58 protein-coding genes and 2 pseudogenes are annotated in these 57,671 nt (G+C 41.3%); 12 read left to right on the top strand and 48 right to left on the bottom strand.

Translation table 11 applies throughout. The features are described from left to right. Positions 1-6 precede the first annotated feature (6 nt). Entirely contained in the window at positions 7-504 is a 498-nt protein-coding gene (infC, locus tag DCO44_RS09655; RefSeq protein WP_165815706.1) for a translation initiation factor IF-3, read from the bottom strand. Positions 505-563: 59 nt separating this feature from the next. Continuing rightward, positions 564-2,486 (bottom strand): threonine--tRNA ligase, encoded by a 1,923-nt coding sequence (thrS, locus tag DCO44_RS09650; protein ID WP_116761381.1) that lies wholly within the window; start codon positions 2,484-2,486, stop codon positions 564-566. A gap of 489 nt (positions 2,487-2,975) precedes the next feature. Here thrS and DCO44_RS09645 point away from each other — a divergent pair, with 489 nt between their 5' ends. Then, the gene (locus tag DCO44_RS09645) at positions 2,976-4,619 is read left to right on the top strand and encodes an acyl-CoA synthetase (RefSeq protein WP_116761379.1); all 1,644 of its coding nucleotides are present in this window, start codon (positions 2,976-2,978) and stop codon (positions 4,617-4,619) included. A 78-nt stretch (positions 4,620-4,697) separates the two neighbouring features. On the opposite strand, the gene yjgA is transcribed toward DCO44_RS09645, so the two are convergent. The 13 genes from yjgA to cysM all read right to left on the bottom strand — a co-directional run bounded on the left by yjgA (position 4,698) and on the right by cysM (position 16,909). Then, on the bottom strand, positions 4,698-5,231 hold the full coding sequence (gene yjgA / locus DCO44_RS09640) for a ribosome biogenesis factor YjgA (protein WP_116761377.1): 534 nt from the start codon (positions 5,229-5,231) through the stop codon (positions 4,698-4,700). Between the two features lie 2 nt (positions 5,232-5,233). Next, complete coding sequence (locus tag DCO44_RS09635) at positions 5,234-5,503, bottom strand: HPr family phosphocarrier protein (RefSeq protein ID WP_116761375.1); 270 nt, start codon at positions 5,501-5,503, stop codon at positions 5,234-5,236. Next, complete coding sequence (rapZ, locus tag DCO44_RS09630; protein WP_116761373.1) at positions 5,500-6,351, bottom strand: RNase adapter RapZ; 852 nt, start codon at positions 6,349-6,351, stop codon at positions 5,500-5,502. The genes DCO44_RS09635 and rapZ overlap by 4 nt, the downstream gene beginning before the upstream one ends. A gap of 21 nt (positions 6,352-6,372) precedes the next feature. Then, the gene (gene panC, locus DCO44_RS09625) at positions 6,373-7,221 is read right to left on the bottom strand and encodes a pantoate--beta-alanine ligase (RefSeq protein WP_116761371.1); all 849 of its coding nucleotides are present in this window, start codon (positions 7,219-7,221) and stop codon (positions 6,373-6,375) included. A gap of 1 nt (position 7,222) precedes the next feature. After that, a complete protein-coding gene (gene panB, locus DCO44_RS09620) occupies positions 7,223-8,032 on the bottom strand; it encodes a 3-methyl-2-oxobutanoate hydroxymethyltransferase (protein ID WP_116761369.1) in 810 nt (269 codons plus the stop codon). 42 nt (positions 8,033-8,074) lie between these two features. Further along, positions 8,075-8,563 carry a 2-amino-4-hydroxy-6-hydroxymethyldihydropteridine diphosphokinase gene (gene folK / locus DCO44_RS09615; RefSeq protein ID WP_116761367.1) on the bottom strand — a complete coding sequence of 163 codons (489 nt, stop codon included), beginning with the start codon at positions 8,561-8,563 and terminating at the stop codon, positions 8,075-8,077. Further along, positions 8,560-10,008 (bottom strand): polynucleotide adenylyltransferase PcnB, encoded by a 1,449-nt coding sequence (gene pcnB, locus DCO44_RS09610; protein ID WP_116761365.1) that lies wholly within the window; start codon positions 10,006-10,008, stop codon positions 8,560-8,562. The genes folK and pcnB overlap by 4 nt, the downstream gene beginning before the upstream one ends. Before the next feature lie 133 nt (positions 10,009-10,141). Further along, positions 10,142-10,546, bottom strand: a complete 405-nt coding sequence (locus DCO44_RS09605; RefSeq protein ID WP_116761363.1) for a ComEA family DNA-binding protein — start codon at positions 10,544-10,546, stop codon at positions 10,142-10,144. Positions 10,547-10,570: 24 nt separating this feature from the next. Further along, the gene (mazG, locus tag DCO44_RS09600; protein ID WP_116761361.1) at positions 10,571-11,326 is read right to left on the bottom strand and encodes a nucleoside triphosphate pyrophosphohydrolase; all 756 of its coding nucleotides are present in this window, start codon (positions 11,324-11,326) and stop codon (positions 10,571-10,573) included. Between the two features lie 74 nt (positions 11,327-11,400). Beyond that, on the bottom strand, positions 11,401-13,707 hold the full coding sequence (locus DCO44_RS09595; protein ID WP_116761359.1) for a RelA/SpoT family protein: 2,307 nt from the start codon (positions 13,705-13,707) through the stop codon (positions 11,401-11,403). 29 nt (positions 13,708-13,736) lie between these two features. Further along, positions 13,737-15,128 carry a 23S rRNA (uracil(1939)-C(5))-methyltransferase RlmD gene (gene rlmD / locus DCO44_RS09590; RefSeq protein ID WP_116761357.1) on the bottom strand — a complete coding sequence of 464 codons (1,392 nt, stop codon included), beginning with the start codon at positions 15,126-15,128 and terminating at the stop codon, positions 13,737-13,739. A gap of 6 nt (positions 15,129-15,134) precedes the next feature. Next, entirely contained in the window at positions 15,135-15,953 is an 819-nt protein-coding gene (locus DCO44_RS09585; protein WP_116761355.1) for a 3'-5' exonuclease, read from the bottom strand. A 26-nt stretch (positions 15,954-15,979) separates the two neighbouring features. Continuing rightward, positions 15,980-16,909 (bottom strand): cysteine synthase CysM, encoded by a 930-nt coding sequence (gene cysM / locus DCO44_RS09580; RefSeq protein WP_116761353.1) that lies wholly within the window; start codon positions 16,907-16,909, stop codon positions 15,980-15,982. Between the two features lie 153 nt (positions 16,910-17,062). Here cysM and DCO44_RS09575 point away from each other — a divergent pair, with 153 nt between their 5' ends. From DCO44_RS09575 to rsfS, 5 genes are all read left to right on the top strand, one after another. Beyond that, positions 17,063-19,873: an ATP-binding protein gene (locus tag DCO44_RS09575; protein WP_116761351.1), complete on the top strand. Its 2,811-nt coding sequence runs from the start codon at positions 17,063-17,065 to the stop codon at positions 19,871-19,873. 90 nt (positions 19,874-19,963) lie between these two features. Then, positions 19,964-20,752 carry a crotonase/enoyl-CoA hydratase family protein gene (locus DCO44_RS09570; protein WP_116761349.1) on the top strand — a complete coding sequence of 263 codons (789 nt, stop codon included), beginning with the start codon at positions 19,964-19,966 and terminating at the stop codon, positions 20,750-20,752. A 37-nt stretch (positions 20,753-20,789) separates the two neighbouring features. Then, entirely contained in the window at positions 20,790-21,659 is an 870-nt protein-coding gene (locus DCO44_RS09565) for an NAD(P)-dependent oxidoreductase (protein WP_116761347.1), read from the top strand. An 18-nt stretch (positions 21,660-21,677) separates the two neighbouring features. Further along, a complete protein-coding gene (locus tag DCO44_RS09560; RefSeq protein ID WP_116761345.1) occupies positions 21,678-22,472 on the top strand; it encodes a hydroxypyruvate isomerase family protein in 795 nt (264 codons plus the stop codon). A 75-nt stretch (positions 22,473-22,547) separates the two neighbouring features. Next, positions 22,548-22,949, top strand: a complete 402-nt coding sequence (rsfS, locus tag DCO44_RS09555) for a ribosome silencing factor (protein ID WP_116761343.1) — start codon at positions 22,548-22,550, stop codon at positions 22,947-22,949. Between the two features lie 83 nt (positions 22,950-23,032). On the opposite strand, the gene DCO44_RS09550 is transcribed toward rsfS, so the two are convergent. The 6 genes from DCO44_RS09550 to DCO44_RS09525 all read right to left on the bottom strand — a co-directional run bounded on the left by DCO44_RS09550 (position 23,033) and on the right by DCO44_RS09525 (position 28,781). After that, the gene (locus DCO44_RS09550; protein ID WP_116761341.1) at positions 23,033-23,641 is read right to left on the bottom strand and encodes a hypothetical protein; all 609 of its coding nucleotides are present in this window, start codon (positions 23,639-23,641) and stop codon (positions 23,033-23,035) included. 12 nt (positions 23,642-23,653) lie between these two features. Next, the gene (locus tag DCO44_RS09545) at positions 23,654-24,994 is read right to left on the bottom strand and encodes an ammonium transporter (protein ID WP_116761338.1); all 1,341 of its coding nucleotides are present in this window, start codon (positions 24,992-24,994) and stop codon (positions 23,654-23,656) included. Positions 24,995-25,261: 267 nt separating this feature from the next. Further along, on the bottom strand, positions 25,262-25,555 hold the full coding sequence (locus tag DCO44_RS09540; RefSeq protein ID WP_116761336.1) for a DUF3303 domain-containing protein: 294 nt from the start codon (positions 25,553-25,555) through the stop codon (positions 25,262-25,264). Positions 25,556-25,860: 305 nt separating this feature from the next. After that, positions 25,861-27,315: an NAD(P)(+) transhydrogenase (Re/Si-specific) subunit beta gene (locus DCO44_RS09535; RefSeq protein ID WP_116761334.1), complete on the bottom strand. Its 1,455-nt coding sequence runs from the start codon at positions 27,313-27,315 to the stop codon at positions 25,861-25,863. A 3-nt stretch (positions 27,316-27,318) separates the two neighbouring features. Next, on the bottom strand, positions 27,319-27,642 hold the full coding sequence (locus DCO44_RS09530; protein WP_116761332.1) for a proton-translocating transhydrogenase family protein: 324 nt from the start codon (positions 27,640-27,642) through the stop codon (positions 27,319-27,321). Positions 27,643-27,653: 11 nt separating this feature from the next. After that, positions 27,654-28,781 (bottom strand): Re/Si-specific NAD(P)(+) transhydrogenase subunit alpha, encoded by a 1,128-nt coding sequence (locus DCO44_RS09525; protein WP_116761330.1) that lies wholly within the window; start codon positions 28,779-28,781, stop codon positions 27,654-27,656. A gap of 930 nt (positions 28,782-29,711) precedes the next feature. Between DCO44_RS09525 and DCO44_RS09515 the strand changes: the two genes are divergently transcribed. After that, complete coding sequence (locus tag DCO44_RS09515; RefSeq protein WP_116761328.1) at positions 29,712-30,638, top strand: DMT family transporter; 927 nt, start codon at positions 29,712-29,714, stop codon at positions 30,636-30,638. Positions 30,639-30,670: 32 nt separating this feature from the next. On the opposite strand, the gene soxR is transcribed toward DCO44_RS09515, so the two are convergent. After that, a complete protein-coding gene (soxR, locus tag DCO44_RS09510; RefSeq protein ID WP_228157537.1) occupies positions 30,671-31,198 on the bottom strand; it encodes a redox-sensitive transcriptional activator SoxR in 528 nt (175 codons plus the stop codon). A 68-nt stretch (positions 31,199-31,266) separates the two neighbouring features. Between soxR and DCO44_RS09505 the strand changes: the two genes are divergently transcribed. Next, the gene (locus DCO44_RS09505; RefSeq protein ID WP_116761326.1) at positions 31,267-31,689 is read left to right on the top strand and encodes a RidA family protein; all 423 of its coding nucleotides are present in this window, start codon (positions 31,267-31,269) and stop codon (positions 31,687-31,689) included. A 21-nt stretch (positions 31,690-31,710) separates the two neighbouring features. Then, a complete protein-coding gene (locus tag DCO44_RS09500; RefSeq protein ID WP_116761324.1) occupies positions 31,711-32,919 on the top strand; it encodes an MFS transporter in 1,209 nt (402 codons plus the stop codon). Between the two features lie 61 nt (positions 32,920-32,980). Here DCO44_RS09500 and DCO44_RS09495 read toward each other — a convergent pair whose 3' ends face one another. From DCO44_RS09495 to DCO44_RS09450, 10 genes are all read right to left on the bottom strand, one after another. Then, complete coding sequence (locus tag DCO44_RS09495; protein WP_116761322.1) at positions 32,981-33,625, bottom strand: HEPN domain-containing protein; 645 nt, start codon at positions 33,623-33,625, stop codon at positions 32,981-32,983. 656 nt (positions 33,626-34,281) lie between these two features. Next, positions 34,282-35,349 carry an ArsO family NAD(P)H-dependent flavin-containing monooxygenase gene (locus DCO44_RS09490; protein ID WP_116761435.1) on the bottom strand — a complete coding sequence of 356 codons (1,068 nt, stop codon included), beginning with the start codon at positions 35,347-35,349 and terminating at the stop codon, positions 34,282-34,284. A gap of 154 nt (positions 35,350-35,503) precedes the next feature. Next, positions 35,504-36,208: an arsenical resistance protein ArsH gene (gene arsH / locus DCO44_RS09485; RefSeq protein WP_116761320.1), complete on the bottom strand. Its 705-nt coding sequence runs from the start codon at positions 36,206-36,208 to the stop codon at positions 35,504-35,506. 5 nt (positions 36,209-36,213) lie between these two features. Continuing rightward, a complete protein-coding gene (gene arsB / locus DCO44_RS09480; RefSeq protein WP_116761318.1) occupies positions 36,214-37,257 on the bottom strand; it encodes an ACR3 family arsenite efflux transporter in 1,044 nt (347 codons plus the stop codon). A gap of 7 nt (positions 37,258-37,264) precedes the next feature. Further along, a complete protein-coding gene (locus DCO44_RS09475) occupies positions 37,265-37,738 on the bottom strand; it encodes an arsenate reductase ArsC (protein WP_005005946.1) in 474 nt (157 codons plus the stop codon). 6 nt (positions 37,739-37,744) lie between these two features. Next, positions 37,745-38,065: a metalloregulator ArsR/SmtB family transcription factor gene (locus tag DCO44_RS09470; RefSeq protein ID WP_116761316.1), complete on the bottom strand. Its 321-nt coding sequence runs from the start codon at positions 38,063-38,065 to the stop codon at positions 37,745-37,747. A gap of 57 nt (positions 38,066-38,122) precedes the next feature. After that, positions 38,123-38,557, bottom strand: coding sequence for an arsenate reductase (glutaredoxin) (gene arsC / locus DCO44_RS09465; RefSeq protein ID WP_116761314.1), 435 nt, complete (start codon positions 38,555-38,557; stop codon positions 38,123-38,125). 198 nt (positions 38,558-38,755) lie between these two features. Next, complete coding sequence (locus tag DCO44_RS09460) at positions 38,756-39,298, bottom strand: cysteine hydrolase family protein (protein ID WP_116761312.1); 543 nt, start codon at positions 39,296-39,298, stop codon at positions 38,756-38,758. A gap of 83 nt (positions 39,299-39,381) precedes the next feature. Next, positions 39,382-39,807 (bottom strand): ester cyclase, encoded by a 426-nt coding sequence (locus DCO44_RS09455; RefSeq protein WP_116761311.1) that lies wholly within the window; start codon positions 39,805-39,807, stop codon positions 39,382-39,384. A 105-nt stretch (positions 39,808-39,912) separates the two neighbouring features. After that, positions 39,913-40,797 (bottom strand): MBL fold metallo-hydrolase, encoded by an 885-nt coding sequence (locus DCO44_RS09450; protein ID WP_116761309.1) that lies wholly within the window; start codon positions 40,795-40,797, stop codon positions 39,913-39,915. Between the two features lie 132 nt (positions 40,798-40,929). Here DCO44_RS09450 and DCO44_RS09445 point away from each other — a divergent pair, with 132 nt between their 5' ends. Further along, on the top strand, positions 40,930-41,898 hold the full coding sequence (locus DCO44_RS09445) for a GlxA family transcriptional regulator (protein ID WP_116761307.1): 969 nt from the start codon (positions 40,930-40,932) through the stop codon (positions 41,896-41,898). A 388-nt stretch (positions 41,899-42,286) separates the two neighbouring features. Here the strand turns inward: DCO44_RS09445 and DCO44_RS09440 are convergent, their stop codons facing one another. From DCO44_RS09440 to DCO44_RS09370, 16 genes and pseudogenes are all read right to left on the bottom strand, one after another. Continuing rightward, positions 42,287-42,514, bottom strand: coding sequence for a hypothetical protein (locus DCO44_RS09440; protein WP_116761305.1), 228 nt, complete (start codon positions 42,512-42,514; stop codon positions 42,287-42,289). Between the two features lie 276 nt (positions 42,515-42,790). Next, positions 42,791-42,919 (bottom strand): annotated as a pseudogene (locus DCO44_RS16620) (zf-HC2 domain-containing protein); the annotation flags it as partial. Continuing rightward, positions 42,899-43,576, bottom strand: a pseudogene (locus tag DCO44_RS09435) (integrase); the annotation flags it as partial. The pseudogenes DCO44_RS16620 and DCO44_RS09435, both read right to left, overlap by 21 nt. Before the next feature lie 640 nt (positions 43,577-44,216). Next, positions 44,217-44,963: a M48 family metallopeptidase gene (locus DCO44_RS09430; RefSeq protein WP_116761303.1), complete on the bottom strand. Its 747-nt coding sequence runs from the start codon at positions 44,961-44,963 to the stop codon at positions 44,217-44,219. Next, entirely contained in the window at positions 44,963-48,211 is a 3,249-nt protein-coding gene (locus DCO44_RS09425; RefSeq protein ID WP_116761301.1) for a type I restriction endonuclease subunit R, read from the bottom strand. The genes DCO44_RS09430 and DCO44_RS09425 overlap by 1 nt, the downstream gene beginning before the upstream one ends. Continuing rightward, on the bottom strand, positions 48,208-49,419 hold the full coding sequence (locus DCO44_RS09420; RefSeq protein ID WP_116761299.1) for a restriction endonuclease subunit S: 1,212 nt from the start codon (positions 49,417-49,419) through the stop codon (positions 48,208-48,210). Before DCO44_RS09420 ends, DCO44_RS09425 begins: the two co-directional genes overlap by 4 nt. Next, on the bottom strand, positions 49,412-50,257 hold the full coding sequence (dinD, locus tag DCO44_RS09415; protein ID WP_116761297.1) for a DNA damage-inducible protein D: 846 nt from the start codon (positions 50,255-50,257) through the stop codon (positions 49,412-49,414). The genes DCO44_RS09420 and dinD overlap by 8 nt, the downstream gene beginning before the upstream one ends. Continuing rightward, on the bottom strand, positions 50,254-51,864 hold the full coding sequence (locus DCO44_RS09410) for a type I restriction-modification system subunit M (protein ID WP_116761295.1): 1,611 nt from the start codon (positions 51,862-51,864) through the stop codon (positions 50,254-50,256). Before DCO44_RS09410 ends, dinD begins: the two co-directional genes overlap by 4 nt. 71 nt (positions 51,865-51,935) lie before the next feature. Then, entirely contained in the window at positions 51,936-52,166 is a 231-nt protein-coding gene (locus tag DCO44_RS09405) for a hypothetical protein (RefSeq protein ID WP_116761293.1), read from the bottom strand. Positions 52,167-52,175: 9 nt separating this feature from the next. Next, positions 52,176-52,421, bottom strand: coding sequence for a DUF2188 domain-containing protein (locus DCO44_RS09400; RefSeq protein ID WP_116761291.1), 246 nt, complete (start codon positions 52,419-52,421; stop codon positions 52,176-52,178). Between the two features lie 80 nt (positions 52,422-52,501). Continuing rightward, positions 52,502-53,083 carry a restriction endonuclease subunit S gene (locus tag DCO44_RS09395; protein ID WP_265735815.1) on the bottom strand — a complete coding sequence of 194 codons (582 nt, stop codon included), beginning with the start codon at positions 53,081-53,083 and terminating at the stop codon, positions 52,502-52,504. Positions 53,084-53,470: 387 nt separating this feature from the next. Beyond that, complete coding sequence (locus DCO44_RS09390) at positions 53,471-54,517, bottom strand: DUF932 domain-containing protein (RefSeq protein WP_116761287.1); 1,047 nt, start codon at positions 54,515-54,517, stop codon at positions 53,471-53,473. Between the two features lie 60 nt (positions 54,518-54,577). Next, positions 54,578-54,880, bottom strand: a complete 303-nt coding sequence (locus tag DCO44_RS09385; protein WP_116761285.1) for a hypothetical protein — start codon at positions 54,878-54,880, stop codon at positions 54,578-54,580. A gap of 119 nt (positions 54,881-54,999) precedes the next feature. Beyond that, a complete protein-coding gene (locus DCO44_RS09380) occupies positions 55,000-55,380 on the bottom strand; it encodes a hypothetical protein (RefSeq protein WP_116761283.1) in 381 nt (126 codons plus the stop codon). Between the two features lie 11 nt (positions 55,381-55,391). Beyond that, entirely contained in the window at positions 55,392-55,973 is a 582-nt protein-coding gene (locus DCO44_RS09375; RefSeq protein WP_116761281.1) for a hypothetical protein, read from the bottom strand. Positions 55,974-55,990: 17 nt separating this feature from the next. Further along, positions 55,991-56,251 (bottom strand): hypothetical protein, encoded by a 261-nt coding sequence (locus DCO44_RS09370; protein ID WP_116761279.1) that lies wholly within the window; start codon positions 56,249-56,251, stop codon positions 55,991-55,993. 684 nt (positions 56,252-56,935) lie between these two features. On the opposite strand from DCO44_RS09370, the gene DCO44_RS16615 reads away from it, so the two are divergent. After that, on the top strand, positions 56,936-57,082 hold the full coding sequence (locus DCO44_RS16615) for a hypothetical protein (RefSeq protein WP_164836590.1): 147 nt from the start codon (positions 56,936-56,938) through the stop codon (positions 57,080-57,082). Positions 57,083-57,238: 156 nt separating this feature from the next. Next, on the top strand, positions 57,239-57,671 hold a 433-nt coding region (locus DCO44_RS09360; protein ID WP_133243155.1), incomplete at its 3' end, for a hypothetical protein.

Here is a 57,671-nt window from a genome sequence, read left to right as displayed (position 1 = left end):
GGATCATTACTTTTTCTTTTTAGGACCAAGTAACATACCCATTTGACGACCTTCCATCTTTGGTGCTTGCTCTACAATACCAAATTCAGCCACATCTGTTTCAATTTTCTGTAATTGAGCCAAACCTAACTGTTGGTGAGCCATTTCACGACCACGGAAGCGTAATGTGATTTTTACCTTATTGCCTTCTTCAAGGAACTTGATAATTGCACGTAATTTTACGTTGTAATCACCAACATCAGTACCAGGGCGGAGTTTGATTTCTTTCACCTGTACTTGATGCTGTTTTTTCTTCGCTTCTTTCTGCTTTTGCTTTAGATCAAACAAATGCTTGTTGAAGTCCATGATTTTACAAACAGGCGGTTCAGCGTTTGCTACGATCTCAACCAGATCAAGCTCAACACTTTCAGCAGCGCGCAATGCATCTGCCAAGCTTACAATACCTTTTTGCTCACCATTTTCGTCTACAAGACGAACTTCTTTCGCACGAATTTCATCATTCAAAGCAGGACGGTTTGATTTGTTACCGCCCTGTTGATTACGGTCAGGCTGTTTAATCGCTGTTACTCCACAATGTACCGGCCGCGTTCGGCAACGGCTGCTTTTACTAAGTCAACGAAAGCGTCGATTGACATAGTACCCAAATTTTTTCCAGAGCGGGTACGGACGTTTACAGTACCTTCCTCTACTTCACGGTCTCCAAGGACCAATAAGTAAGGAATACGCTCTAATGTACGTTCACGAATCTTAAAGCCGATTTTCTCATTTCTCAAGTCTGAAATCGCACGGAGACCGTTTTCTTTAAGTTTCGCAACGACAGACTCACAAGCTTCGGCTTGCGAATCGGTAATGTTCATCACACATGCTTGGATTGGTGTTAACCAAGGTGGCATAAAGCCCGCATAGTGTTCAATAAGTATACCAATAAAACGTTCAAAACTACCAAGAATTGCACGATGCAACATTACAGGTTGATCACGGTCATTATCTTCAGTGACATATGAGGCATCTAAACGTTCTGGCAAATTGAAGTCACATTGGATTGTACCACATTGCCATACTCGACCTAAGCAGTCTTTCAACGAGAATTCAATTTTCGGACCGTAGAATGCCCCTTCACCTGGTTGTAACTCCCAAGCAAGACCCGCTGCATCCAAAGCATCTGCTAAAGATTTTTCCGCCATATCCCAAAGTGCATCATCACCCACGCGTTTTTCTGGGCGTGTAGACAATTTCATTTGCACGTCTTCGAAACCAAAGTCTTTATAAACATCTAAAGTCAGTTTAATAAAGTCAGCAACCTCTTTACCAATTTGTTCTTTGGTACAGAAGATGTGTGCATCATCTTGGGTAAAGCCACGTACACGCATAATACCGTGCAATGAACCTGATGGCTCATTACGATGACACGAACCAAACTCTGCTAAACGAATTGGCAAATCACGGTAAGACTTCAAACCTTGGTTAAACACTTGCACGTGACATGGGCAGTTCATTGGCTTCACAGCGTAGTTACGACTTTCAGAATGGGTCGTAAACATGTTGTCTGCGTAGTTTGCCGCATGACCTGATTTTTCCCACAACGTAAAGTCTACGATTTGTGGTGTTTTAATTTCGAGATAACCATTGTCTTGCTGAACTTTACGCATGTATTGTTCAAGCACTTGATAAATGGTCCAACCATTTGGATGCCAAAACACCATCCCCGGTGCTTCTTCTTGCATATGGAACAAGTCTAAAGCTTTACCAATTTTACGGTGGTCACGCTTTTCAGCTTCTTCAATACGCTTGATATAAGCCGCAAGCTGTTTCTTATCCGCCCACGCCGTACCATAAATACGTTGTAACTGTTCATTCTTTGCATCCCCACGCCAATAAGCGCCTGACATTTTAGTCAGCTTGAATGCTTTTAAAAATTTAGTATTTGGTACGTGTGGACCGCGACACATGTCCAAATAGTCTTGATGGTAGTACAAGCCCATTTGAGTTTCATTTGGCATGTCTGCAATCAAGCGTAATTTATAATCTTCACCACGCGCTGTGAATTCTGCAATCACCTCATCGCGTGGGGTCATTTTTTTAATGACATCATAATCTTGGTCGATGAGCTTTTTCATACGCTCTTCGATGGCAGCCATGTCTTCTGGCGTAAATGGCTTTGCACTGAAAATATCGTAATAGAAGCCATCTTCAATGACTGGACCAATCACCATTTTCGCTTCAGGGAACAATTGCTTAACTGCATGTCCCACCAAGTGAGCGCAAGAGTGACGAATAATTTCGACACCTTCTTCGTCTTTAGGCGTAATAATTTGAAGGCTTGCATCCGTGGTAATTAGGTCAGATGCGTCGACTAAGCGACCATCGACTTTTCCTGCAACTGTATTTTTAGCAAGACCCGGACCGATGCTCAGTGCAACGTCCATCACAGATACGGCTTGATCAAATTGTTTTTGATCGCCATTTGGCAAAGTGATAATTGGCATAAAAAAAATCCTTAAGGAGTGATGCCCCGTACCATGGAGCATGTCACCGCGAGATTATGATCGAGGTAAAACCTCAAAAGATAAAAACGGTGGATAAAAACTGCTAAGAATTTTACACGGGTTCAGGGTTGGATAAAACCTTTTAACTCGATAAATCTTATCCCAATCAAAAAATTGTCATTTTTTATGCATTTGAACCTTTTAGAATGATTTTCAATCTTGATGTCATTCATATATTTTTATTCGCTATAGTTTTCTGCATTGACAAATGAGATTAAAAAACAAACACACATTCTACTTTTTCATATATATTTGAATTTAATCACATTTATGAACAAAGATTCAAAAAACACCAACTATTGAATATTTTTACATAAAATTCATTACTTTATAAAAAAGTAACCCCTCGACTAAAGCATAAATGCAAGTCCAACTTGAAATGCTTATCTTTAAAGCATCGATGATAATAAATATACATGGAGTTGTTAGATGGTTGCTGCCTACGATGAACTACCGCGCACCCCAGCCAATTTTGTTGCACTTTCACCACTGCGCTATTTGGAACGTGCCGCTTATATTTACCCGCATCAAGATGCAATCATTCACGGTAAGCGACGTATCAGTTGGCGTGAAACCTACAATCGTTGCCGCCAATTTGCACAGCAGTTACAAAAATTAGGCATCGGTAAAAATGATACAGTTTCAGTACTGTTACCCAATATTCCAGCCATGCTTGAAGCCCACTTCGCAGTGCCGATGATTGGTGCCGTATTAAATACCCTGAATACACGCTTAGATGCCAAAACCATCGCATTTATGCTAGAACATGCTGAAACCAAGGTACTTTTAGTTGACCCTGAATTCGCACCACTTGCCAAAGAAGCTTTAAGTTTAGTTTCACAGCCAATTTATGTGATTGATGTGGATGATGAAGAATACGAACAATGTTTTTCCACTCCGATTGGTCAAATTGAATATGAAGACTGGCTCGCAGAAGGCGATGCCGAGTTTGAATGGCATTTACCTAGTGATGAATGGGATGCCATTAGCCTGAACTATACTTCGGGTACGACAGGCAATCCTAAAGGCGTGGTTTATCACCATCGCGGAGCATACATTAATGCGGCCAGTAATATCATCGCTTGCGGTATGACACCACGTGCCACCTACCTATGGACTTTACCGCTGTTCCATTGCAATGGTTGGTGTTTTGCCTGGACCATGGCTGCCAATGGCGGTACTAACATTTGCTTACGTAAAGTTGACCCTGAATTGATCTTTAACTTAATTGCAGTGCATAAAGTGGATTATTTCTGTGGCGCACCGATTGTGTTATCGATGTTAATTAATACTCCAGAACAGAAACAAATTAAGTTTGAACATCGCGTCGAAGTCATGGTGGCAGGTGCAGCGCCCCCTGCTGCGATTATTGAAGGGATGCGTAATATTGGCATTAATGTCACACATGTCTACGGTCTCACGGAAACTTATGGGCCTTCTGCCCTTTGTGCGTCTCAAGCAGGCTGGAGTGAATTAAGTATTCAAGAACAAGCACAACTGCATTCGCGTCAAGGTGTTCCTTATCCGCTGCAAGATGGTATGAAAGTACTTGATCCAGAAACCTTAGAACCTGTGCCTAAAGATGGCACAACCATGGGTGAGATCATGTTCCGTGGCAATATTGTCATGAAAGGCTATCTAAAAAACCCTGAAGCCACAGCAGAAGCGTTTAAAGGTGGATGGTTCCATACAGGTGATTTGGCAGTTTGCCAACCTGATGGTTATGCCAAAATTACCGACCGCTCCAAAGATGTCATTATTTCAGGCGGTGAAAATATCTCTTCTTTAGAAGTGGAAGAAGTCTTGTATCGACATCCCGCCATTTTAACGGCTGCGGTGGTTGCCAAACCTGATCCGCGTTGGCAAGAAGTCCCTTGCGCCTTTATCGAGCTCAAAGCAGGCAAAGAAACTACCCCAGAGGAAATCATTGAATTCTGTAAGCAACATCTGGCACGCTTTAAAGTCCCTAAAGATGTGGTGATTACGGAAATTCCAAAAACTTCGACAGGCAAGCTACAAAAATTTGTCCTGCGCGACTGGGCCAAAGAGCGTACAACGGGCGAGTTTAGTTAAGCACTCAGTAGACCGCACGGACAAATGTCCTCACATAAAAAAGCGACCTTAACGGTCGCGTTTTTATGTCTAAATGACTTAATTATCTGAAATTAAAGCCACTTGCTGAACGTAGTTAAACAACTTCAAACGCGAAGCTTTAAGTTGCTCCTCATCAGCCTGCTGTTTCATATCACGGTGGATACGCAATATGTGCTGACGAATGGTATGACGTTCCGCGGCATTATACGTTTTTGAAAACTCATTAATGACCACATCACCATCTTTGATCATACGATCGACCCAACGCTGCAATTGAGCAGTTTTTTTCGCGCCTTGTTGCGGTGTCAAATAAGATAAAATCACAGTTTCATCTTCATTACGCAACAACTTACCAATGCGTAAAAATTGGCGGCGACGAGCTTCATTTGATGTAATCAGTTTCACATCCAAAAGTGCTTCAATCAAACGCTCTTCAACAGGTAAGTTTTGAATTTGTTTAGTGTTCAACTCTGCAAGTTGAGAACCTAAAGATGCCATACGTTGTACGGCTTTTTTCTGTTCAGTTTTACTTGCACGTCCTTCTAAAGATTCAAAGTCTTCGTCAGTAAAACGGTTCGGTCGACGTGCCACGATTAATCTGCCTCGTAAAATTTTGCTGCAAATAGTGCTTGAACTTCAGATAGGGCTTTTTCCTGATCTGCGCCTTCAATCACTAAACGTAAAGTGGTGCCTTTACCTGCGCCAAGCATCAGTAAAGACATAATGTTTTTCGCATCGACTAATTTATCACCTTTTCCAATCTGAATAGATGATTTGAATTTGGTGGTTACTTCAATGAGTTTGCCAGATGCACGCGCATGTAACCCTAGTTTATTAATTACGTCAACAGTTGTGTCAATCATGACCAATGCTTCATTTCTCGATGTAGGACCTGAATAGACCAATTCGCTTCAAGCGCTTTTTTGAGTCTATCCACAATATAAACAGAACGATGCTGTCCACCTGTACAGCCGATGGAGACCGTCATATAGTGACGATGCCCCTCGGCAAATGCAGGTAACCACTTGTCCAAAAAATGATAAATGTCTTTAAACATTTCATTGGACTGCGGGCTTTGTTCCAAAAATTTTTGTACTGGTACATCTAAACCAGAATATTTCCGCAACTCCAAATCCCAATGCGGATTCGGTAAATGACGCACATCAAAGACATAGTCAGCATCTAAAGGAATGCCATGTTTATAGCCAAATGACTGCAAAATTACAATTAAGTTATCGGACTGTCCAAGTTTAGACAATAAAGTATGCTTCAAATCATGCACACTTTTATCAGTTGTATCAATATGTACTGTAGAGCGTAATTGTATCGGAAGTAATAATGTTTTTTCTTCCTGAATACACTCATTCAAACTTTTAAAACGATTCGACAATGGATGCGGGCGACGTGAAGCACTAAATCGTGCAATTAACTCCTGATCCCGCGTGGTCAAATAAATAATATCGACCGCCCCATGTCTTAATAATTGTTCAAAAACATGATCAAACTCCTGCAAATCCGCACGAGTACTCCGAACATCCACCCCTAAGGCCAATTGTTCGAGATTATTTTCACGATCCAGTTTCGCCACAATCTCTGGCAGCAATGCCAAAGGCAAATTATCAATGCAGTAATAACCTAAATCTTCCAGTACCTGCAATGCAGATGACTTACCTGAACCAGATTGTCCTGTCACAATCAAAATGCGCTTCATGGCAAAGCTATTCCTTGGCTTTTATGATGCAGTATGCTTAACCTGCAAATTATCGATGAGTCGGGTTGTGCCCAATTTTGCCGCAACAAACAAAACAAGATCCTGATTAAATTGATCAATACCTTGTAATTGTGGTGTACGCGCTTCTACATAGTCCACAACTAGACCTGCTTCTGTCAACGACGTTTTAATATTCGCTAACACTTCTGTTAAATCAGTGCCTTGCTGCAATTCTGCTGCTGCATGTTTCAAATTTTGAAAAATGCTTGGCGCAATTTTACGTTGCTCTTCAGTTAAATAACCATTACGCGAACTTAATGCCAAACCATCTTCTGCACGTGCAATTGGTACACCAATCACTTCCAACGGAATATTTAAATCACGCACCAATTGACGAATCACCGCCAACTGTTGAAAGTCTTTCTGACCAAAAAAAGCATAATTCGGCTGTACAATATTAAATAGCTTAGTCACAACGACTGCCACGCCATCAAAATGACCAGGACGTTGTTTACCACACAAATCATTGGTAATTTCTGAGACACTAATATTGGTTAAACGTGGCTGCTTACCATACATTTGCTCGACCGATGGTGCAAAAATAATGTCACAACCAACATCTGCCAAAAGCTGACTGTCTTGATCTAATGTCCGTGGGTAATTATCAAAATCTTCATTGGGTCCAAATTGAATCGGATTCACAAAGATACTAACCACAACCACATCACAAAGTTTGCGTGCTTCACGTACAAGGTTCAAATGTCCTTGATGTAAATTCCCCATAGTCGGAACAAAGCCGATAATTTTTCGCGCAGTACGAGCTGGTTGCAGTGATCCTGCTAAGCCTTGTATCGTCGTTTCAGTTTTCATATTACAGCTCTACTTGAAAAGTATGTTCTTTTGCTGGGAATGATTGATCGAGCACAGCGGCATGGTATGCCTTAAATGCATCTAGAATTGCAGTTTCCCCGGCTTGCTCTTTCATAAAATTACGCACGAATTTGGCTACGCGTCCAAACGTTAAACCGAGCATATCTTGTACAACTAAAACTTGTCCATCTGTTTCAACACCTGCACCAATACCAATCACAGGAATGTGCGGAAAGCGAGCCGTCACTTCTTGACCCAATTGTGCAGGCACACATTCGAGTAACAATACCGCAGCACCTGCATCAACCACAGCTTGGCAATCTGCCAGTAATTTATCTGCGGCTTCACGTGAACGCGCTTGCAGCTTATAACCACCTAAAACATGGACTGATTGAGGGGTTAAGCCCAAATGAACACAGACAGGAATACCATTTCGGGTCAATACTTCTACAGTTTCACTTAACCAAGCACCGCCTTCAACTTTGACCATCTGCGCGCCTGCTTGCATCACGGTTTTCGCATTCACCAATGCATCATTCAGCGTTGCATAAGACATAAATGGTAAGTCAGTCATAATCAACGCATGTTGATTACCACGGCGCACAGCCGCAGTGTGATAAGCCATGTCTTCAACGGTTACAGGTAAAGTTGAATCACGACCTTGAATCGCCATCCCTAAAGAGTCACCAATTAAAATCGTATCGACTTCAGCAAGCTCCATTGCTTTTGCCATGCTCGCATCGTAGCAAGTTAGGCATGAAAACTTACGTCCATCTTGTTTAAATTGTCTTAAGTCACTCAGACTAATCATGAGATGTTCCTCTCTAGAAGTTCCTAGAACATACCTTTGTTATTAAATATTGGCCCAATGCTGATCAGCCACTTCAGTTAATGTGGTGTGCTGTAATAAATCAAGGCGATCTAATCGGTGTCCCTGAATGTGTAAATTTGGGTCTAAGTCCAATAATGGAATAACCACAAAATCACGTTCTAAAATTCCAACATGTGGAATGGTCAAACGCTCATGTTGAATCTGTTCATCACCATACAGCAACAAATCTAGATCTAAAGTACGCTCTCCCCAACGACGCAGACGAACCCGCCCTGCATCCTGCTCAAATTGTTGTAATTGATCCAACAATGTCAAAGCAGTCAAGTCAGTTTCCAAGCGAGCCACCGCATTAAAATAATGTGGTTGATCTTGAGGCCCCATGGGTGGACTTTGATACAATTTAGATACGCTTACAACACCCAATGTTGCTAACTTCTGAATGGCTTCGGTCAAAATTTGGCGCGAATCGCCCAAATTACTCCCCAAGCCGATATAGCTCACAATCTTCATTGGGTTGGTCCAAAAACGACTTGGTTTAAATCACGTTTTACCCGTTTTCTCTTTAAAATAGGATGATCATGATTCAATTCAGAGGTGTTATGAGTTGTCGTTCGAGAAGCAGTTTCTGTAGTTTTGGCTTTTCGGCTTCGACGACTACGTGGCTCTTGCTCTTGCACCAAAGGTTCAATATCAACTGCAATCTTGGTTTCCGCTGGTTCTTCTTGAGCAACTTTACGACGTGTTTTGGCACGTTGCCGGTTATATTGACCGATCGCACGCTCTTTTTCGTCCGTAGACATCAGTTGATAAGCATCCCACCAACTGCCCATAGATTGCGTGGTATTATCGCCTGCTTTTTCACGCAACAATAAAAAGTCAAAGCCTGCACGGAAGCGCGCATGGTTAGACAATGCTTCAATTTGTTGAGGTTTCGGGTTCAACAATCGGGTTTGCATTTCCCATACTTCACGAATAAAGGTTTCGGCAAAACGCGGAATCACAGTACGTGTCGCTTGACGCTTGAGCACATCCAGTCCCGCTTGAGCGCGTGCTTCTGCAGCGACTATACCTTTTTTCAAGTAAAAATCACAACGCTCTAAAAAAGGTTTCCATAGCAACACTGCATAGAAAAATGCAGGATTAATGGTTTTACCAATTTGAATTCGCTGATCGGTATTTTTCGCAGCACGCTCAATAAATGGTGTGATTTCAGGGCGAATCTCTGCAAAAAGTTGATGCCAAATGCCAAAATCAATCAACATTGGGAGCACTTGGTACAAATGCCCCATGGTAAATAATTTTTGTGATTCATCATAAAGACGATGCGGTGAGACATCACGCAAAAGCTGTGTACGCTCAGGTGTAAAAATTTCTAAAATTTTTGGATCAATACTAAATTTTAATTTGGCAGAAAAACGCAACGCACGCAGCATTCGCACTGGGTCTTCCTCAAAACGTAATTGAGGATCGCCAAGTAAGCGTAAAGTACGACTTTGAACATCTTCTACGGCATTACAAAAGTCGAGCACAATCGCTTTACGGGGTTGATAATAAAGTGCATTGATAGAAAAATCACGACGAGAAAAGTCTTGCTCTATCGAGCCCCAATTATTATCACGCAGGATCATACCCGCAGCGGAAGTCACTGCTTTTTTTGGTGGTGCTCGGAACGTCGCCACTTCAATCAGTTCACGCCCAGAATAGACATGAGCCAACTCAAAACGACGACCGATAATACGGCAACGACGGCCGAACACTTCTTTAATTTGTGAGGGTGTGGCATTGGTCACGGCATCATAATCCTTCGGATTAAGGCCTAGCATTAAATCGCGAACACCGCCCCCTACGATATAAGCCTCGTAGCCCGCTTTGGTTAGGGCATCAATTACATCAAGAATTGAAGCAGGTAGTTGAGCGGTGGATAAACCACATTTTGACGCGCGCAAAGTTTGCAAAAGACGCTGTCTCCTACGCCTGAACGTAAAATATCTAAGATGGTGCTAATCATATCTCTAACACAATCAAAGGGCAATTTGATTATCTCTACGCATGACCGAATATTGCATATCAATCCTGCAAAACCCAAGTCTAGAGTGCTAAGCGGTCTTTATTTTTTTGCAAGAGCTTCGGTCCAATACCTTTAATCTGCTGTAACTCATCAATAGTTTTGAACTTTCCATGCTGTTGCCGATACTGCAAAATCGCTTCGGCTTTTTTCTCACCGATACCTGAAAGCTGCTGCAATTGTTCTGATGTTGCACTATTCAAGCGTATTTTATTGCCCGATACCGTATTTAAACTGGGTTTTGACAAATAATAGTTTGCATCGGTACGTGATGAACCCAGTCGAGCATCTTGGGCTTGTTGTTGTGCTTTCCAATTCAAGTACTGTTGATCAAAGTTTTGCGCATTTACACGATCTAGTCCAAAAATCAGGAACGTGAAAAGTGTCAATATTCGCAATAATCGAATAGCGTTAAAATTCAGCTGCATAAGTTGCCTGTATTTATTATAAAGTCATATGTTTTTCGCCTGCTCCCACAATTGGTCCATTTCCATCAAGGATAATTGCTCTACGGTTTTGTTTTGCAATTGGGCTTGATTTTCAATGTAAGCAAAGCGTGTTCTAAATTTATCAATCGTTCCTAACAGGGCGATTTCATTATTGACGCCTAGTTTACGTCCAACATTGACCAAAGAGAATAAACAATCTCCCAATTCAGCTTCTATTTCGTCTGAGTTTTGTTGCTTGATTGCTTGCTGTAATTCATTTAATTCTTCTTCTAATTTGGCATAAGCATCTTTCACATTGGCAAAATCGAAACCAATATGCGCCGCATTTTTTTGGATTTGCTCTGCTTGTTGTAAAGTTGGACCATGCTTAATTTGATCCAAACGAGATTGTGGCTTACCTTGTTTTTCTTGCTGTTTAATTTGCTTCCACAATGAAGATACCTGTTCTGCATCGAGCTGATTGAATTGTTCCGCCTGAAATACATGTGGATGACGGCGAATCAGTTTTTCAGTAATCCCTTGCACCACATCCTGAAAATTAAATGCCTCTTGCTCGCTGTACATTTGGGATTGAAAAACTACTTGGAGCAACAAATCACCCAGTTCTTCTTTAATATGTTGAATATCACCAGAACGAATTGCAGCCTCAACTTCATAAGCTTCTTCAATCGCATAAGACGTTAAACTATTGGGCGTTTGCTTTTGATCCCACGGACATTTTTCACGTAATTCTTGCATGACCGCCAATAGTTGTTCCATTGCTTACTCTCTTCAATCTTTCTTATAAACCACGTATATAAAAAAGCCTGCTCTAGGCAGGCTTTTTAATTCGCTTAATTGCCTTGAATTAAGCGGCGCGCACTAATGATGCCTGGTTGCTGCTCCAATCGTGCCAACAAACGCGACAATTGTGCCAAACCTTTCACCTCAATCAACAATTTCATATTGGCAATACCATCTGCTTCAGAAATGGTGTTTACCTGACGAATATTGATTTGGTCCGAGAAAATCACTTGAGTTAAATCTTTCAACAAACCACGGCGGTCATAGGCTTCCACCACAATCTGTACACTTTGACCACGTGTGGGTTGCATTTCCCAGTCGGCTTCCACAGCACGTTCAGGTTCTTGACCAATCATACGGACATAGTCAGGACACGCGACCTTATGAATACTGACCCCACGATTTAAGGTGATATACCCGCCAATCGACTCACCATGGACAGGTTGACAGCATTGTGCAACATGCAATTCCACATTATCTAAGCCATCGATCAAAATCCCATGTGCTGACAGCGTATGACTGGCACGTGGATTCAGAGCAGGTTTAAGCACCAGTTCAGGTTCATCCTGATCCAGATGCATATGACGATTCACCTGATTCATCAAGGCATGTAGGCTAATATCACCACTGACCAAGTTGATCAGAATGTCATCCCCTGTTTTCACATTAAAGTGATTACAGTAGTCACTTAAATCGATACTTTTGGGATGAATCGCCAGACGTGATAATTCTTTGTTGAGAATGTCACGACCAATTTCTAGGTTTTTACTGCGATCTTGCTGACGGAACCAATGACGTAATTTATCGCGGGCACGTGCTGTTCGGATATAACCTAAAGAATTCACCAACCAGTCACGATTCGGTTCACGATCTTTTTTGGTTAAAATCTCAACTTGCTCACCTGTTTTCAAGGTGTAGGTCAGTGGCACATAACGTTGGTTCACACGTGCAGCATAGCACTTGTTGCCTACTTCGGTATGGACATGGTACGCAAAATCCAGCACCGTCGAACCGCGTGGCAACTCCTTAATATCCCCATCGCGACTAAACACATAGATTTTTTCAAAGTCTTCAAACTCTTGAATCTGTTCAAAGTTTTCAGAATCTTCATCTTCTTTATGCGCACTGGCATCATTACGCTCTTGGAAGTGTTCTAACACGGCGCGCAATGAATGCAAACGATGATTGAAGGAGCGATCAGTGGTTTTCGCGCCTTCTTTATAGTTAAAGTGCGAACACACGCCCAACTCTGCTTCTTCATGCATGTCGCGGGTACGGATTTGTACTTCCAGTGATTTGTTTTCGGCAATCACCGCTGTGTGTAAAGAACGATATCCATTGGCTTTCGGATTGGTAATATAGTCATCAAATTGATGTGGAATATGACGCCAAATTTGATGCACGATCCCCAATGAGTGATAGCATTCAGGAACCGACTTCACCAATACCCGCACGGCACGAATATCATAAAGTTGATCAAAGCTCAGGTTTTTACTTTTCATCTTCCGATAAATCGAATAGATGTGTTTCACCCGCCCATTAATTTCAGCTTCAATACCATGATCGGCTAACTCATTCTTGAGCTTATCAATCACAAACTGAATATAGTGTTCTCGTTCTAGACGCTTTTCATTCAGTAATGACGCAATTTCTTTATAACGTTCTGGCGCCAAATAACGGAAAGCTAAATCTTCCAGTTCCCACTTTAACTGTGCAATCCCCAAGCGATGTGCCAATGGAGAATAGATGGTCAAAATTTCTCGTGCGACACGTTCCTGACGCTCACGTGATGATTTTGCCAATTCACGTAAGGCATAGGTACGTTCTGCCAGCTTGATGAGTACAACCCGAACATCTTCCGTGACTGAAATCAGCATCTTATAGATGCCCGTCAAATGTTCACGCTGATCATTATTAAAATGATCTTCTAAGCGTTTATTTTGTTCAATCAACTCGGAAAGTTTACCCATAGACAGGGTTCCTTTTACCAAGCTAAACACCTGCTCACCAAAATGCTGACGGACAAAATCAATGCTCATGAGTCCTTCACGGACACTGCGGTACAACATTGCGGCAGATAAGGTATCTTCATCGACGTGTAAATGCGCCAAAATATCGGCCATCTCGATCCCTGTATAAAAGGTGCTCGATCGATGATTTATGGTGGATTCTAACTCTTTTTGCAGAGTCTCTTTTGCAACTTCTTCGAGTTGCTTGAGCGCTGCCCCGTCTAAAATGCTGCGTACTCGATCTAACCATTCGGCTAAATCGAGTTGAGCTTGTTCGGCATGCTCTACAGTCGCTTCCTCAGACAACTCATTGAGTCGTCCAGGCAATTGCTCACGTACTGTGACCATACCCTTCTCCTACGAAATGATCATTCATATTATAAATCGTTTATCTCTTTTTCTTGCTCAAATAAGGCAATTGATTCGACATGTTCAGTATGCGTAAACATATCCATCACACCCGCCTTTTTTAATCGATAGCCATATTGTGCCAAAACACCTGCATCCCTTGCCAATGTTGCTGGATTACATGATACATAAACGATTTTTTTTGCATTAAATTTAGGAACATAATGCATTACCTCTTCCGCGCCTGAACGTGGAGGGTCTATCAATAATGCATCAAATCCCTGTTTTGCCCAAGAATGATGCGAAAAATCTTTTGTTAAATCTTGTGAAAAGAATTCAATATTGGTCATGGCATTGCGACGCGCATTGTCCTGACCTCGTTGTACCATTTCATCACTTCCTTCAACCGCAATCACCTGTCCTGTTGGTCCTACACAACGTGCGAGCGGTAAAGAAAAGTTGCCAAGTCCACAAAAGAGATCTAAAACGCGATCACCTTGTTGCAGTTGAAGCAATTCACATGCCAGCTTGACCATTTGCGGATTTACAGTTGAGTTCACCTGAGTAAAATCCAGTGGACTAAAGCTAAAATTCACATCAAAGTCAGTTAAAGTATAATGTAAACGCATTTCAGCCTGTGCCTGATCCACACGCTGTACACTGTCTGGACCTGCGGGCTGTAAATACAATTGCCATTGTTTCTGTAACGTAAACTGTTTTAATTGGTTGACATCATGGTCCGATAATTTTTCTGTATGGCGAATCAGTAAGGCAATCTCCTGATCTCCCATTGCTAATTCTATATGCCCAATCGTGGCTTTGGCTGTTAGACTTTGGAGTAACTGTTTTAAACGCGTAATCGAACCAAAAGCCTGATCAAGCACTAAACAACGATCAATTGAAGTCAATTTATTACTTTGCTTTTCACGAAATCCCACCACAAGTTGATCACGCTGTGGGAAATAACGTACGCCAATACGGGCTTTACGGCGGTAATCTTCTCGTAAAGAGCGAATGGGCGCCAACCACTGTTCTGGCTGTAAGCCTGCAAAATGCTGTAAATGTGATTTCAGCACATCCTGTTTAAAACGAATCTGCTCATCTTTCTCAATATGCTGCAAGCTACAACCACCACAGACATTAAAATGCGGACAAGCTGGCTTCACCCTTAGTGTCGATGGTGTGCCCAAGACTTCAACACAATCTGCTTCTTCTAAACGCTTATTGCTGTGTGTAATTCTGGCACGAACCGTTTCACCAGGTAATGCCTGAGCAATAAAAACTTTTTTGCCGTGTTTTTCGACAGGGTGTGCGGCATCTGTACCATAATGGGCAATCCCTCGTCCCTCATGCGAAAGTGTCTCAACCTGAAAAGTATAAATCGGTTGCTGACTTGGACGGGTATGCTTACGATGCTTCATGAAAACCTAGTTTAAATGGTGAAAATCGGATGTTGTAAATTCTGTCTGTTGTGACGTTTTACGCCAAATTTCTAGAAAATCAGTATGTTGTGGGTGAATCTGTAGCAACTGAATGCTGGCCTGTATCCAAGCGCGATGCTCTTCTAGTTGCAATTGACCTTTTAATAACAACCAGCGTAAATAGATCAGCCATGTATTTAATACATCACCTTCACAATAGCCAGTTAAATCCTGCCATTGTTGTAACCGAACATATTCGGGGACATGATAACTTCCGTCACCACGCTTACCAGGAAAACCCAATAAATGAGCGGCATCATCCAATTTCTGGAAATGACGCAAATTAAACATGGCCATTACATCCATTAAATCAACATGACGATGATGGTAACGGTTCTGGTAGTTATTATACTTCTTCTGATGATCAATCTCACCCTGATCGAACAAACTCGATGCAGATAATCCATGATACATAGCACGGAACAAAATCACAGGAAGATCAAACTGTGAACCATTCCAACTAACCAGCGTCGGATGCTTCTTATCAAAAATGGAGAGAAACTTCTTTAAAATTTCAGCTTCTGAATACTGCTCTCGACTAAATGAAAACAGTTTCATCGCCCCTAATTCATCGACCCATAAACCCGAAATACAGACAATTTCATGCAAGGGCAAGCGCTGAAAATCCATGCCAGACTCTTGACGACGCAACTTGATCAATGCTTGCTCTAAATCTGGCTCAGGTAAATCTAGACCGTAAAGATGCGACCCAGACTTTAAGTCCGTCATGGTTTCAATATCAAAAACGAGAACAGGTAAACGCATCTTCAGTCTCTATAATGGAGCTTAAATTATTCAGGATCTTGTACCGAAAACAAACCTGTCGATAAATAACGGTCACCACGGTCACAGATAATGCAGACAATGACCGCATCTGGATTTTCTTCTGCAATACGTAAGGATGCCCACACCGCACCACCTGAAGATGTCCCCGCACTAATGCCTTCTTTTTGTGCCAGTTTACGCATGGTTTTTTCCGCTTCAATTTGCGGAATATCCATAATACGATCAACGCGGCTACGATCAAAAATAGTCGGTAAATATTCCTGTGGCCAACGACGAATTCCCGCAATGCTCGAACCATCTTCTGGCTGTAAACCCACAATTTGAATCTCAGGATTTTGTTCTTTTAGGTATTTCGACACGCCCATAATGGTGCCTGTGGTGCCCATTGAGCTGACAAAATGGGTAATTTTCCCACCCGTTTGTTGCCAGATTTCTGGCCCTGTGGTCAGGTAATGCGCTTCGACATTGTCAGGATTACCAAACTGATTCAGCACCAAACCTTTACCTTCAGCTTGCATTTGCAACGCCAAATCGCGTGCACCTTCCATCCCTTGCTGCTGAGTCACTTCAATTAACTCTGCACCATAGGCACGCATGGCATCTTTACGTTCTTGGCTCATGTTGTTAGGCATAATCAATTTCATATGATAGCCCCGCATCGCCGCAACCATGGCAAGTGCAATACCTGTATTGCCACTGGTCGCTTCAATCAAGGTATCCCCCGGTCGAATTTTCCCACGCTTTTCTGCCTGCATAATCATATTATAGGCTGGACGGTCTTTGACTGAACCCGCTGGGTTATTGCCTTCTAATTTTGCTAAAACCGTAGCTTGCGTGTGACTTGCTAGACGCTGTAAACGTACCAGCGGTGTTTTTCCTACATAGTGGTCTAACAAAAATTCATCGGCTTGAAAATCGGGGATTGTGTTACTCATTATGTGTACCTTGATCGAGGTGCGGGTATTGTATGAAAAAATAGGGTGTCCTGCACCCATTTCGCAGGGTTTTTCATGAAAGTGATTAAAGCGCGGTCAGTTTCAAATAAAGCATGCTAATATGCTGAGCATAGGGAATTTACTACATTTGCCATGCCGAATATCAATAAAAAGTTATTTAAACGCTTACACTTAAATCATGCGTATGGGCAACTGATTGCCATGATTTTTGTGCCTATTATGATTTTGGCTTGTGTAGGCACGGCATTGGTTTTATCTGAAACATCGAATGCAGCAAAAGCGCAACAGCGCCAAATGGCCATTGCGATTTTAACTCGCTACCAAAGTACGGCCGAATCGGCACTCGACTTGCTCAATCGCTATCCATGGCACTATGACCAAGCGCAAAATGCCATGCAGTATATGTTCAATGAAAAGCTCTTAAATCATGCCACCATTATTGACCATACTGGTGCTGAACGCCTGAATATTGGTGGAGACGCATATTCAGCTTGGCCAAAATACCCGAAAGACAAGAATTTTTTTGGACCATTAAAACTCAATGGCAATCATGTCTATGGCATGCAGATTAATGAATCACCTCATCAAAAAGGTTGGTTGCTGATTGAACTGGACAATCAACCCTTACAAATTGCACGCTATCGCGTCCTGATTGTGTTGGTGGCAACGGGGCTTTTAACCTTATTACTCTTGCTGTTGTGTTTAAACTTCTATTCACGTCGTTGGATTGCCCCCATGTACGAGATTCGTATGCAATTACAACGTCTGAATGCCGACACACTCGATCAACACATGATCATTAACAGTACGGGCGAGCTTCGACTGTTACAACGCGATATTGCCAATGTAGTAAAACGACTTCATTTTAGCTTTCTAGAGTTAAAAGAACATACCGAACAAACTGAAGATGATTTAAGACGTACGCTGGATACCCTAGAAGTACAAAACATTACTTACCGCCAAGCGCGTGACCAAGCGATTTCTTCCAATCAGGCAAAATCGGTATTTCTTGCCAATATCAGCCATGAATTAAGAACGCCTTTAAACAGTATTGATGGCTTTATTCATTTACTCCTTCGTCAGGGCAATTTAAGCAACGAGCAAAATTTATATTTACAGACCATTCGTAAATCTTCTGCCCATTTATTGGCATTGATTAATGATGTTTTAGATTTCTCTAAAATTGATGCGGGCAAACTGGAATTAGAAACTGCCCCCTTTGATCTGGAAGAAGCCATTTTTGATGTGATGGACATGTTATCGCCACTGGCAGCGCAAAAGCATATAGATATGGCGTTCTACTATGGCGATGACGTACCTAAACAAGTGATAGGCGACACCTTACGCTTTAAGCAAATTTTGACCAATCTGATTTCCAATGCCATCAAATTCACCCCCGATGGTGAAATCATTGTTCGAGTACGCATGAAGCATGATGATATTGGACAATGCTTACTGCACTTTAGTGTCCAAGACAGTGGTATTGGCTTAAGTGGAACAGATCGCAAACGCTTATTTGAATCCTTCTCGCAAGGTGATGCTTCGGTCACACGTCAATTTGGTGGCACTGGATTAGGGCTTGCGATTTCCAAACAATTGGTGCATTTGATGCAGGGTCAAATTGGTTTTGAAGACAACCAAGAACGTGCACCCACCGAAAAAGGTTCGACCTTCTGGTTTACCGCCATGTTTGCTGTCGATGAAGAATATGAAATTGTTCATCCACAGTTCGAACACATGAAAGTGGTGTCTTATTTGGCACATCCTGCGGCTGCACATGTACTGCGTCACTATCTCGAAAACTATCAAGTCGAGCATATTGAATCCGCATCCATTCTGGATTTATTTAGTCGCCTAAACCAAATTCAATCGCAGCAAGAAAATACTTGGCTGATTGTGGATCATAGTGGCGACACTCAAGCCATGCTGAAAGAAATCCGCAGTCGCTATACGGGTAGTCTTGCGGTTTATGGCTACCAAATGGCACTCGATCCCAATATGCTAAATGAATATCGTGCACGCCCACTGTATCAACCTCTGAGCCGTAATGCCCTAATTCAACTGCTCAGCAATCAATCCATATTCCAATCTGAGCAACATGAAGACTTTGATGGTCAAGGCTTACATATTTTAGCCGTCGATGACCATTTACCCAACTTGATTGTTCTGGAAGCCCTACTGGCTGAACTGAATGTGACCACCACCAAGGCACAAAGCGGTCAGGAAGCCATTGATATTATTCAGTCGCGTCTGGAACAAAAACTAAAACCTTTTGACTTGGTGTTTATGGATATTCAAATGCCGGTTATGTCTGGTATTGATACCACACGAGCCATTCGCGCACTAGAATCTACCTTAGAAGAAGAAACGCACCTGCCCATCATTGCGCTGACTGCACATGCTTTGGCAGATGAGAAACAAAAACTTTTAAAAGTCGGCATGGATGACTATGTGACCAAACCAATTCAAATGGAGCAAATCATTCAAATCTTGACGCACTGGACCAGTAAAAGTTTTGATAAAGCCGCCATTGTAGAAAAAAACATCGTCATTGAAGCACTTGATCCACAAATTCTGAACTGGCAACAAAGCTTACAACTGGCAGCCAACAAAGAAGATCTGGCGATTGATCTTTTAAAAATGTTAGTTGACAGTTTCCATACCGAACTCGATGAAATGCAACAACTGATTGAGTTAGAAGATTTCCCTCAGCTTGAACATGCCTTACATCGCTTGTACGGCGCCACACGCTACGTGGGCACGCCTAATCTACAAGAATCTTCAGGGTCATTTGAACAATTTATTTCGACGCTACGTAAAGAAAAGCGTCGTGCCGACGAACAGTTTATTCAAGAAGCGATACAACGCTTTGATGATCTCAAGCTCATCATGCAACAAGTGAAACAAGCAGCTCAGTCAATTTTAAATAAACACATGCAATAATTTCAGGGAAAAAAGATGTGACTGAGCTGTCATGCAAGCGTGTTATGTGCATGCTATGCTCCGATGCAAAGCAAAATTAGAGTATCCAACATGGCTTTATTACGTGTAGAAAAACAAAACGGAATCGCGACAGTCAGTTTAAACCGCCCAGAGAAGCGCAATGCCATGAGCTTTGCCTTACTTCATGAACTGGTCAAAGTTGCCAATCAACTGAAAAAAGACCGCAGCGTTCGTTGTGTCATTTTAACGGGTGAAGCTCATGTATTTAGCGCAGGCATTGATCTTGCCGATTTAAATAATCCCAAAAACCGTGCTTATGCAGCATGGGAACTGGTCAAACCCGGACAAAGCCTGTTCCAAAAAGCCTTCCTTATTTGGCAAGAACTGCCTGTACCTGTCATTGCAGCACTAGAAGGTTTTTGTTTTGGCGCAGGCATGCAATTGGCTTTGGCGGCAGATATTCGTATTGCCCATCCTGACACCCAAATGTCAATTATGGAAAGTCGTTGGGGACTTGTGCCAGACATGGGTTTAAGCCGCTCGCTTAAAGGAGTGATTGGTCTTGATTTAGCCAAAGAGTTAACCCTGACCGCCCGTATTTTCGATGCCAACTATGCCAAAACCATTGGTTTAGTCACACATTTGTCTGAGACGCCATTACAACAAGCACAAGCCCTTGCAGAAGAAATGCTGCAACGCTCCCCTGATGCCTTAGCCGCAGCCAAGCAAGTGCTGGATGCCATGGAACATCAACCACGTAAATCTTTACGTTTAGAAAAAATTTGGCAACTGAAACTTTTATTAGGCAAAAACAGTCAACTGGCGCGTAAAAAAGATAAACAACCTGAAGTTCAATTTGTTCCACGTCAGTTTCAATAAAGTTTAGGCAACATACATAAGCGATAGAGAGATTCCAATGAGTTTTGATCGTAATACAAAAATTGCATTTCTAGGTATGGGACTCATGGGCAGCCGTATGGCCACCCGATTACTTCAAGCTGGATTTGAAGTGGCTGTATGGAACAGAACCGCAACTGCCTGTGATGTGCTCATTGATTTAGGTGCAACTGCGCTAAAACTGGAAAACATTGCAGACTATCCCGTCATCTTAACCTGTCTCTCAGATGATTCTGCTGCACAACAGGTGATTGAAAAAATTCAGCCATTCTGGACTGCAAATCAAGTAATTGTGGATTTCTCAAGCTTATCTGTGGATAAAACCAAGACACTGGCATTATTAGCACAACAAGATAATGTGCATTGGATTGACTCACCTGTTTCTGGCGGGACAGCGGGTGCGGAACAAGGCACATTGGTGATTTTTGCAGGGGGCAATGCCGAAATCATTCAAAGCTTAAGTCTGATTTATAATGTACTTTCGCAACGCGTTACACGCATGGGAGAGACAGGGACAGGCCAAGCCACCAAAATTTGCAACCAATTAATTGTCGCAGCAAGTAGCACCTTAATAGCAGAAGCAGTTGCCTTAGCGCGTCAAGCGGGTGTCGATACGACCCTGCTTGCTCCAGCATTGGCAGGTGGATTTGCTGATTCAAAGCCGTTTCAAATTTTAACACCAAGAATGGCCAATCATCAGTTTGAACCTGTACAATGGAAGGTGCAGACTTTATCAAAAGATTTAAATAATGCTGTGCAGTTGGCTAAAAAATTCCAATTAGATATTCCAGTTGCAAAAAAAGCATTATCGGAATTGCAGGCGCACCAGAATAAAGGCTATGCTGAATCAGATTTAGCCACTGTAATTCAACATGTTGAAACAGAATAATAATGCAGGAGCAAGCTCATGACTAAACTCGCAGTGAATCTTTCCATGATCTTTACTGAAGTGCCACTCATCGAACGTTTTGCACTGGCTTATGCTCATGGCTTTAAGCATATTGAAATTCAATTCCCTTATGAACTCAGTATTGCTGAAATTCAAAACCAACTGATCCAGCACGATTTAAGTTTATGCCTGATTAATGTGCCTGTTGGAGACCTCATGCAAGGTGGCAATGGTTTGGCAGGTATTCCTGGACGAGAGCTAGAATTTCACCAAGCACTCGAACTAGCAATTCAATATGCCGTTGCGTTAAAAGTACCGAGCGTCAACATTTTAGCGGGTAAACAACCACTCGATTGTGACTTATTGCCTTGCCTAAATACTTTAGCCAAAAACTTAAAGCTCGCTTGCTTTATGTTGGCAGAACATCATATTCAACCTGTGTTTGAAATGATTAATGGCACAGATATGCCGCGCTTCCTCATTCAAAATGTTGCACAAGCTCAAGAGATTCTGGAAGCAGTTCAACATCCCGCACTAAAAATGCAATACGATTGCTACCACATGGCAATGATGGGTGAAAATGTACTAGAAGAATTGAAAGAAAATATTTTAGAAATTGGACATATTCAATTTGCAGATTGCCCAGGGCGACATGAACCCGACACCGCACAAATTCACTTTAAAGAAATTTTTGATTGGTTAAGCCACAGTGATTACGCGGGTTTTATTGCTGCCGAATATCGCCCACAGGCCCACTCGAACCATTCATTTGCATGGAAAAACAAGTACTTTGCTGAGCATCCACAAAGTTAAAAAACAGACAATTGAAATTTGGTGATAAAACCGCTATATTAGAGCATGAGTTATTGTCAGGAATTATGACCCTTTATGAATTTAGAACCATCGCCCAGCGCTTCTAATTCTCTCGATCTCGCAATGAATTCTCAAGCTCAAGATGTGCAAGCTTGCTTAAAAGTTGTACATGAAGCTCTATTAGATGTAAAAGCAAAAGATATTATCGAACTTGATGTTAGCAGCATTAGCAATGTCGCAGATGCGATTGTGATTGCAAGTGGTACATCAACTCGTCACGTGAAAGCACTTGCCGACAATGTGGCTGAAGAAGCGCGTAAAGCTGGCTTCCGCCCAATCGGCGTTGAAGGTGAACGTGATGCAGAATGGATCCTTGTTGACCTTGGACTCATCGTGGTTCATGTCATGTTACCGACTGCACGTAAATTTTACGACCTAGAAAGCTTATGGCGTACAGCTCCAGAATCTGTAGCATAAGAAAAATGACCAACATGGTCTACAAAAGCCAGTTAATCTTTAAATTAACTGGCTTTTTTGTTAGCCAAATTTAAGTCAACAGCTTAAATCAGTTGATGCAAATCAACATCCATAAATTGTTGTTTAGTTTGTTCTTTTGCACGTGCAAAAACGAAGTCTGCTTTGATCGGCCCATAAAATTCACAATAAACTTCGTAAATTGCTGTAATCACCTGAGAATAACTCATAATCGGCAAATCACTAATAAACTCAACGTCATGTATTGCAGCTTGTTCTACTACCGCATACCCCAGATCCGTCAATCGTACTTTCACATCCTGATCAAAGTCCGAAAAATCTGTCTGAGCCACAGCTTTCACTACACATCCTACAAATTGCGCAAAGGCATCACTCAATTGTCCTGACACCAAAGCCTCTTGTTTTTCCTGAGGTTTGACTTGAAGTAAAACCTGTTTTTCGACTTCAGCAATTTCGAATAAAACTTGGCGCAACATATCCTTACGGTAAAAGCGCAGTTCGTCCGTATTACATACTTCGCTTAAAAAGCGATTGAGTACAAAAGAAGGCTTATCTCCATATTCTTGCTCCCAATAACTCAGAACTCGCTCTAAAGCGGTTCCCTTCAAATATTGGCTTAAACCACGCTCAATCGCTGTTCTTTTTTGTCCTATGGTGAGTAATTCATTTGGCATGCTCAACACTCCTTAATGACGTTTAGTCATTCCATCGGTTTCAAAAGTTACATCGCGTTGAAACTCCGGATAAGACAATTCTGCATGTTCGGTATAGTCAAGTCCGCGCTGCTCATGCTGCTTACTGACACGTAAGCTACCCAATACTTTTTCAAGTACTTTAAACACCACAAAGGCCACCCCAAAACCCCAAACAAAACCAGCAATGACACCTAAAAATTGAATTGAAATAATTTGTGAATTAAATGGACTCGCTTCATAAAACAAACCTGCTGCGATAGTTCCCCATGCTCCACAAAAGCCATGCACTGTCACAGCATCCACGACATCATCCAACTTCAACTTTTCAATCAAAACTGGCATAACACTCACCACCAAGCCTGCCGTCAATCCCGTCACAATTGCAAACAATGGCGTCATTGTTGCGCAACCTGCGGTAATCGCAACTAAGCCCCCTAAAGATGCATTAATGGTGGTGCGGATCAGAATCGCTTTTCCACGTAGTAGTGCATAAAACATGTAGGCCACTGCTGCTGCACAAGCAGCAAGGTGCGTATTCAAGGCAATACGCCCAATACTCACCGTCGCATTGACCGTCGAAGCTGCATTAAAGCCAAACCATGCTAGCCATAAAATAAAACCACCCAATGCCACCAGCGGTACATTATGTCCCGCCAAATAATGCGACTGTCCATTACGACCGAAGCGCCCTAAGCGAGGACCTAAGACCACAATCCCTGCTAACGCGACCCACCCCCCAATGGAATGCACAACAGTTGAACCTGCAAAATCAATAAAACCCAATGACTTTAACCAGCCCTCACCTTCAAACAGACTGCCCCATGCCCAACTTCCAAACACAGGGTAAATTAACCCACTCACAAATGCTGCACTCACCACATAGGCAACAAAGTGAATTCGTTCTGCCATAGCACCGCTGGCAATGGTGGTTGCAGTTGCCGCAAACATCATTTGGAAGAACAATAAGTTCCAATGCCAATCATCCAAATGATTGGGGGCAAAATGACTTGCACCAAACCACCCTGTGGTATTAATGCCAAACATCAAACCAAAACCAATTAACCAAAACACTAAGCCGCCCAAACAGGCATCCATGTAGTTTTTCATCAGGACATTAACCGTGTTTTTTCCGCGTACAGAGCCACTTTCAACCAAAGCAAAACCAGCTTGCATAAAAAACACCAAAATCCCGCCCATCACTACCCAAACACTGTCGAGTGAAAGTCGAATTTCTTGGATATTTTGTGCTTGCGTGGTTACCACATCAGCAGCAAAGCCTGTAGTAGTAACCCCCCATAAACCTAGTAAAAGTAAATAAATTATTTTTTTCATGAACATTCCCCCGAAGTCTGTTCACAAAATGCAAAATCAGTGCCAAGCACAACACATATTTTCTATGAAGTGCTGAACTAGCCCTGCTATATGACTGTGCTTTTATTTAGCTGTGTACAGGTTTTATCCTGTATTTTGATTGCTGTTCACGCCGATGCTAGAAACAAACATAAAAAAACCACCCCGAAGGGTGGTTTCCAATTTTTTGGAGATCTTAGTAAGCTGTAATACTGTGTAAGGCAAATTCAATACATATCGATAACTGTATTACCCTACAACCTCTTTCTTCGCAAGTGCAGCAAACATAAGTGGTCCAACTTGTTCATCTGTTAAAGCAGGGAACAATTCCATAGAAAGAATATCATTCCACTCCATAACCCACTGCTGTATCAATTCTGCATCATCCGCTTCAATGACTGCAAAGCCTGATAACTGTGCAACAGTGTGCCATCTTCCGAGCATTTTTATACCTACAGGTACTTTTCCTCCGCTCTGAAGAAAACGCTCCATTGCAGCATTACGATTTTCTGAGCGGACAGTATACGTAGCAATAAATAACATACACCACCTCCACCAACTGATTTTGCATACCTGATTTATAACTATGAGAGAGTTCGATAAATCATCACACCCAACCACATATATCAGTCATGCCATACAAATATTTTGACAGTTTCCACTCATTTTTGATGATATTTTGACAAATGTAATACTTTAAACTTTGTGACTTTAGATCAAATCTTAAATGATTCATAAAATTTTTTATTTTTGGATACTTAATCAACTTCAAAAATAAAAACCACCCCGAAGGGTGGTTTTGAATCTCACTAAATCCCTTTTATAAAAGAGGGACTTGAGAGTCTCATTTAGTGTCCGCCACCATTAATGGCTTTGGTCATATCTTCCACAACTTTCTTCGCATCACCAAAGACCATCATGGTTTTTTCATTGTAGAACAAATCGTTGTCTAAGCCTGCATAACCCGTTGCCATAGAACGCTTGATCACCATAATGGTACGCGCTTTATGTGCTTCCAAAATTGGCATACCATAGATTGGAGATGTTGGATCGTCTTTCGCCGCAGGGTTTACCACGTCGTTCGCACCAATCACAAGCACCACATCCGTTGCTGGGAAGTCTGAGTTAATCTCATCCATCTCTAAGATGTCTTCATAAGCCACGTCAGCTTCAGCCAAAAGGACGTTCATGTGACCCGGCATACGACCTGCAACTGGGTGAATCGCGAAGCGAACTTTTACGCCCTGCTCTTTCAAGATTTCACATAACTCTTTCACTGCATTCTGTGCACGACCTTGCGCCATACCATAACCTGGTACAATCACAACGCTGTCTGCATTTGACATCAGGAAGCCTGCATCATCTGCCGAACCAGAACGGTGGTTACGTTGAACTTGTTCACCTTTATCTGCCGATGCAACTGCTGCACCGCCCATTGCACCACCGAACAATACATTGATGATTGAACGGTTCATCGCTTTACACATGATGTAAGACAGAATCGCACCAGAAGAACCCACCAATGAACCCGCAACGATCAACATATTGTTTTCAAGTGTGAAACCAATACCTGCTGCTGCCCAACCAGAGAAAGAGTTCAACAGTGAGACCACAACTGGCATATCACCGCCACCCACTGGTGCAATCCACACCCAGCCAAATGCAAGTGCAAGTGCCGTCATTGCCCAGAATGCAGTCATGTTGCCTGTCGTGAAGAAGTACACACCACACGCCAACATTGCAAGGAAAATCAATGCTTGTACAGGTTTAACCCATGCACCCGAAATGGTTTTTGCCCATTTCTTTGCAGCCAATTTACCATAAGCAAATACAGATGCAGTAAAGGTGATTGCACCCACAAAACAACCCACGAACAATTCAAATAAATGAACTTTGCTCATGTGGGCATGTTGCACACCCGCAGCAGTTAATGCAGCTTCATTTTCAGCAAACAATGCTGTTAATTGGTTGTTATGCAGGATTGCCGCAATCGCAATCAATACCGCAGCCAAGCCCACCAATGAGTGCATCAATGCCACTGTTTCAGGCATTTGTGTCATTGGGACAGTCCGTGCACGAGCAATACCTACGACTGCACCGAGCACCATTGCACCACCAATCATCCAAATCACAGGATGGTCGGCCACGAAGAAGGTGGTCACAACAGCAATCGCCATTGCGATCATGCCATAACGGTTACCTTGAATCGCCGTTTTTGGACCAGACAAACCACGTAAAGTTAAGATAAAGAGGACAGCACCAATCAGGTAGAACCAATCCGCATAGTCTCGAATGAATTCCATATATTAGCCCTCTTTTTTCTTTTGCTTTGGCTTAAACATTTCAAGCATACGTGCGGTTACAGCAAAGCCACCGAAAATATTGATACTTGCTAAGAACACGGCAACTGCACCCAAGATGCTCACCACATTCACACTTTGGAATGCAACATTCGCATCCACACCAATTGCAGGAATCCCTACAGTTTGAATCATTGCACCCACCACAATAATGGACGACAACGCATTGGTTACTGCCATAAGTGGTGTATGTAATGCTGGCGTAACGCCCCACACCACGTAATAACCTACGAAGATGGCAAGGACAAAAATAGTAATTGTTTCAACCATGAGAAATCTCCTTACGCACGCTTCAACAGCACTTGGCTGCCATGAGTGACCAATAGGGCTTTTTGAATTTCATCTTCTTGATTTAGGACAAAGTTTTTATCTTTATCAAACAATGTTTCGACAAAATTGAAAACGTTACGTGCATAAAGTGCTGAAGCTTCCGTCGACACTGTAGATGGAATATTTGGAACACCCAAAATTTTCACACCATTTTCAGTCATCACTGTTTCGCCTTCTTTAGAACCTTCAACATTACCGCCAGTTTCAACTGCCATATCTAAAATGACCGAACCTGGTTTCATTTTAGCTACCGTTTCAGCACGGATAAGACGAGGTGCATCACGACCTGGCAATAATGCAGTGGTAATCACAATATCTGCATTCGATACCGCCTTATCCACAATCGCAGCTTGATCTTTAATGTACTGTTCACCAGGCATCCAGCCATAACCATTCTTGGCAGCATCGGCAGCTTTTTGCTTTTCTTCATCAGACATAGGGACGTCTAACCACTTGCCCCCCAAAGATTCTACTTGGTCTTTTGCAGTTGGACGTAAATCTGTCGCTTCCACAATAGCACCTAAGCGTTTTGCAGTCGCAATGGCCTGTAAACCAGCAACACCCACACCCATAATCACGATACGAGCTGGTTTAACAGTACCTGCAGCGGTCATTAACATTGGGAACATACGTTGATATTCTGCGGCTGCCAAAAGCACAGATTTATAACCTGCAAGGTTGGCTTGAGAAGACAATACATCCATGTTTTGCGCACGAGATAAAGTACGAGGCAATAATTCCAATGCAAATGCAGACACGTTTTGTGATGCAAATTGATCTAATTCGGTATTGCGGTAAGGGTCAAACATTGCCACAACAGTGGTGTTTGGCTCTAACTTTTGAATTTCCTCACCCTTAGGGGCGCGAACTTTCAAAATCATCTGACTGCCAATATAGGCATCTTCTGTAATTTTAGCACCGACTTGTTCATAAGCACTGTCAATATAAGCAGCCTTTACACCAGCGCCACGTTGAATGACCACACTATGACCAGCGTTGATCAATTTCTTTACTGTCTCTGGCGTAGCAGCTACACGATTTTCACCGACGACAGTTTCGGTAGGGATTCCGATCTGCATGAGCGTTCCTCAAGCTAATTTTCTCTATCTAGCAAACACCGTTAGAAACGATGTTCCCTCTGGATGTGTTCTTGTTGAATTTTGGATTCTAATTGAACTTTTTTAAATTACCACCCAATATTTATTTAATAAATACCCTCATTTTGAACTGATGATTCATAAAAAGAATTGTTCGATATATCATTCACCGGTTTTGCCTAGAACATTGCGGTGTTGAATCGCTATTCAATTGGTGAGTGTTTTATTTTATGGGTCAGAATCTCGTTGCTTTTTTTAAAACCATAGTGATTTAATCAAACGGATTGGTTTTTCTGACAAAATTCCCCTTGAATCCCGTGTGAAGAAAATAGTCCTGAGGCTATACAAAGTTCAGGCATTTTTTTAGTTTTTAGCTGCGAAGTTGACCAAGATGACCATTTATTTCGTCTTCCATTCGCCCAAATGCGATGAATTCAATTCGAAACTTCTTCCAGAAATATCTCAAGTCAAAATTCAACTCAATCTCGCTTTATTTAAATCAACAACTATTTTCAGCATAATCATGAAATATGACCAAAGTCGGATAATGCAGAAAATCTAATTAAAAAAAACTTTTCAAATCATTTAATCTGATGATGCAATATGTTTCATTCGACATGTTTTGCACTATTTTAGGTCGTTTATTATTCACATCACATGACCGTCATCTTTCAGTCCAGTCATCATTGCAATGAATCTGTAGAAAGTCCTCGCCAAATAAACAAATACTTAAATATTTTTTAAAGACTTAAAGAAAATCACCTAGCATTCATATAACTTTGACATATGTATTTTTATTTATTTCATTCCAAAAAGTATGACAATTGATCATTTTTTGCATTTTTCTCTTCCTGACCAAAAGCCTATACTGCATATCGGTCGCAATCCTATCTTTTAAAAAGTTATATTTTCATGAATCTCTCTTTATCTCGCAGCCAACTCGGCAGTTTGTTTGCTATTGGTGCGGCTTTTTTATTTAGTAGCAAAGCGATTTTTATCAAACAAGCTTATGCCCTATCTCCACTGGTGGATGCCACGCTCTTGATGGCGATTCGTATGGCCTGTGCCTTACCGTTCTTTTTACTCATCTGCTGGTTCAATCGGGAAAAGAGCAAAGGTTTACAAGCAAAAGATTGGGGACTGCTCATGGTTGCAGGCCTAATGGGGTACTACTTTGCCAGTTGGTTGGACTTTTTAGGTTTAATGTATATCAGTGCGTCTTTAGAACGCATTATTTTATTCCTCTACCCCACTTTAACGGTATTGGCTTCTTGCGTCTTGTATCGGCAAAAACTTTCACTCAAAAGTATGCTCGCCATTGTGCTCAGTTACGGAGGGACCGTTTTGGTCATGCTTCAGGAACAACAGCATGCGCCTGTTCAAGAACATTTCTGGCTCGGAGCCAGCCTTGTTTTTGCCAGTGCGATTGCTTTCGCAGCTTATCTATTGCTGACTCCCCCGTTGATTCAAAAATTTGGATCATGGAACTTTACAGGTCTGGCTTTAAGTACGGCTTGCCTTGGCACACTGGTACAATTTTTTTGGGTCACTCCCCATCCGATTTTATTGCTACAACAACTCCCTGTTGGCGTACTTGGGTATGGCTTGGCATTGGGCTTTTTTGTCACCGTCGTTCCTACCGTATTACTGATGCAAAGTATTGCACGGCTTGGAGCGGCTCAATCTGCCATGATTGCATCGATTGGTCCTATCCTAACCATTTTATTGGCAGTCGCTTTTTTAAATGAACATTTGAATTTTTGGCAATGGATCGGGTGTTTACTCAATATTGTCGGAATTATGATGATCACCTTATCCAAGAAAAAGCTTGCTAACTAATACCTACTAGCACCAATAATTGTGAAAGGTTTTCACTGAAAAGCATCATCCTTTGGAGAAAGGGAGCATTCAGTATTTTCACTATTCATCTTCAATAATAGCTCGTGAAAATGTGCCCCAGCGGAGGTTTCAGCCAATACATCATTTGGGTTACGCAGTGGGCATTGCTCTAGGGATAAGCAACCACAACCAATACACCAATCCAGTTGTTGTCGCAATTGTAATAAATGCACAATCTGCTGATCTAACTGGGTTTGCCATTGCTGTGACATTTGCTGCCAATCTTGCTTGGTGGCATTTCCTTGTTTCGGTAATGCTGAAAAGGCAACCTTGACTTGTTGCAATGAAATTCCGACTTGCTGTGCGGCTTTAATAATGGCAATACGTCTTAGCATAGAACGCTGATAACGGCGTTGATTGCCCGAAGTTCGCGCACTCCAAATCAGTTCTTTTTCTTCATAAAAGCGCACAGCAGCAACACTGACATCACTGCGCTTTGCCAAATCACCAATACTCAACCACTGCTGTGCTGATGACATTATTTGCTGATTTTCTTCCATAAAAGCTTGACCTCAAGTTAACTTGAGCTTTGATACTAACAAAAAATCAATCACAGGCAGAATTTTTTATGCAACACGGCGTATCTCATGTTCCATTTGAGTTGATGAATCCAAAAACACTTTATAATCCGCGCCCTTTTGCCTATAGTCACATAGCTGAAGTTAGACACTTTTCACGTATACTTCACATTTCAGGACAAGGTGGTGAAAACCAACGAGGACATTTATCTCAAGATTTTGCAGAGCAATTGTGTCAAGCCATGAGCAATTTAGAGCATGCACTTGTACATGCCGATGCTTCATTTTTAGATATTGCTGTTTTAAGAATTCTAGTGGTTGACCATAGCCCCAAGAAACATCAGTTTTTAATTCAGGAAATACACAAGCGCTGGAAACAACATGACTTTCCTGCCTGCACACTGATTCCTGTTCCGTGTCTTGCCATACCAGGAATGCTGATTGAAATTGAAGCAACCGCTTATTGCAATTAACCGAACAAGCCAAGGAACTTTATGAATTCTCCACGTGATATTAGCCAAGACAAACCGCTACTGTGGCTCATGGCAGTTGCTTGTGGTCTTTGTGCCGGTGCGAACTATTATTGCCAACCTCTCATTCATTCGATTCAACAATATTTTAATGTGCCTGAGTCACAAGTGGCCTTAACCGTTACTTTTGCCCAAGTGTCTTATGCGCTGGGGTTATTGCTGATTGTTCCAATTGGAGACATGGTCAATAAAACCAAATTTATTCCGTTGCTCATGTTCTTCGCTGCAATCGGTTTATTTATTTGTGCCTTTGCCATCAACCTGCCTATGCTGTGGTTAGGCACCAGTATCGTCGGATTATTTTCCGTCGCAGCCCAAGTACTGATTCCATTAGCAACCATGGCGGTAAAACCTGAAAAAACAGGTGAAGTGATTGGTTTCCTTATGAGTGGTTTATTGGTTGGCTTATTACTTTCGACCAGTTTAGCGGGGCTCGTGTCCAACCTCTTTCACTGGAAACTAATTTATGCACTAAGCGGTGTCTTCACTCTCATCTTGGCTTTTTTACTGAAATCACGTTTACCTTATGTGATGTCGTTTAAAATGAGCTATCCCCAAGTCTTTAAGTCGATGGGCGTATTGTTGCAGCAAGAACGTCGTCTTATATTACGTTCTTTAATTGGTGGCTTTGTCTTTGCCGCCATGAGCATTTTATTTTCAACCATCGCACTGTTGCTCACCTCTAAAACCTATCAATTACCTGATGTACTGGTCGGGGTGATTCCACTGATTGGCGTATTTGGAGCACTGTCTACACAATATGTCGGAAAATTAGCGGATCAAGGCTATACCACTGTGCTCACTTGGTCAGGTTGTGCCGTTATGGCCGTCAGTTGGTACTTTCTATATTTAGGTGGACATAGCCTCATCAGTTATATTTTAGGCTATGGCTTAATTAATTTAGGCTTGGCGGTGGTGCATAGTAGCAATCAGAATATTATTTTCCGCATTCGCCCAGATGCCAAATCTCGCATTAACTCCATTTATATGACCATGTATTTTATTGGTGGAGCCTGTGGTTCAGCATTAGGCGTTTATGCTTGGCATCATGGTGGTTGGAGCATGAGTTGTCTGATGGGCATCTTGTTGGTTGTGGCTGCGATTGTCTTCGCCTTAATCGATTTTCTCAGCTATAACAAACCGCTCAATCCACGTGAAACTTTTCAGCCTTAAGCAGGTTTGCATGAGCCGAACGCATCTTTACCATCGCATCGACTCATGCAATGTAAACTTGTTAAGATACCTGCATGACTGGATAGAATGGTTTTTCCGTATCTAGTTGCTCGGCATTTTCCAACAGAATAAACATAAAAATTGGAATAAGCATCGATAGAATATTGCAACCATCGGCAATATAACGTCGATTCACCACACTATTATAACTAACCCCACCTTGTAAAATTTGATTACGCAAAGTATTTAGGCGAGCAAACAGAAAGGTTAAGATTTCCGCAGTTTTTCTACTCTGTAAAGCTTGATGTACCACGCGCTGCTCAGCTTCAAATTCAGTTTTCCAAGATGCTTGACTGATTTTATTGTTCTGATAATCCCAGAATCCTTGATAAATATAAGGATTATCTAAAATTAAATGAATACTTTGCTTACCTTTATGCTCAAGCACATATTCCACCTTGTGTTCATGATCCAACTGACTCAGCGCGGTTAAAAATTGCTTCACACCTTGTTGTGGTTGTAGAACTATGCCTTCACGGGCATAAATGGCATTAAATGAAATCCATAAACTGATAAATTTTAAATCCAGATCTTCATCAAGCAGCATCGCTTTTTTAAACCAACTCATCCCTCGATGCAGTCGCAAATTAAAGGCTTCGGAATGCTCTGCTTTTTGATTTTTAAATACTTCTTCGAGTACTAACATATCCGTCTCCATTTCTTTATTGTTATCTTCTATTTACCATAACCAATTTGCAGACAATGCTCAATCAAAAAACGAGGATGAATGCGTTCAATAAACATGGATTAAAAATGATGCAGTCGCAATAAGAAAAGCAGCCCAGAAAACAGGACTGCCTTGATCATGCATGATGCCTTTTAGCGGACAGTAAATTTTAAACCAATTTACTAAAATCAAGCGTTGTGGCTTGTTGCACAGGTGAATAGATAAGCAAAGAATAGAATTATGAGGCAGTTAACAAAACCTTGGCGGCTATGTCTTGCCTTTTTTAGGCTATTTTTTACACTATATATAGTGACCCTTCATATAGTTAAATTCTGTTTTGCTTGTTCTCACTTTGTTCTTAAACGTGTAGGTGACAATTCGATAGGTTCTTTCATGTCTGATTTAAAACCGAATGCTGATATAGCTCAGCGTCCACGTATATCTGTTGCCCCGATAATGGCTTGGATAGATTAAATTAAATAACCCTTAATTATCAAAAACCTAATAAAGTTATAAGAATTCATGGTGTAAAACTGATGTCATTTCAAAATATATTCCAATAAAACCACAAAGCAAAAACTATTCGCTGGAATGACTAATTATAAGAAATTAGGCTTTTGCTCGCTTTATAGCTCTTAAGCATTAGCCAAATAGGCAGCTATTTCATCTACTGTTGCTCTTGCTGTTCTAGAAACCCCAATGAGTGTCGCGGATGCCATACCAGTCCATTCACCGTAGCCAACCAACCAAAGGTTATTTACTTTTATACAGCGTCCATCATTCACAGCAACCGTCTGATCAGGTTCCACCACATCCAGATTTCTTAAATGATTGAGTGAAGCTTTGAACCCTGTACACCAAATCACAGCATCTACGGCTTGTGTTGTACCATCCGCCCAGACAACTGAATGTTCTTCAAATGCGTTAAACGGTTCTCGGCTATGTAATACACCACGTTCGCGGGCCTCTTTGACACTATCAATCATGACAATATCACCCAGACCACCAACAGGCTGATTGATCACTTTACCTTCCTGCTGTGCTTTTAATCGTTCCGTTGCCCGAAGAAATAAAACACGCCCATCAACATCATCTGATAAAAATTGAGGTGGTGTTACTGTGACCCACGTGGTATCTGCAACTTTTGAGACTTCAGCAAGAATTTGTGCGCCAGAGTTGCCGCCCCCAACCACGATCACTTTTTTATTGATAAAAGGCTCTGGATTTACGTAATGAGCTGAATGCATTTGTAAGCCTTCAAATCGCTCATGTCCGTCATAATGTGGAATATAAGGCTGACTCCATGTCCCTGTAGCACTGACCACCGCTTTTGCTCGCCAATATTGATCACCTGCATACACATCTAAATAGCCATCTTTTTGTTCAATATGATCGACATGTACAGGACGAATGATCGGAAATTGATAGCGTTGCTCGTATGCAGATAAGTAGTCAATCACTTCATTTCGCGTTGGGTAGGTTTGTTCAGTTGTGGGCATCATCCAACCCGACAACGAACTCCAAGTATTAGGAGAAAAAAGACGAAGCGACTGCCAAGCATGTGACCATGCACCGCCCGCCTGAGCTTGGTCATCCAAAATAACAAATGGAATTTTCTTACGTTTGAGGAAATAAGCTGTAGCAAGGGCTGCCTGACCACCACCAATAATGACTACATCGACTTCTGCTTGTAATTGAGTCAAAGCACCTCTCCCATTGTTTATTGTCATAAGCAAAATTAAAAACCCAGCCTGCTCAACAGACTGGGCGTATTTCATACAATTTTCAAGCGTTTAAATGAGCTTTTCAAATGCTCAATTGATCAAGATACTTTTAATATCTTTGATCATCTAAAATTTATAAACTACGTTGATTGACACGCTTAGATAATTCTTCAGCAGATTCTTTCCGCTCTGAATAGCGGTCTGTGAGGTACTGACTCTGCCCTCGCGTCAGTAGCGTGAATTTATACAGTTCCTCCATGACATCAACAATTCGATCATAAAAGGCTGAGGGTTTCATCCTGCCATCTTCTTCAAACTCTAAAAAAGCTTTAGGAATAGAGGATTGATTTGGAATGGTGATCATACGCATCCAGCGGCCTAAAATACGCATTTGATTGACGCTATTAAATGACTGCGAACCGCCACTCACCTGCATCAAGGCCAACGTCTTACCTTGGGTTGCGCGAATCGCACCGCCAGCCAATGGAATCCAATCAATCTGCGATTTAAAGATTGAACTCATTGAGCCATGACGTTCAGGCGAACACCACACCATGCCCTCTGACCATGCCAAAAGTTCATGCAGTTCTTTGGCTTTTGGATGTTCCATATCTGCATCTTCAGGTAAAGGTAAACCTTTAGGATGAAAGATTTTTACTTCCGCACCAAACTGCTCCAAGATACGCCCTGCTTCCATCACCGCCAATCGGCTGTATGAACGCTCACGGTTAGAACCATACAGCAGCAAAATACGCGGTGGATGATTTAGCGCTTTGGCCTGTACTTTTTCTAAAGTCGGTTGATCGAGAAGATTCATATCGACATTTGGGAGAGTCATAGAAATTACACCTCTGCTTTAAAAAACTTTTTTCTGAGCCACAAGGACACGCTCACCAAAGCAATCAATACGGGGACTTCAACCAGTGGACCAATCACCGTGGTAAAAGCGACAGGTGAAGCCAAACCAAAGGTTGCAATCGCGACAGCTAAAGCCAGTTCAAAGTTATTCCCCGCAGCAGTAAATGAAATGGCGGTGGTTTTAGCATAGTCATTGCCCATCCATTTGCTCATGAAGAAGCTGATGAAGAACATTACGATAAAGTAAATGGTCAATGGAATCGCAATACGCAAGACATCCATCGGCAAGCTCACCACGTCGTTCCCTTTAAGGCTAAACATCGCCACAATCGTGAACAATAAAGCCAGCAAACTCAGTGGGCTAATCTTGGGTAAAAAGGTATTTAGATACCAAGCCAAACCTTTAGTACGAACCAAAATAAATCGGGTCATAAAGCCAAGAAAAAATGGAATCCCTAAATACACCAATACCGCATGGGTAATGGTCCAGAAATCAACATTGATCACTTGTCCTGCAACACCAAAATAAGGCGGTAAAAAGGTCAAGAAGAGCCAAGCATAGGTACTGAAAAATAAAATCTGGAAGATACTATTAAAGGCGACCAATGCCGCAACATATTGGTTATCCCCACAGGCTAAACCATTCCAAACCAAGACCATGGCGATACAGCGCGCCAATCCAATCAAGATTAAGCCGGTCATGTATTCAGGATAGCTATGTAGAAAAATGATGGCTAAAGCAAACATCAAAACAGGTGCGATAAGCCAGTTTTGTACCAAAGACAAAGTTAAGGTTTTTTTGTCTTTAAATACCTGTGGCAAAGCGGCATAGTCCACTTTTGCCAAAGGTGGATACATCATCAAAATCAAACCGATCGCAATCGGAATATTGACTGAATCCACACTCATTTTATCCAAAGCCACTGAGGCTTGCGGAAAGAACACACCGATCGCAATGCCTAACGCCATGGCAATAAAAATCCATAGCGTGAGGTTACGATCTAGAAAGGATAATCTTTGTTGAGCCATGATGATCTCATTCAATATGCGAAATTTGATTGATCGCAGCTATCAACTCAGGACGAGACATATGCGCTGTATCGAGTGCCAACAATGCATCTAAACGGCGGTTGATATGATCAACGGTGACTTGGAATGCTTTGAGTTTTTCTTCTTTCGGCAAATCCAAGTGTGATGGATCTGCTAAACCCCAATGTGCTTTGATTGCACCACCTAAATAGAGCGGACATGCTTCCTGAGCGGCTGAATCACAAACCGTAATCACTACATCAGGTTGAAATTGTTCACAGTCATCAATGGTCTTACTCCACAAACCTTCAGTTGAAAGACCTAAGTTTTCCAGAGTTTCAATGGTCAATGGATGCACCTGTCCTGATGGCTTACTACCCGCGCTATAGGCTTTCCAACCTTCAGGCGCACGACTATTAAACAGCACTTCTGACAGGATGCTACGGCAACTATTTCCAGTACACAAAAAAAGGAATTTCATCTTGTTCTACTCGCAATAACTATTGATTTGTTGAAATGATGGTGCAACTTTTGGTTGTAAATCGGCATTTTTAAGGGTGTTAAGTACGTCTAAGCACCAAGCGGGTAAATTGGGATTGAGACTGTAATACACCCATTGCCCTTGACGTCGATCTTGTAAAAGCCCCGAAGAACGCAGTAAGGCTAAGTGCCGCGAAATCTTGGGTTGGCTGAGTTGTAGTTTTTCAGTCAAATCACAAACACACTGTTCATTATTTCCAAGAACCAACATGACAATGTTGAATCGCGTTTCATCAGCCAAACATTTAAAGAAATTGATTTGATCCATACTTTCACTCACTATGATATATGGATATATCAATATTCACATATATCCATGAAATTTTTATTTCAATCGCTGCCCATTTGCATCAAGCACTTGTTCACCGTCTTCTTTAGTGAAAGCACCCTTTTGTGGGAGGGGCAGAATTTCTAAAACCAGTTCTGACGGACGACTTAAACGAGTGCCTAATTCAGTCACCACGAATGGGCGGTTAATCAAGATCGGATGCTGAAGCATAAAGTTAAGCAGTTGCTCATCGCTCCAACCCTCACGGTCCAACTCTAGATCAGAATAAGGGGCAACATTCTTACGAATTGCCTCTCGCACGGTTAAACCCGCATCCGCAATCATTTGAATCAGTTCATTTTTAGATGGAGGTGTTACAAGGTACTCAATCACTTCAGGTTCAATATTGGCATTACGGATTAGCGCCAGTGTATTGCGTGATGTACCACATTCAGGGTTGTGATAAATCTTAACTTTTGGAGTAGCAGTCATTTGCTCAAACTCAATCGAATCTTTGAATATACTTATATACGAATAAACACATATATGCAATTCCATATTTTATTTTTAAAGCATTACCATTTTGTCTAGTACAATGAGCAAACAATATAAAAAGCCTGATAAATAATCAGGCTTTTTATGGTCTAATTTTAGATTTAGCATAAAGTTAATTTTAGAAAATCTTAATCTTTAGCTAACATAATCTTCAGTTGATATCACTTGAGCATATGCAAATTCAAAAGCGGCCATTAATGTTGCATGAACATGGTCAGCAGGTACTTTAACGCCATTAAATTCTAGGTCTAGCGTTGCACAAGCATCATGAATAACCCTTACCTTATAACCAAAGTCAGAAGCAGCACGTACAGCAGCATCAACACACATATGGCTCATAGCACCAATCACGACTAGCTCCGTCACTTGATTGCTATCTAAAATTTCTTTGAGATTCGTGTTTAAGAATGCATTGATGTGATTTTTAATGACCACAGTTTCATCTGCTTGTGGCTTAACTGTGTCCTGAAATTCAATACCGTTTGAGTCAGGTTGAAATATAGGCGATTCAGCATTCGCAATATGCTGGACATGAATCACTTGAGTACCGTCTTGACGGGCTTTCGCAATTACTTTCACTGCATTGGCAGCGGCTTGTTCAATATTTACCAATGGTAATTTACCTGTAGGTAGATACTCATTTTGTAAGTCGATCACTAATAAAGCTGATTTTGACATATCTTTTCCTTTATTTAACTAACATTTATTTTGTGCTGATTGTTTAAAACAGAATTAGAAAGAAGCGTTTTTTACGCCATAGATTAACTAACCATTGGAGGAGTCGTTAATTGTCTTAAAACATCCGCCTTATCAAAATGGGCTCTTTTTTCAAGAATCTTTCCATCTTTGATTTGAAGTAGCATCATTAGAGAAAGTCGAACACGATTCCCTGTTGGTTCAATACCCATAAGCTTTTCTGAATGACATCCATCAAAAATCATAAATACAGCAACGTAATTATCTTCTGCGAATATCTTCTCAACAGTAAATTTAAATCCCTTGAAGGCATCAAAATTCGCTTTTTCAGACACAATAAAACCATCTGTGCCATGAATAGGGGTATCTAGTTGTAAATAGAATATGAAATCTTCATGACATAATTGTGCTGCACTTTCATAGTCTTCATTTTGTAAATGTTCGTAAAATTGTTGGACCAACTCTTTATTGGTAATGATTTCAGTATTCATTATTTGCTCATTCAAATATCTTAGCCAACATAGAATTCATTCACCATTTTTATTTGAGGGAAATGAACACTATGCTGCCTTAAAAGTGAAGTTGGATGTGTTGAATTAAAAAGAAAGCGTTTCACCATCTAGTGGAATTAAAACTTTGTCTTGAATACCTTTATTTTTTACATATTCTGCAAGCTGAGCACGTGTTACAGACATGTGGTTAATGGCATCCATGTGGACAGCAACCACTTTAGCATTTGGTGCTTTCTGAGTTGCGCGATAAGTATCTTCTTTGCCCATAATAATGGACTCGTTAAAGCCATTAACCAAAGCGTTACCTGTATTTAATACAATTACATCTGGTTTAAAGGATTGAATTGCTTGATCAACTTCAGGACGCCAAATGGTATCACCCGCCACATAAACCGTTTCATGTCCTGTCGCTTCAAATACCATACCCATAGCTTCACCTAATCCAGCTTTGAGCTTAGGATTGCTATACATTTTATCCGTACCATGTTGACCACCAATTTTAGTGAGTTTAATGCCTTCAAACGCTGTTTGTGTTAATACACGGACATCTTTAAAACCCTGTGATTGAATGGTTTTTTGATCTTGTTTGTTTTGTACAAAAACAGGCATATTTTTTGGAATCGTGGCTTGTGCTTCATCATCCCAATGATCTAAATGTGTATGGGTCACAATTACCGCATCTACACCTTCTAAAATCGTTTCAGGCTTGACGGGTAAATCGACCAATGGATTACGTAAATAGCTACGATGAGTATCAGGAAAACCTTCATAGAAGCCTTTTTGCGCAAACATTGGGTCAATTAAAAAAGTCGTATCGGCATAGGTGACTTTAATCGTTGCATTGCGAATTTCTTGTATATGCGTCACTTTAGAGGTATCTCGCTGAACCACCTTATCATTCGCATATAAATGGACTGAAGCCATGGCCAGAGAGAGTACAATAACAGAGCGACTTAAAATTTTATTCATGTTCCAAATCCAATCATTGAGTCATACTTGAATCATGATAGAAATCATCAAACAAAAAAATTGTCCTTAAGGACAATCATCGAAACTATTGGGACAATATGCTATATTCATTATTTTAGAGAGGTTGGTTGAATGGCTATACCAGTGATTGGATTGTTCGTTTATCCCAATATAAATCCATTTCACTTCTCTATCCCCCACATTATTTTCAATATCAAAATTGAAGATAAACCCTTATTTGATCTTAAAATTTTTTCTATAGATGGTCAGCCTGTAAAAACAGAACAATCCATGATGATTATTCCTGATGGTGGAATCGAAGTCATTAAAGAGTCAGATCTCATTATTATTCCAGGGTGGGATGATTTTAATCACAAACCTGAACCAATACTGATTGATAGCCTCAATTGGGCATATCAGAATGGAATTAGAATTGTAGGGTTATGCTATGGAACTTATGCATTGGCATATGCTGGTTTACTTGACCATAAAAAAGCAGCTACGCACTGGATGGCTGAACAAGATTTTAGTGAGCGATTTCCACAGGTTCAGCTTGATCGTGATGCTCTGTATGTAGAAGACCAAAGAGTCGTAACCTCTGCAGGAACAGGCGCAGCATTAGACTGCTGTTTGTACTTGGTACGTGAAATCTATAATGCACAAATTGCAAATAAAGTATCTAGAGTAATGGTGATCCCACCTCATCGTGAAGGTGGACAAGCTCAATTTATTGAACAGCCTGTGGCAAAGTCGAGCCAGAATGCACAAATTAATCTCTTACTTGATTTTTTAAGAAAGAATTTAGCTATTCAACATAATATTGAAGGCCTAGCTGAACGGGCAAATATGACACGTAGGACGTTCACACGGCATTTTAAGAAAGCTACGGGCATGACCTTAGTTGATTGGCTCAATACTGAAAGAATCAGATTAAGCTGTGAACTCTTAGAAAGTACAAATTTGTCTATCGAAAAGATAACCGAGCTTTCAGGGTTTAATAATACCGTGTCATTTCGAAAAAATTTTCGTGAAAAATATGGCATTAGCCCTCAGGCATGGAGAAAAGCTTTTGGGATCACGAGTGAAGATCATCAGCTCTAAGTAAAATATTTGCAATTTTAACAGTTCAGCATGGAGGGCTTTTACATTAAGGCGATTCGACGGTTAACAGCGAGATTTCAGCGGGGGTATAACCACGCTCAGATAAGATGCTGCAAATGGCTGTTCTAAGATTCTGGCAGCTAGATTTTTGAATTTTTTTGAGTAAGTCCAAATCACTATAACTACTTAAGTTATATTTCATTTCGAGAACTTTTGAATTTGGTGTTGAATAAAAGGAATGTAAGAACTTTCGTATTCGGGGGCGCATATAAAGCACAAAAAAATAATGGATTGTTATCTTATCGAATTTTTTCACAGTAGAAAAGTAGGTACTCATAATTTTAATGTTGCAGTTTGAGTCCACGATTATTTATTCAAGCACATGATTTTATTCAAAGTGTAGCTGGTATTCATCCGTCGTGATTTTGATTTTTAGATTCTTATATTTTCTTTTCGTCGCACTTAAAGCTGAATTGGTCACTTCTGCATGAAACTTAGGATCATTCATTAACTCATGAAATAGCTTATATCCCATCAACATTTTACTGATCTTTTTATTTTCATTCAGCGTATTTTCAATGATTTGGTCTAGATCACTTACCGAAAAGTTATACATACCACCCTCTTCACAATGTTAATTTGATCATTAAATATACAAAATAATCACAAAGAAAAAAACCGATATAAAATATTTTTCTTTAAAAAACATAGAGATTTTATAAAACAAACATCATCATTCACATACAAAATCTCAAACTCGAAGTAATAGTTTTTTACATTAATCATATTAACTTGGCCTGAGGTATTTTTATTTTGAAACAGCAGTCACGACCTACTCACCATCATCAAACTTTTTAAACGCTTTGGAAAGCTGACTGAGTGTTTTGACTTATTTTCCATAATGACGACATGAACGGCATGCCAACAAATGAATTTGTAAATTAGTCTGCTCTCGAAATAGAAGTGGTCTGTCTAATCTTTCAGATAATAATGGGGTGACTTCACGTCTGCATGAGAAAATAGCAAACCACATAATCAACTTAGAACCATAATGGTTTAGCTTCCATCGCTCTGTAAAATACTTCGTCAATGCAATCAGTTCATCTGTTGAAGGAAGTCGGTCTCTTTATTGACTGGAAGATATTTGGCGTGTTTTTCTTAACTGAACCGTAGCCTTATCGAACCCATTTAAATCAATATCCATTTCCCACATAACAGCGGCATGAGAAAGCACCCTACGGATATGTAAAAGCTCATGTTGCTGTGTACTAGTCGCGATCAGTTCCAGTTCGAGATGAGGGACTCCCCCCTTCCTTAAAGCAACATGCTCGACCAAATGTACTGATTTTATTTTTGTGATAATATTGCGCGCGATTGGTAGTTTCTTAATTAAGAGCAGAGAATAGCGTTTCGTCCTTCCGTACTCGCTCCCGACTTCATCCAAATATTTATCTATGGCATCTGATAAGGTCAGATCAATCAGCTTTTCTTTGCCAAGTAAAATATCAGGATTTTGTTGGATTTCGACTTCTCGTTTCTTAACCCAGTTTTTAGCCAACTTCTTTGAATGAAATACTTTATTTTCAGAAAAAGTAGGAAAGCCCTTTCGATTGATTCGAATCGCAGTACGATAATTCACTTTACCCTCTGCACCTTTCTTTGCTGTCATTAACCCCATAATTTACACCACAGATTGTTTTGATTATGGTGTAAATGCAAACCGATTAACCCACCTAAACACAGGTTTAAACAGATTCGCGCAGGTTGCGAAATATAGATTAAAGGTATGATTTTTAATGACTATTAACAAAAACATTGAAAACACTCAATCTCCGCGAATCAGTGTTGCCCCGATGATGGATTGGATCGGATAACAAAAAAATAATAATCAAATCAAAGCATTATATAATTTAAAATAAGTTGTGGTGTAAATTTGGTGTAAAATTCAAACAACCAGCCAATTGAACAAAAAAATCAACCAGAATTATCAATGTAAGCGGTGATAGCAAAAGTTCTAACAACTATTCTATTATTAGTTAAACATTATAAAAATCTATAATATGCACATATTTCTAAATATTAGCTGAAAAGAGAAAATGTAAAATTGACTTAATTGTAGCAAATTTCAGACAATAACTATCCCTCCTACTGCTCTCCCTTTGTAAAACACCAGCAATCCTGTAAAGACAATATTTAGATGAACAACTTTAGTGCAGCACAGTCACAGCCCAATGAACTGCTAATACAATTTCCAATCTAAAGCAGACGATACCCCTGGAGCTCAAAATATGTACTTTGGCACACAAGGATAACTTTTGCTAAATCAGTGCCATTTCTAGTTTTTGTTTGCGTCTTACCCAATCAGGTAAAGAACGTTCGAGCAATTGATAGAATTCAGGACCATGGTGGTGATGCTCCAAATGACACAACTCGTGAATGATCACATACTCAATACATTCTTTTGGGGCTTTAATCAAATCCCGATTTAAAGTTAGTGTTCTATTTTTAGATAAGCTCCCCCAGCGTTTTTTGAGCTGCATGATTTTAACATTAGGCTTCACAGAATCGGGATATTTAAATTTTTCCCAGCATTCTAAAAATATCTTATTTAAATAGAAATTCGCCTTCTCAAAATACCAATCCCTTAACAGTGACTTAACATGATCTGGTTTACCATTAGTTGAAGTGACTTCAAAGAAACCGGCTTTCAACGCAACACTATTATTAGGTTCAACGTCTACTTTTAGGCGATACTTCTTGCCCAAATATAAATGGCTTTCACCACTGACGTATTTTCTCGAAGGTGTTCTTGGGTCGAACTGGTCAAAGTAACGGATTTGACGTTTGATCCACCGAGCACGCTTTTTAACCTTGGCTTCAATTGCGTCATGGTCGGTGCCTTCAGGCGCTTTAACAAAAACTGATTTATCAGGATGAACCGATATTTCTAGCGACTTACGTTTAGAAAACTCTAGCTGAAAAGGGATTTCTCCCCCTCCATACACAACAGCTAGATTTTCAGCGCTTGCCAGTGGCATATCAGTTTGCTTGATGGTTGATGACATTAAGAACACCTCCGATGCTTCGCAACCTGCATGGTTTTCTCAATGATTTCATCCATTTGCTCTAAGCTCAGTGTCACACCATATTGCTCTTTGACTTCATCATAAAGAAAATCGTCAATATCATTCATCGCCGTTTTTTGAACATCGGAATCATCCCAAAAATCGACCTTCCAATGATTATCAATGATTTTTTGTATCGCTAAGGATGTTTGAGCGGCAATGGCATCTAGTTGGTCATCATCTAACTCGTTGAGTGTTTCAACTTGCTGAAACTGTGGCTTAATCAGGCCAAAGTAAGCACAGGCTTCGTCATTCTCACGAATACAATCGGGCATATCGTCATGCTGCTTAGTTGCCACTTTGTTACGAATATCAATCACCCGATTGAGATACTCCAAGTCTGATAAGCGTTTGGCCTTAAAGTCATCAATAGCCGCTTGGATCAGCTTTGAAAACTTTTCATAAAACGCAGGGTCTTCATCCATATTCTCCGAAATACTACGCTTAGTGGCATGGGCAATGGTGTCCGCTTTCGATGCTGTTGTTTTGGCTTGATAAACCCCTTGCTCTTCTTTCACTGCGGTAAACATTTTTTCATCAAAAATATTCACCGGCTCATTAAGCTGAGTCACCTCATTAGCTTGAATATGCGTATCCAATAGCTTTTTAATTTTTGGCTCGTAGTCACGATAATCAATCGCCTCAGCATAACGCAACTTTACCGCTGCCTTTAAGTTCTGAAAACGCTTTAAATCGTTTTTATAGGTTTGTAGCTTTTTCTCATCCGAGTGCATAATGAACTGCTCAGACGATAAAGCGATAGCCAAAGATTTACTGTATGCCGATAAGCATTCATAAAACTCTTCGCGCAATTCATCATCGGCCAATAACACCTCATAGGCTTCTTCGTCTTTTGAGTTTTTTACCTCTTTAAACAAATCCCATAAGTCTGAGTAACGCTGCGGCAGCTTGAACACTTCCTCGTTGATTGATGTCAGCGTACCCGCCAAGTCATCTTCGTCGAACCCTTCAAAGGCTTCATACATAGTCAGCGCTTTGTCTAACTCACCCAATACGCTGGCATAGTCGATGATATAGCCAAATTCTTTGCCTTCGTACAATCGGTTAACCCGAGCGATTGCCTGTAACAGCGTGTGCTCTCTCAACTTTCTACAAAGGTACAACACTGTATTTCGCGGCGCATCAAAACCGGTTAATAATTTATCAACTACAATCAATATTTCTGGGTCATCACCATATTTAAATTGGTTGATGATTTGCTTGGTATACTCTTCTTCAGAGCCAAAGCGCTTCATCATTTTGCCCCAGAATTTACCCACCTCATCGGTTGGTCCTTCATCCACTTCATCGTAGCCTTCACGGGTATCAGGGCCAGAAATCACGACTTCAGTGGTCACAGTGCCAATCTCTTGTAGAAATTGCTGATACTTTAACGCGGCTGATTTACTAGGGGCGACAAGCTGAGCCTTAAAGCCGGTGCCTTGCCAGTTAGCACGAAAATGCTCGCTGATATCAAAGGCGCGCATATAAATCACCTGATCGGCTTTATTCAACATTTCCGCACGGGCATATTTCTTTTTAAGGTCGGCTTTTTGTTCTTTGCTTAAGTCTGCCGTGTGGCGCTCAAACCATAAGTCGATAGCCGATTGATTCTGCTCCATTTCAACATGCCGGCCTTCATACAGTAGGGGTAATACTGCTTCATCAGCGACCGCTTGTTTAATGGTATAGTGCGGCTCAATCAGACCTCCAAATTTGGCAAAGTTATTCTTCTCTTTTTTCAGTAGCGGTGTGCCGGTAAAACCAAGAAAACACGCATTGGGCAGCATTTGGCGCATTCTGGCCGCCAATGAACCAAAGTTGGTACGGTGACTTTCATCGACCAGCACAAAAATATCGTGCGACTCATCAACAAACTTTTCCGCCACCCAGCCTTTATCAAATTTATGAATCAGCGTGGTGATTAGGCCCACTTTGTTTTTCAGGTGTTTCACCAAATTACGGCCCGAGGTTGCACGTTCACGGCTCAAACCGCAGGCTGCAAAGGTATTGCCAAGCTGTTTATCAAGGTCGTCTCGGTCAGTAACCAAAATAATTCTTGGGTTGATCAACTGTGAATCCAGCGCCATTGCACGAGTTAACATCACCATAGTGAGCGACTTACCCGACCCTTGGGTATGCCAAATAACACCGCCTTGGCGATTTTCTTTAGTGTTGTTTTTCTTGATTCGGGCGATGGTCGCTTTAATCACAAAATATTGCTGATAGCGGGCTACTTTCTTAATGCCACCATCAAACAAAGTAAAACGGTATACTAAGTCTAATAAACGATCTGGGCGGCACAGGCTGTGAATGGCGTTGTCTTGCTCAGTGATTAAGCGACTTCCTTCAGCCTCTAAAGCATCAAAAAATGGACGGGCAGCGGCAAACTCACCACTAAATAACAGTGTTTTAGTATCGTCGTTTAGAGCAGTATTTACACCTTTATCGACATCGGTGGATTTATCTTCTTGTTCCTTCCACACGCCCCAGAACTTCTTAGGTGTGCCTGCTGTGGCATATTGCGCAGCGTTTTTATTCACCGCCAGCACTTGCTGCACATAGGTAAAGAGGCGTGGAATATAGTCATCACCTTGGTTTCTAATGTTTTGTGATATCGCTTGCTCAACATCCACTTTAGGCGATTTACATTCAATCACACTAAAGGGAATACCATTAACAAACAGCACAATATCTGGGCGTACAGTGTCTGTACTACGCGTACGTTCAACCGAGAATTCGGCCACTACATGAAAGGTGTTGTTACTAGGGTTTTTCCAATCAATGTAATTGAGGGTAAAACTCTTTGAGTCCCCCTCAATGGTTTGCTCCATGGCTGAGCCTAAGGTGATTAAATCGTAAATAGACTCATTAGTTATTTGCAGGCCATCAAACTTAATATTTTTTAACTTTTGGATAGCGGTTTGAATGTTCTCTTCGCTAAACAGATACTCGCCACCTTTATAGTTAATGCGATTAATCTTTTTTAGCTGCTGGCGAAGCACCCCTTCCAAAATCACATTGGCGCTGCGCCCACCACGTTCAGCTAATGCCTGTTCTGGAGTAAGGTATTGGTAACCCAAATTGATTAGCTGTTGAAGGGCAGGAATTTGCGACAAATACTTTTCGTTAAACTCAAAACCTAAAGGCTCCGAATTAATAGCGTAGATTACTGTAGGCGTGCTCATACGCTCTCCTCATCACACATTTCCTTTGCCAACGGCGGCTGGGTATTTATTTGCCACTCGCCAGTTAATAGCTTTTGCATCAATCCGCATTTTTGGTCACGGTATTGTTCTAGCATCTGTTTAAGTAAGCTAATTTCCCTTTTAGCCAGATTAAGCTTGTACGCCACATCTTTTTGCACGCTCATTACTGGCAAAGGAATATCTATTGTGCCTAGATCTTTAAAGCTAACAGTTTCTCTTACGCTACCTTGAGCACTATTTTTTATACGCTGACGGGCCTCGTTTGAATTTAACCAATGTAAAAAGTAGTCACTACAAACTTTTATATTATCAATTTTAAAGACAACATACATTGGGCTTAAAATGCCGTTCTCCCAATCATCAAGTCGAGCAATAGAACCTACATTAATTCTCGAAGGGTTATAAGCATATTGGCCTTTTTCAACGACTTTATAATTTGAAACGTCTGCGCTTGCTACGCGTCGTTCAAATTGATCCTCAGGCAATACAAAACCACTGTGGTTCGTTACACTCAAAACGCGCTCAATATTTCTATCTTTATTGCGTTTAGAAACCTCACCTATCAGCTTTGAAGTAGCTAGGCGTTTATGACCAGCACAATTAATCAGGCTAGAACACAGCCAATCAAACTGCTTTTCCTTTGCCACAATTAATGCTTCGGTTTTTTCGATGGCCTTGTCCCAAGCTTGTAATGCCTCTGCGATATTTTTTTGTACATCTAGTGGTGGAGCATAAACTGGTAGCTTACCAATAATGCTGGTATTTAAATTTAACATTGTTTGCCCCAGAGCATTATTTTCTAACCACTTTACAACTTGAGGCATTTGTACAAACTGGTGGATATAACCCGAAGAAATATCGCTTTTTAATCTAGCTCTTAGACAGCCTGTACCGCAGATCCAACCTTCATTATTTTTGGATGCGACTGCTATTCGTCCAAGATTTCCTCTTCTAGGAAAGAGAATATCTCCCTCCTGTAAAAAGTGTTTTTGAAGGCTTTTGGATTTCTCCACAGAAGTTCTCGCAATGGATTCTGTTTTTATTTTCCCGCCATAAATATCTTTAGGCATAACTACAGGTATACCATTATGTGTATATTCTTCGGCCTTTAATTGGCTGCCAAATGGCCCAGTTTGTAGACCTTTGGGCACTACTAAATTTGCAAGTGGTTGAGTGTATTTATTCATTATCACCCTCCAACTTCTTCTGAGCACGCACCAATTGGGGAATACCTTTTTCCGGCGTAGGTAAATTTTCCGGCATGGTGCCGCCGAGCTCTTCAATGGTAGCACGTACTTTTGCGCCTACCTCAAAGTGAGTTTGGTTGGCTTGCTTTTTATTAGAAACCTGATCGCGTTTAAGCTTTTCTTCCGTTTGCGTGGCGCGGAATAAGTTAGCAGCAAGCTCGGTACTTCCCATGTGGTCGAGTATTTTATGACTCTTCTTCAGGCCTTTATGCTGGTGAATGGCTTTATTGTCTAAACCACCATACAGCCCTTTGTAGCCGTGGTTTTGGAAAATGGCATAGTCAATTTCTGTTTCAACACCAGCATCACGAGCCGCAGCGGCCAGTTGCTTGTTATGGTCGGCCAGTTCATTACGTAGCATTAAGCGCTTTTGGTCTTCATTTAACTGCTGGAAACCATTGTCGTTTTGCAGCTCTTGGCGACGGGTTTGAATAGCAAAATAAGTCTGACCATTGGCGATCACCGGTTTACTGGCATCGCCGTTTTGCACAATAAGGTAACAGGCGTAACGAGAAAGCTTATAATCACGCGTGGCTCGTTTAGCACCAGAGCCAATATCAACCATTTTTCCCACCTGGGAAAAATGGTCTTCACTCGATTGGCCAGAGCCCTCACAAGCAGTGATAGCTTTTTTAATAACACGCTCAAACTTGTCCCAACTAGTGTAGTCAAGAACAGATTGCAGTTCTCTGGCATACCAAAACTCTGAGCCTTCAGCTTCATACTTTAAGCTTTCGAAGGTGAGATGCTCTGTACTAATACCGGTATTGTCACTCATTTTATCCCCTCCGACTGGTTTGCAGGTACAACATCCTGTAGCAACTCGGCCATTTTGCTACGCACCTCTACCAACTCGGCTTCAAGAGCAGTAATTTCAGCCTGTACCGCCACAATATCGATCTCGACTTCTTCTTCAAAAGTGTCGACATAGCGTGGAATATTCAGGTTGAAATCGTTCTCTTTAATTTCTGCAAAAGTGGCTAAATGGGCGTACTTTTCTACTTCTTCACGGGCTGTTACCGCCGCAACAATTTTGTCGAGGTGCTCATCCAACAGGATATTTTGGTTCTTCCCTGCTTGGTAGTGATCTTTACCGCTGGCATCGACAAACAACACGTCTTTTCGGTTTTCATTTTCACCACCTTTTTCACGTGAACGATCAAAAATCAGGATTGCCACTGGAATGCCGGTGCTTGGGAATAAGTTTCCTGGTAAGCCAATCACTGCATCCAACAGATTTTCTTCAATCAATTGTTGACGAATGCGGCCCTCCGCAGCGCCTCTAAACAACACGCCATGAGGAACCACTACAGCAATCCGACCTTCTTTTTCAACCGCAGCTTCTACCATGTGACTAATGAAAGCAAAGTCTGCTTTTGATGCAGGTGGCAGCCCACGCCAGAAACGGTTGTATCTATCTTCCTCAACATCTTCTGAACCCCATTTATCGAGTGAAAATGGTGGGTTCGCAACCACGTTATCAAACTTCATTAGCCTGTCATTTTCGATCAAAGCTGGCGAGGTTAAAGTGTTACACCATTCGATGCGTGCGGAGTCCGAGCCATGCAAAAACATATTCATTCGTGCAAGCGCCCAAGTGCTGCCGTTTACTTCCATACCATAAAGTGAGTAATTACGATCTCCTACTTGACGCGCAGCTTCAATCAATAACCCTGCGGAGCCACAGGTGGGATCACAAATACGTGCGCCTGATTTAGGTGCAGACAAGCGTGCAACCAGCTCAGATACTTTATGAGGCGTATAGAATTCACCAGCTTTTTTACCTGCATCTGAGCCAAAGCGCTCAATAAGATAGATATAGGTGTTGCCAATCACGTCTTCAGACACACGCGACGGGCTCATGTCGAGTGCTGGCTTATTGAAGTCTTCCAGCAAGGTTTTTAGGCGGCGGTTACGGTCTTTGGTTTTACCCAAGTTAGCTTCACTATTGAAATCAATATTACGGAACACTCCTTCTAATTTGGCTTTGTTCGCCGTTTCAATGTGCTCTAACACAATGTTGATCAACTCACCAATGTTTGGCTCGTTTTTGCGCTCTAACAATGAATAGTAGTTGGCTAGAAAAGTGTCGGTAACGACGCTTTTTTTCTCTTTAGTAGCTGGGTCTTCTACTTCTTCTGTGAGCTCAACAATTGGCAGCACAAAGCGCTCGCGTTCCAGCTTACGTCTGATACGAGTATCATCATCACCATACTGTTTTTTGTATTCTGCGTAGTGGTCATTCCACACATCAGAGATGTATTTTACGAAGAGCATCACCAGAATATAGTCTTTATATTGCGCAGGGTCTACAGCGCCACGGAAGGTGTCGCATGCAGCCCAAGCTGCATTGTTAATGTCTTTTTGTTGAATTTTATCGCTCATAAACGGCCTTCAATTTGGTCAGTATTCATAAAGCAGGGCAGGCTTTGCCCCGCTTGCTATAAGTTAAAATATTAAGTATTGAGTACAGTGGATTGAGTCCATGTAATCGACCGCCCAAATGGAGGGTACATTGATGTACTGTCCTTTACGGTATACTTTGCAATCACTTCACCTTGTTCATTCAACTCTTCACATTCATACGTATCAGTGTCTTGGCCTTTTCTTTGCGACCACTGACTACTCACGATTTTGAAAGTATGCGATTCAGGTAAACCAATTTTTTTCTTGTATTCATCAATCATAAGAGCTCCTTATCCTTTAATATTTCTGGGGTCGTTACCATGGCTATCTTTACGTTGTATCTGGCCATTTTGACCATGCACAATAAGCTCAGAACCTTCGCGTTTACTTTGTTCTCGCGCTGCGGCTTCGGCCTCTCGTTTAGTGCTGTGCACACTTGAGGCACGTTCAGCACCACCTTTTTTGTTAGCCCATCCATCAGAATGCGGTACGACGTGTCGGGTATTGCCCTTGCTTGATGATGTTTTCTTTGCCATAATTATGGCTCCTGTATTTGGATTGAAGTTTTACTAAAAGTGCTGTCACACTTTTGCTTGATCTAACCCGGTAACTGTCATTACTGGGTATTCATTGCTAAATGCATTAAAATTGCGCCTGTTAATACCTCCTTTTTCTTTGCTAAAGCATTCATTAGCTTTTGTTCGTCGATAGATAATTGGTAAATTTTAATTATCTTCTGCTGTACATCTAAGCTTGGTACTACAACCTCCAGGTCCTCAATTGCTGATATTCCTATCATTCTTACTGCTGTCCCCGTTGCCTTACTTTGCAACGCTGCTTGCGAAGACGGTTGATTAATAAACCAACATAAATATGCCGGCAAAATCAAATTACTCTCAACCCTAATTCGTAGTAAAGGAGCTGCAATAACTGCGTCTTTTAGTTGCTGATCGATGATTGCTGCTGTATTTGTTTGACCTCTGGAACGAAACGCCAAATCATTAATTTTGACCCTGTGATGCTCCTTTAAATCCTGCATATCAATCTGCACTAACTCTTTAGCATTAAGTCGGTTATCTTCAGTTAGATCTTTCATCTGAATAACTGAAATATTTCCATCAGAATCAGGTTCGATTTTTGAACGAAAAGAATGTCCCGTTTGTATAGAGGCAAGCTTCTTAAGTTTTATCCCCATCATTCCCTCATTTTGCTGTAATGGCGTTTCTGCAAATTATTACTTAGTGTAAGATGAGGCTTTCGTACTGTCAATAGTTTATTTTACAAAAATGGCGTTACTACAAATTCCAATTTAAGTTTTTCCAATACATTACTTGGAAAAGCATTAATTCATAAGCATTGAAAAAATTAAAGCCCGCCTTAAATTTTCAAAGTCAAGACACTGCTTAAGTATCAGGTCTTCTTAATTCGGTGAATTTCTTCAGTACTGCTATTCGAATGACTATTCATTGTTTATTTCCGTATTTTATTAAATTTCGGGCATAAAAAAGCCACATCAAAAAATGTGGCTCTTTAGTCTCTTTTTACTGTTTGCTCGTTAATCGGATGAGTTGTTCGTTGATTTAAGTTAGTTAATCATCTTTAAAGCTACTTCTAATCCTCGTTGTTTTAAACTAGCCCCTGCACCGAACCATGCTGAATCTAAACGATGATCCTGACTCATGGCTCGGCGTTCATGATCATAAAATTCTGTAATGGAACACAGTAAGCCATAAGCGGTATCTTTGGCTGAACTGAGCTCTGCCCCACGACCCTGCCCATTAAACATAGTCATGACTTTTGACATGGCACGTCCATTCGGTTCAGACTTATTGTCAGCTTTAGCGGATTGGCTTCCTTGCACTGCCACATTACGATAAAACTGAATAATACTGTCATCCTGTTCGGTTGGACTCAGACTGGTATTGTTAAAAACCGCATCAAAATAAGCTGCCGCTTCACTTTGTGTGACTTTACGTTGACTGAGCTGTTTCATTTCATACATGTGCTCGTTCCATGCCCGCACTGAAATCCCCAATTGCTGTTTGATCTTCTGCGCATCAAACTTGGTACTGTGTGGCACTTTGACTACGCCTGCACTTGCGTTCTGACCTTTTAAGGCAATGGCTAAAGTGTTGTTACACACCACACGGATTGAAGTGAATTGTGCTGTAGTTGCCAATGTACCGTCACACGCCGTAGCCAAGAGAATGTAACCATTGCTGACATCTTTGCCTTTTAAGGCAGAGGTCTGCCCTGTCTTCGCCAATGCCCAGAATTTCTTACCCCCTTTGAGTACCCCTGCGGTTTCCAGTTCAAAACCTGATTGTTCAGTCAAATCTCGATAAAATTCTAGAATCTCTCGGGGTTGGACTTCCTGATAACGTTGACTGACCACAGATAAGGGGGCATGCGTATCAGAGCGATACAACACGCGCTGTTCTTCATACGGCATAATGATGCTTTGCCCACGCCCGTTCTGCGCCATATAGCTGACATTCGAGCTTTCAATCTGCCAGTCCATGCCCGCCTGCTGGGCCCAAACTTCAATCGGTTGATTGGGTGTCAGTTGATTACCCAAACCATGCCAAGGGGTTTGACCGACATAAGCCATGTTTTCAATTTGATGTGCCATAGTAAAAATTCCTGAAATTGATTGAATTAAAATATTTAGAAGTAATGAGCCATAAAGTGCTTAAGGCTTGGCCCAAGCAAAATGCTGATGACAGTCCTGACAGAGATATTGATCTGCTTGGCTGTAATACTTTTCAAAGTAGTACTGGCTGACGACGACTAGGACGCCACCGATGACCACCCCGACCGTGGCACCAATAAAAGGTGAAACGCCTGCTTTTTTTGCGACCTGCATACCAAACATCGCCATCTGTGTGGGGGAAATACAACGTTGCAGTTGTTCGAAATAGTTGGCGTGGGCGTTGCCTGAATCGGTCTGTCTGACATGCGTAGACTGACAGTAGGGGCATTGAATAAAGGACATTGATATTCCTTGTGAAATGAATTCAGTGCGAAGAGCTGAATTAAGGGCATAAAAAAACCGTGCCCATTAAGGACACGGTTTGATTTAGTTTTTGCTTTGTCGTGGAGAGTCGAAGGCCGTTATTGGAAGCTATAGCTTGCAGTACCCTTCTCCGTTTCAACATCAACACGCACGACATTGTCATAGCCACAGCCGGTTAATTTCAGTCTTAAACGCAGACCCATTTTAAAATGCTGTGGATATTCCAACGATCGACGATAACCTTCATAACTGCATTCACCGTTGTTGATCAGCACATTGGTAACATCAATCGGATCTGGACTGTTAGAACGGATGGTCAATACTGTAGCGGATTGATTTTGTGCATACCAGTTACTGGTATCTTTGACATCGAGTTCTACTGTAAATGTATTTGGATCAAGGCCAGAACTGCATCCACTCAACAACATTCCTGTCGTTGCAGTTACTGCGAGTAGGATGGGTTTAAAAAATTGCTTCATAGATTTCATCCTTAGCAGTAGTTATAGCTCACGCCATAATCTCCCGTGTTTAAATCAATGCTGACCAGATGGATTTCACAGTCTGTGCCATTATCAAATTTATAAACGTAGTAACGATTGCCCGCCTGCTCCGATTCCAGTGCTCCATGTTCCTGCAAGCTGAAGTCTTTCACTGATTTGCCTGTATCTTTTGCGGCTTTAGCAAAGACATAGCGTTGATACTTGTCTATGTTGTCCTGCTCAAACTGAGGCAGTTCGTCATAAGGCAGCATCGACAATAAGGTATCGACAGACTTTAGGTTTTTATCAAACTCAAAACTCAGTAATTCAGGTTCATGGTCTGCTGGACTCAGACTTTTGCTTCCCGTGGTCAGTTCTTTGACATCGATCCCATCCACTTCTGCCGCTGCAATCTCGGTTGAAGCTGGCTCTGAACTGGCAGTTTCCAAAGACTGTGCAGAGCTGGCCTCAGAAGTACTGGCTTGAACCGTTTTTTCAGATACATATTTGGGGCTAAAGAAATAGAAGCCTGCAATGCTGATCAGGGTCAGGGCTAAGATTGCCGCCAAGCCCAATATGGTTTTTTGGTTCATCTCAAATGCTCCCGTCTTTAGTTGGGTACAGTGACTTGACCATTCTGCGCATTAAAGTGAACGAAGCGTGGACAACCACCCTGAAAGTTCACCGTGAAATTACGCCAACCACGGTTGCCGGGATTGGTTTTATACATGCACTGATACACCCCGCCACCCAGATTACGGGCCTTAACAAAATAGGCTTCGCTGGCTTGCGCAAACCAGCCTGCTTGTGCCAATGATGCGCCTGTAAGCAGTGATGAAATAAGGGCAGTTTTTAGGAATGTTTTAAACATAATCATTTTCTCTTTTTATAGGGCATCACCTGTCTTGACCAGACGCAGTGCTCCCCATGCATGAATGTTGGAATGAATATCTATGTTTTTTTGAAGTGTTATAGACGATAAAGCACACGGATCTATGACCCTCAAAACAGCATGAGAGATTCATCTTCATATCGGTAATATGTACTTAAAAAAGTTTTATTCTTAGAAAGTCATCGACATAGCTATGCATTGACTGCGCAGCATCAGGTCTAATCACCCAATCATACAAACATGAAAAAAGAGAAATATAAAAGACGGTATTGATGTAAGCGCATGGCGTACTCCTAGATGGTTTAGAAGTTCTACCAAGTCACTGTCAAATGATGGTGGCAGAACGAGAAAGGGTTGACAGACCAGTCATCTAGGAACCGGCACGCACAAGGCGTCCCTCCCTCGCCCTACCGCAACGAAGGGGGACGAACGAGTTCGCCACCAAAAAATTACTTTTTTGATGTGCTAGATGATAACGGTCTGTCAAAACCGACTGACGATGTAGGTCAGCAGGCTAAGGATAATCTGCACGTTATAGAGCGTCAAGCTATCTGCTAATACGAAAAAATTTAATGTTATATTGCATCATTTGTAGTATTGAAACCTTAGCTCTTTTTCTGCATATTAATCGAACTGAAATTTTTTAATTAAGGGGGATTAAACATGAGAAAAGATCTAAATCTTGAACAGCAAGAAGAAGATTACCAAGAAGCTCGCGAACATCAGATTCAGGAAATTATGGAATTGGAAAATTTAACATATGAAGTTGCAGCTCAAAAATGGCAAGACCGTTATAACTCAGTTGAATAATAATCAACAATAGCCCTATCATCTAGGGCTTTTTTATGTCTTCAACTTTTAAAAACACACGGCGTTAACGCTTTTTTTAGTTATGAGTACCTTACACACAACTTAATGACTTTTAAGCTAAAATAGTTAATTATGTACAACTATTGAAGCCCGATTATGTCACTCACTCCCAAGAAAAAGAAAGTTGAATCAATAACAGGCGAATGCAAAACTTCAAATCATTTAAATCCATCTAAAAAAGACATCCGTAGCCAAAAAAAATTCTTAAATGAATTAATTGGCTATATAAGTACACACGAAGAAATCGTTCCTAATGCCAAAGCATTAAGCCAATCGCTTTCAGTAGACTACAAGAAATATGAAAAAATAAAATGTGTGAAAACATGGGTTGAAACAACTGATATAACTGGCTTCCAATATTCCTATTATTCAGTTTTAGGAAAAACTCTCCCAGAGTTCTTAAATAAATCTATTCAAGAGTGTAGTTTTTTTGATGTTAAATTAATGAGAACTGGTGAAATTGTAACTAAAGATAAAATTATTAACCTTTTCACAGCCATAGTAATTATTTTAGCCACAATCATCGAAT

Origin of the sequence: Acinetobacter sp. AM, from assembly GCF_003105055.1 — a bacterium.
GTDB classification, from domain to species: domain Bacteria; phylum Pseudomonadota; class Gammaproteobacteria; order Pseudomonadales; family Moraxellaceae; genus Acinetobacter; species Acinetobacter tibetensis.
The sequence above is the reverse complement of the archived record's forward strand: the minus strand, read 5'-3'. Positions and strand labels throughout refer to the sequence as shown.

Excerpts from the sequence above, each read along its gene's own strand:
- thrS (WP_116761381.1), bottom strand. The coding sequence starts at position 2,486 with ATGCCAATTATCACTTTGCCAAATGGCGATCAAAAACAATTTGATCAA.
- DCO44_RS09515 (WP_116761328.1), top strand. The coding sequence starts at position 29,712 with ATGAATCTCTCTTTATCTCGCAGCCAACTCGGCAGTTTGTTTGCTATT.
- soxR (WP_228157537.1), bottom strand. The coding sequence starts at position 31,198 with ATGGAAGAAAATCAGCAAATAATGTCATCAGCACAGCAGTGGTTGAGT.
- rapZ (WP_116761373.1), bottom strand. The coding sequence starts at position 6,351 with ATGAAGCGCATTTTGATTGTGACAGGACAATCTGGTTCAGGTAAGTCA.
- DCO44_RS09460 (WP_116761312.1), bottom strand. The coding sequence starts at position 39,298 with ATGTCAAAATCAGCTTTATTAGTGATCGACTTACAAAATGAGTATCTA.
- arsC (WP_116761314.1), bottom strand. The coding sequence starts at position 38,557 with ATGACTGCTACTCCAAAAGTTAAGATTTATCACAACCCTGAATGTGGT.
- DCO44_RS09550 (WP_116761341.1), bottom strand. The coding sequence starts at position 23,641 with ATGCCAAATGAATTACTCACCATAGGACAAAAAAGAACAGCGATTGAG.
- DCO44_RS09635 (WP_116761375.1), bottom strand. The coding sequence starts at position 5,503 with ATGATTGACACAACTGTTGACGTAATTAATAAACTAGGGTTACATGCG.
- DCO44_RS16615 (WP_164836590.1), top strand. The coding sequence starts at position 56,936 with ATGAGAAAAGATCTAAATCTTGAACAGCAAGAAGAAGATTACCAAGAA.
- DCO44_RS09400 (WP_116761291.1), bottom strand. The coding sequence starts at position 52,421 with ATGGCAAAGAAAACATCATCAAGCAAGGGCAATACCCGACACGTCGTA.
- rlmD (WP_116761357.1), bottom strand. The coding sequence starts at position 15,128 with ATGAAGCATCGTAAGCATACCCGTCCAAGTCAGCAACCGATTTATACT.
- DCO44_RS09450 (WP_116761309.1), bottom strand. The coding sequence starts at position 40,797 with ATGAATAAAATTTTAAGTCGCTCTGTTATTGTACTCTCTCTGGCCATG.
- cysM (WP_116761353.1), bottom strand. The coding sequence starts at position 16,909 with ATGAGTAACACAATCCCCGATTTTCAAGCCGATGAATTTTTGTTAGAC.
- DCO44_RS09565 (WP_116761347.1), top strand. The coding sequence starts at position 20,790 with ATGAGTTTTGATCGTAATACAAAAATTGCATTTCTAGGTATGGGACTC.
- DCO44_RS09545 (WP_116761338.1), bottom strand. The coding sequence starts at position 24,994 with ATGAAAAAAATAATTTATTTACTTTTACTAGGTTTATGGGGGGTTACT.
- DCO44_RS09475 (WP_005005946.1), bottom strand. The coding sequence starts at position 37,738 with ATGAAATTCCTTTTTTTGTGTACTGGAAATAGTTGCCGTAGCATCCTG.
- DCO44_RS09500 (WP_116761324.1), top strand. The coding sequence starts at position 31,711 with ATGAATTCTCCACGTGATATTAGCCAAGACAAACCGCTACTGTGGCTC.
- DCO44_RS09385 (WP_116761285.1), bottom strand. The coding sequence starts at position 54,880 with ATGTCCTTTATTCAATGCCCCTACTGTCAGTCTACGCATGTCAGACAG.
- DCO44_RS09380 (WP_116761283.1), bottom strand. The coding sequence starts at position 55,380 with ATGAAGCAATTTTTTAAACCCATCCTACTCGCAGTAACTGCAACGACA.
- DCO44_RS09390 (WP_116761287.1), bottom strand. The coding sequence starts at position 54,517 with ATGGCACATCAAATTGAAAACATGGCTTATGTCGGTCAAACCCCTTGG.
- folK (WP_116761367.1), bottom strand. The coding sequence starts at position 8,563 with ATGAAGATTGTGAGCTATATCGGCTTGGGGAGTAATTTGGGCGATTCG.
- dinD (WP_116761297.1), bottom strand. The coding sequence starts at position 50,257 with ATGAGTGACAATACCGGTATTAGTACAGAGCATCTCACCTTCGAAAGC.
- panB (WP_116761369.1), bottom strand. The coding sequence starts at position 8,032 with ATGATTAGTCTGAGTGACTTAAGACAATTTAAACAAGATGGACGTAAG.
- DCO44_RS09595 (WP_116761359.1), bottom strand. The coding sequence starts at position 13,707 with ATGGTCACAGTACGTGAGCAATTGCCTGGACGACTCAATGAGTTGTCT.
- arsH (WP_116761320.1), bottom strand. The coding sequence starts at position 36,208 with ATGACTCTCCCAAATGTCGATATGAATCTTCTCGATCAACCGACTTTA.
- DCO44_RS09430 (WP_116761303.1), bottom strand. The coding sequence starts at position 44,963 with ATGTCATCAACCATCAAGCAAACTGATATGCCACTGGCAAGCGCTGAA.
- DCO44_RS09455 (WP_116761311.1), bottom strand. The coding sequence starts at position 39,807 with ATGAATACTGAAATCATTACCAATAAAGAGTTGGTCCAACAATTTTAC.
- DCO44_RS09525 (WP_116761330.1), bottom strand. The coding sequence starts at position 28,781 with ATGCAGATCGGAATCCCTACCGAAACTGTCGTCGGTGAAAATCGTGTA.
- DCO44_RS09585 (WP_116761355.1), bottom strand. The coding sequence starts at position 15,953 with ATGCGTTTACCTGTTCTCGTTTTTGATATTGAAACCATGACGGACTTA.
- DCO44_RS09540 (WP_116761336.1), bottom strand. The coding sequence starts at position 25,555 with ATGTTATTTATTGCTACGTATACTGTCCGCTCAGAAAATCGTAATGCT.
- DCO44_RS09645 (WP_116761379.1), top strand. The coding sequence starts at position 2,976 with ATGGTTGCTGCCTACGATGAACTACCGCGCACCCCAGCCAATTTTGTT.
- DCO44_RS09605 (WP_116761363.1), bottom strand. The coding sequence starts at position 10,546 with ATGCAGCTGAATTTTAACGCTATTCGATTATTGCGAATATTGACACTT.
- DCO44_RS09575 (WP_116761351.1), top strand. The coding sequence starts at position 17,063 with ATGCCGAATATCAATAAAAAGTTATTTAAACGCTTACACTTAAATCAT.
- DCO44_RS09505 (WP_116761326.1), top strand. The coding sequence starts at position 31,267 with ATGCAACACGGCGTATCTCATGTTCCATTTGAGTTGATGAATCCAAAA.
- DCO44_RS09560 (WP_116761345.1), top strand. The coding sequence starts at position 21,678 with ATGACTAAACTCGCAGTGAATCTTTCCATGATCTTTACTGAAGTGCCA.
- DCO44_RS09405 (WP_116761293.1), bottom strand. The coding sequence starts at position 52,166 with ATGATTGATGAATACAAGAAAAAAATTGGTTTACCTGAATCGCATACT.
- DCO44_RS09445 (WP_116761307.1), top strand. The coding sequence starts at position 40,930 with ATGGCTATACCAGTGATTGGATTGTTCGTTTATCCCAATATAAATCCA.
- DCO44_RS09470 (WP_116761316.1), bottom strand. The coding sequence starts at position 38,065 with ATGGATCAAATCAATTTCTTTAAATGTTTGGCTGATGAAACGCGATTC.
- DCO44_RS09370 (WP_116761279.1), bottom strand. The coding sequence starts at position 56,251 with ATGTTTAAAACATTCCTAAAAACTGCCCTTATTTCATCACTGCTTACA.
- DCO44_RS09410 (WP_116761295.1), bottom strand. The coding sequence starts at position 51,864 with ATGAGCGATAAAATTCAACAAAAAGACATTAACAATGCAGCTTGGGCT.
- DCO44_RS09530 (WP_116761332.1), bottom strand. The coding sequence starts at position 27,642 with ATGGTTGAAACAATTACTATTTTTGTCCTTGCCATCTTCGTAGGTTAT.
- DCO44_RS09420 (WP_116761299.1), bottom strand. The coding sequence starts at position 49,419 with ATGAATAAATACACTCAACCACTTGCAAATTTAGTAGTGCCCAAAGGT.
- DCO44_RS09375 (WP_116761281.1), bottom strand. The coding sequence starts at position 55,973 with ATGAACCAAAAAACCATATTGGGCTTGGCGGCAATCTTAGCCCTGACC.
- arsB (WP_116761318.1), bottom strand. The coding sequence starts at position 37,257 with ATGGCTCAACAAAGATTATCCTTTCTAGATCGTAACCTCACGCTATGG.
- DCO44_RS09440 (WP_116761305.1), bottom strand. The coding sequence starts at position 42,514 with ATGTATAACTTTTCGGTAAGTGATCTAGACCAAATCATTGAAAATACG.
- panC (WP_116761371.1), bottom strand. The coding sequence starts at position 7,221 with ATGAAAACTGAAACGACGATACAAGGCTTAGCAGGATCACTGCAACCA.
- rsfS (WP_116761343.1), top strand. The coding sequence starts at position 22,548 with ATGAATTTAGAACCATCGCCCAGCGCTTCTAATTCTCTCGATCTCGCA.
- DCO44_RS09570 (WP_116761349.1), top strand. The coding sequence starts at position 19,964 with ATGGCTTTATTACGTGTAGAAAAACAAAACGGAATCGCGACAGTCAGT.
- DCO44_RS09535 (WP_116761334.1), bottom strand. The coding sequence starts at position 27,315 with ATGGAATTCATTCGAGACTATGCGGATTGGTTCTACCTGATTGGTGCT.
- DCO44_RS09395 (WP_265735815.1), bottom strand. The coding sequence starts at position 53,083 with ATGATGGGGATAAAACTTAAGAAGCTTGCCTCTATACAAACGGGACAT.
- DCO44_RS09425 (WP_116761301.1), bottom strand. The coding sequence starts at position 48,211 with ATGAGCACGCCTACAGTAATCTACGCTATTAATTCGGAGCCTTTAGGT.
- mazG (WP_116761361.1), bottom strand. The coding sequence starts at position 11,326 with ATGGAACAACTATTGGCGGTCATGCAAGAATTACGTGAAAAATGTCCG.
- DCO44_RS09495 (WP_116761322.1), bottom strand. The coding sequence starts at position 33,625 with ATGTTAGTACTCGAAGAAGTATTTAAAAATCAAAAAGCAGAGCATTCC.